The sequence below is a fragment of the Phaeovulum molybdatiresistens genome (genome assembly GCF_023544865.1).
Classification (GTDB): Bacteria; Pseudomonadota; Alphaproteobacteria; order Rhodobacterales; family Rhodobacteraceae; genus Pontitalea.
In genome coordinates, this window is record NZ_JAMJFX010000018.1 from 1 (window position 1) to 55808 (window position 55808).

A 55808-nucleotide genomic window follows, 5' to 3' on the forward strand; every position below is an offset into this window, starting at 1 on the left:
GCCAATCAAACAGGTGGGGCAGTGGCTTCGTTTTGCATTTTTCTCTTGACCACAACCACCCTGTTACGGAAGCGGCTGGATGTGATCCCGGCGAGGTTCCGGGTCATCGTGACCCGCCGTCCCAATATGCATTCAAGGACGCAGATGGCGTCATCCAGGCGCTTGCTCCGGCCCATATCATCGAAAGCGGCCTGCCGACCGAGGCACTCTTGGCCCAGATCTCGGTCTCCAAATATGCAGACGGCCTGCCGCTGTTCCGGCAGGAGGGGATCTATGCCCGCGACGGAGTGGAAATCGACCGGAGGCTGATGGCGCAGTGGATGGGCCGGGTCGGCTTCGAACTCGAGATCCTCGCCGCGCATGTGCTGGGTGAAATCCTGAAGGGCCCGCGCGTCTTCCCCGATGAGACCAGCCTTCCGGCCCTCGCACCCGGCACCGGCACCGTGAAAAAGGCCTGGCTATGGGCCTATGCCCGTGATGACAGCACCTTCGGCGGCAGCGGGCCGCCTATGGTGGCCTATCGCTTAGAGGACAGCCGATCCGGAGAATGCGTTCGCCGCCATCTCGGCGGCTATAGCGGCATTCTCCAGGTGGACGGCTATGCCGCCTACAACCAGTTCGTCCGCAAGGACGGGGCCAATGACGGTCCGCGCCTCGCCGGATGCTGGGCCCATAGCCGAAGGCGCTTCTACGAACTCCATGCCGCCGGGGACAGTCAGGTCGCCACCACCACGGTCGAGCGCATGGCCGAACTCTGGAAGCTCGAGGCTGAGGTGCGCGGCCAAAATGCAGCGGCCCGCGCCGCCGCGCGGCAGACCATCTCCAGGCCCATCGTCGCTGAACTGTTCACCCTCTGGCAGCAGACCCTGCCGCGCATCTCTGGCAAGTCAAAGCTGGCCGAGGCCATCCGCTACGCCATTGCCCGGCGCGAGATCTTCGACCGCTTCCTGACCAACGGCCTGATCGAGCTCGGCTCCAACATCGTCGAGCGCGCCATCAGGCCCCAGATCATCACTCGCAAGAACAGCCTCTTCGCCGGATCGGACGGCGGTGGCCACACATGGGCCACCATCGCCACCCTCCTGCAGACCTGCAGGCGGAACAATGTCGATCCAGCAGCATGGCTGACACAGACCCTCGAGCGCATCGCCAACCAATGGCCAAGCGCCGAAATCGACGCACTCATGCCGTGGAACTACAGGCCCTGAACAGCCTCAGCTTCCCGATTACGCTCCTTGGCGTTAGGCTCGATCTACCAGTCGATCCTGTCCTTGGACCGCCCCGACTGACGTTCCCACGGGGCGGGGTCGGGATAGACCTGCCCCAGAACGCGCCGCACCTCGCGGTGCCAGGCGCGGGTGGGGGGCGCGGCCCCGCCTTCGTTCAGGCAGAAGGTCTGCGGCGGATCCTGCGCGATCGCGGCCAACCGCGCGCGCCAGCGGATGTCGTGGTTTTTCACCAGCAGGGTCTGCATCTCTGCGGGCAGCGCGCGGCCGGTGCCGATGGCGTAATGGTGATAAAGGAAGCTGGGAATGTTCAGATCGCCCATCGCCCGGAACCGGTTCTGGCGCATCGCCGCGATCGGGCCGGCAAAGCGCTGCTCGATCTCTTCCAGAACGTCGCGGCGCAGGGCAAAGGGTGCATGCAGGTGCAACCGGGTCGGCGCAAAACCCAGCGTCTCGCGGATCAACGCGGCAGAGGTGCGCGCGGCGTTGCGGTAATCCGGGTCGCCGGGCACGGCCGGCCCGCTGACCATGCCATAGCCTTCCAGGAAGGCGCGGCTGATCCCATTTTCGACAAAGAACGTCGTCTTTGGCAAACGGCGACCGATGAAAACATCATCATTCAGATACACGAACCGCTCTGCCAGCCCCGGGATGCGGTGCAGGAAGGATTCGATGACATGCGAATTGAACGTGGGCAGGAACGGTGCGGGGATCACAGCGTCGTGGGGAACCCAGACCAGCCTTTGCTGCGCCGGGTCGAACCAATCGGGCGGGGCGCAATTGGTGAAGACAAAGATCCGGTTCACCCACGCCATGTTCCGCGCGACAGAGCGCAAGGAAAACCGCAATTCGTCATTGCTGTGAAAGCGCGACAGGGCGGCACCGTCCGCACTACCCGCCCCTGACCCTTCCGCATCGGGGCGGTGCGCGCGATACTGTTTCTGCCAGTCCGGGTCATCGTGGTTTACCCAGGTAAAGACCACATCGACCGGGGCCTGCCGGGCCTGCGCGGCAAGGGTCGGCGCGCCCAGGATATCCTCAATTCGGTGCAGGCCAGGCTTGTCCAGGATGGCGGTGAACAGCGCGCGGGCCTGTTGGTTTTTGCCGTTGCGCGACAGCCAGTCACCGGGGCCGCGCCGTTCATAGCTTTCGATCCACAGCCGTTCACGCGCGCCAGTGCCGGGGGCCGGGGGCAAGGTCGCCAGCACCCGCCCGATCTGCAGCGCCTTTCGGGCCGCGCGCGGGCGCAGGATGCGGCCTTGTGCGGTGATCTGCAGGCCGGGGACAAGCCGGCGCAAGACCCCAAGCGCCAGGGCAAAATCCTTTTCAGCCAGCCCGCAGCCTTGCCCATCTTCGCCCAGTTCCAGAACAAGAACGGGGAAATGGCTGGCAAGTCGCGCCAGGACGACATCGGCGCTTGCGGCCTCGGCCAGCGACAGGGGCGCCGGCTCTGGCGGCTGTGCGGCGGCACGCAGGCTTGTGCGCCGCGATCGGCGGCTGTGCCGAACGCGCGCCGCTGCCTCTTGCAGAAGCTGTGGCTGTTCGAGCGACACGCGCAGATAGGACCAAAGCCGGGCCAGCCGTCCGGTTCGCGCGAACCCCAAGGTCGATCTGAAACGGCTCAATCTCGCCTCCGGCGCGCCACGAACGATGCCTGGACCCACGAAAAGGGCACGGGTCCGGTCGAGGGGGACGATACAGCACCCCCACTGCAAGGAAAAGCAAGCACACCGCCCCCGGACAAAGGCACCTACAGGAACAGGTGGCGCAGGTCCGCCACCCGTTCAACGCGCCGCCAGTTGCGCAGCACGAAAAGCGCCGCCGGGATCGGCCAGATCGGCCCAAAGACCCGGCGGAACAGCGCCTTGCGCGCCCGCATCGGCGCGGGGCCTGACCAGCGCAGGCCCGAGCTGTCGGCCGGGTGCATGGCAACCGTGACCGGCACGAACCGGGCCTTCAGACCGCGATCCAGAAGATCGGTCACGAAAATATATTCATCGCCGATGAAATTGGGCATGCCGGCGCCGAAAGCTTCGTCAAATCGCAGGCCAGATGCGCGAATGGGGGCCAGGCGCAGCATCATTTCATAGGTTGCGGTCTTGGCGCTGTTCAGCCGGCCCAGCGCCTGCGCGCGCAAGGAATAGCGTTTTCGCAGCGCGCCATCGGGCCCGCAGGTCTGCCCGGTGACAAGGGTCAGGTCCAGGTCGGCATCCAGCGCCGCGCACAGTGCCGCGATGCCTTCGGGCAGAAAGTCGATGTCATCATCCGCAAAAAGCAAATAGCGCCCGTGCGCGTGGTCGATCGCGGCATTGCGCGAACGTGCCACACCCGTGCCGTCAAGGTGCAGCTCTTTCAGGTCCGACCGCCGGTGCAATGGCGGCGCATCGGTTGGGGCGCCCTGCACCAGAACCAGAACCTCGATGCCCTGCCGGGGCGCGGGCAGCCGGATGTTGGCGGCGCGATGATATAGCGTCGAATAGGCGATGGTCAGAACGGGCGCATCAATCAAGGCCATCACCGCCCCGCCCTAACGCGCCGAGGCCGCGGCCAGGTTCGCCTCATGCTGCGCGATGGCGGCATCGATATCGTCGAACAGGGTCAGCTTGCCGCCTTCCAGAACCGCGCCCATCGTGCACATCCGCCGGATCATCGGCATGGAATGCGTCACCACGATTGCCCCGGCCGACCGCATCCTGTCCAGGAACACCGCCTCGCTTTTCTTTTTGAAATTCGCATCGCCCACGCTGGTCACCTCATCCACCAGATAGGTGTCAAAGCGCACGCCCATCGACACGCCAAAGGCCAGACGCGATCGCATGCCCGATGAATAGGTGCGCACCGGCAGGTGGAAATGCATCCCCAGCTCGGCAAAATCGCGGACGTAATCCACCAGATATTCCGCATCCACGCCATAGACACGCGCGACGAACCGGATGTTCTGCGCGCCGGTCAGATCGCCGTGAAAGCTGCCCGAAAACCCCACCGGCCAGGAAATCGACCCGTCCGAGACAATCCGGCCATCGGTTGGTTTGCTGGTCCCGGCGATCATGCGCAACAGCGTCGATTTACCCGCCCCGTTGCGCCCCAGAAGCCCAACCGAAACGCCCGAGGGGAAGACCGCGTTCACCTGGTCTGCCACGCATTTGCGCTGTCCCTTGACGTGATAGATCTTGGACAGGTTCTCAAGCCGGATCATGGCCTAGTGTCGATCCCGGATACTGAAGTAGATGAGGATCCCGGTCGCCCAGATCATCGTCAGGAAAAACCCGATGATCCCCAGCAAGGTCCAGCGCTGCGGAAATTGCGACGATTCGGCCAGTGTCGGGCGCACATGGGCGGCCAGATAGCGCGATTGCCGGCGCGCTTCGGCCTGGGCCATGTCATATCCGGCCAGGGCCGCGCGATAGGTCTGTTCGGCGAACAGCAGATCCGCGCTTAGCCCTTCGAAGCGCGCGATCATCTCGCCGTAAAGCGCGCCGCCGGGGCCCGCGCCGTCTTCGCCGAACTTGGCGCGCTCTTCCTCGATCCGGGTCTGGATCACGTCAATCTTGCGCTGCGCCTGAACGATGCGGGTGTCATCCGGCCGCAGCCCCGAAGGCAGCATGTCCAGTTCAATCATCGCGGCGGCCAGCTGGCCCTGAAGCGAGGCCAGAACACCCATCTGGCCCTGCAGATCGGCAGTGGGATCAACAATCTGGTTTTCGGTGCGGAACCGGGTCAGTTCCTGGCGCACGGCACGCAGGCGGGCAAACGCCTTGTCCAGTTCCTCTTTCGCGAAGCGCGTCGCATCGTTGCGCGCCACCGCCGACAGCTCATTGATCATTTCCGAGCTTTCGTCGAACACCGTCTGCGCCACCAGCCGCGCATCCTGCGGATCGAAGGCCAGAACCCGCAGCGCTATCAGCCCGGTCGCCTTGTCATAGGCCACGCGGATGTTGCGGCGCATGTGATCATGCAGATCCTCGATCGTTCCGTCGGGGTCGAAGGCAAACACCGGATCGCGCGGCCAGTTGCCCGAATAGATCCGGCGCAGGTCAAGCTTGGCATCCAGTTTCTCGACCAGTTCCTGACTGCGCAGGAAATCATCCAGAATATCACTGTCCGAGATCATCGACCCCGACAGCAGCGGAATCCCGCCCAGCACATCAAGCGAGGATTTATATTCCTCCTTGCGGACCGAAAACGCCACGGTCGATGCATATTGGTCCGAGGCCCAGACCCACAGATACCCCGCCGAAACCACAAGCGGCAGCGCCACGAACACCACGAAGGTGCCGCGCACCACGCTGCGTGACCGGCCCAGGGCGCGCCAAAACAGGGCGGAAAGCCGCATCAGGGCCGTTTCCTGCCCATCGCCCACCGCCCGCGCAGCGCCTAGCCCGCGATCCGCATCTGCCGTCTTTTGTTGGTCTGTCAAAGGTCCCTCGCATCGGCTATGGCTTGTGCGACTTGGCTGTTGATTACATAACGACAGCCTGCAACGCCAGAGACAACTGCCCTGCCCCATGAACGCCCGATGACCGCCACCACCCAAAAGGACCGACCGAACCGGCAGTTCCGCACCTTCCGGACCATCGCGGCCCTGATGATGCGCGAAATGGCGACGACCTATGGCCGGTCGCCGGGTGGCTATCTCTGGGCGCTGGTCGAACCGATCGGCGCGGTGGCGATCCTGACCCTGCTGTTTTCGCTGGCCTTTCCCGCCCCCCCCATGGGCAAGAGCTTTGGGCTGTTCTATGCCACCGGCTATCTGCCCTTCATGCTGTTCAACGACATGTCGGGAAAAGTTGCCAAGGCGATCAAATTCTCGCGTCCGCTGCTGAACTATCCCGCGGTGACCTATGTCGATGCGCTTCTGGCGCGGTTCTTCCTGACATTGCTGACGCATTTCGTGGTGGCCACGCTGCTGCTGGGCGGGATCGGGCTGCTGTTCGAACCGAACATTCACCCCGATATCCCGCGCACGATCCTGGGCTTTTTGGCCGCGGGGCTGCTGGGGTTCGGGGTCGGGGTATTCAACTGCTACCTGATGACCGATTTCCCGGTCTGGGAACGCGCCTGGTGGGTTCTGACGCGGCCCTTGTTCATCATTTCGGGGATTTTCTTCACCTATGACAACCTGCCCCCGATCGGGCAGGATATCCTGTGGTACAATCCCTTGTTGCACGCGGTCGGGCTGGTGCGCGACGGGTTCTACATCACCTATAATGGCGATTATATCAGTGTGCTTTACATCATGCTGTTTGCCGCCGTCTTCGGGCTGATCGGGATGTTGCTGGTGCGGCTGAAATACCGGGACTTTCTGGAATAGCCGCAACGCGCGGGATGTCAGACAAATTGTAAGAACTCTGTGCCGCAGCGCGTCGCCCATGTTGAGAAATAGGTAAGACTCGCGGCCTAGCCTCGACCCTGCACGGGGGTGCATGGGAAATGGGGATTGGGGATGCCAAGGTTCTGGCATGGAACCACGCTGCTTGCGGGCGTGGAATGGTATGTTTCCGCATTGACGGATCTTGAGGTCGTCTCGCTGGGTGACGGGGCCTATTTGCTGGGCACGACCGGCCTTGGCGGCGGGGTATCAAGCTTTCGTCTGGATGCGGGGGCGGCGCCGGTCTTTCTGGGCGGGCAGACGCTGTCGGGTCTGTCGCATCTGACGCCGCCACAGGTCGATCTGCTGACAACCGACACGGGGGCGCTGGCGATCGCGACGGGGGTGAATGCCCCCGCGCCGAATGCCTGGTATCTGGACAGCGGTGGCACGCTGGGGGGCCAGGCCAGTGCGGATCTGTCCGGGTTTTCCTTCGCCGGTCTGCTTGCGACGGCACAGATCAGCCTTGGCACGACCACCTATATCTATGCCGCCCGCGCCAACACCCTGACGCCCGAGGTGCTGCGGCTGACGGGCACAAGCGCAGCGTCAAAAGTGGCCGAGGCGGGGGGGGCGTCCGCGCATGGATTCAACCTGCTGGAAACGGTGTTCAGCGGGGGCCAGCCGATCCTGCTTGCCGCCTCGACCGGGGGAAATGTCCTGCGCAGCCTGCCGATCCGCCCCGATGGAACGCTTGGCGACGCGCATGAGATTGCAATGGACTCCGGTATCGGCTTCAACGCACCCAGCGCGCTGGTCACGGCTGAGCTGGACGGCAAGACCTATGCGATCATGGGCGCCAGTGTCAGTTCGTCGCTAACGGTGTTCCAGGTTGGGGCCGCCGGGGAACTGGTGGCCGTTGATCACATCGTGGACAGCCTGACCAGCCGGTTTGCACAGATCAGCGTCCTGCGCAGCTTTGCCGTGGGCGAACAGGTGCATGTTCTGGCGGGCGGCGGCGATGGCGGGTTGTCGCTATTCACGCTGCTGCCCGGCGGGCAGTTGCACTACCGCACGACGGTCAGCGACACGCCCCAGATGACCCTGGCCGATCTGTCGGCCCTGGCGGTCTGGGTCGGGCCCGAAGGCATCGCCCAGATCCTTGCCGGCAGCGAAAGCGAGGCCGGGATCACCCAGTTGCTGCTGGACCCCGGCCCGGGCGGCGTGACACGGGTCGCAGCGCCCGGCCAGGCGCGGATCACGGGGGGCAGCGGCAATGATATCCTTATGGGCGGCGATGCGGCGGTCGAGATTGCGGGCGGGGCGGGCGATGACATTCTGGCATCCGGGCGCGGCACGGCAACGCTTTGGGGCGGCACGGGCGCCGATCGGTTCGATCTGTCACTGAACGGCCGCATCAACCGGATCATGGATTTTGAGCCCGGCACGGACATCATCGACCTGACCCGGATGCCGCTGCTGCGGTCAGCGGCGCAGCTTGAGATTGCCCCGACAACCACCGGTGCCACGCTGCGCTTTCTGGGCACCGAGGTGCGGATCGAAACGATGCAGGGAACCCCCCTGTCCGAGGCCGCCCTGGCCGCCGCGATCCAGTTTCCCATCGCGCGCTATACCCCGGGCCTGGACTGGGCAAGCCTGTTCTCCCCCCCGCCAGAAGAGCCCCCAATCGACACAAGCCCCGAAGTGACCGCTGATCAAAGCCTGTCGGGCGGCGACGGTAATGACATCCTGACGGGCAGCGGCGGCAACGACACGCTTCTGGGCGGCGCAGGGAATGATACCTTGGACGGCGGTCCCGGCAATGACGTGCTGACCGGGGGCACACTGACCCTGACCGCGCCAGAACTGCTACTCGCGAATTTCGGACGCCTTGCGGGGGGATGGGTCTCGCAAGAGGTCTACCCCCGCCTGCTGGCCCAATCCGCGCAAGGCGACATCGCCATCGGCTTCGGGATACGGGGCGCCTATGTCAGCGCGCTTGACCCCGACAGCGGCACCGCTGCGGCCAACCTGATGATCGCGAATTTCGGTCGCAATCAGGGCTGGGCCAGCTTTGACCAGTTTCCGCGCATGGTCGGGGATTTCAACGGCGACGGCATCGACGATGTCGTGGGCTTTGGCAAGAAAGGAGTGTTCGTTTCCTACGGCACCGCCTCGGGCAACTTTGACCCCGCCCGCTTTGCCGAGGCCAATCTGGGGGTGAACCAGGGCTGGAAAAGCTTCGCCGTCCAGACCCGCGCGATCGGTGATGTCAACGGCGACGGCATCGACGATCTTGTCGGTTTCGGCACCCGTGGCACCTTTGTCGCCCTGGGCCTGGCCGAGGGCGGGTTCACCAAGACCGCCTTCTACCTGAACAATTTCGGCGCGGTGCAGGGCTGGATCGACAACAACCGTTTTCCCCGTGTTCTGGCCGATGTGAACGGCGACGGGATGGATGACATCATTGGCTTTGGCGCCCGCGGGGTCTTTGTGGCGCTGGCCGAGCCCGGCAGTTTTGGCCCCGCGCGCATGGTGCTGCAGGACTTTGCCGCCCAGCAGGGCTGGACCGATTTCGACAAGCAGCAGCGCATCGTGGCCGATTTCAACGGCGACGGCTACGCCGACATCCTGGGGATCACGGGCGATATGATGCAGATCGCCCTGTCGCTGGGGGATGGCACCTTCGACAAGGTCCGCAAGTTCAGCGCGCCGTTGCAGGGCGACTGGCTGGGCCAGAACCTTGAACCGCGGCTGTTTCGCGACATCGATGGCGACGATATCATGGATGTGGTCACCTTCACGTCACAGGGCATCACCCTGTCGTTCGGCCTGCCCGATCAGGACACGTTCATCTTCCGCGATGGCTTTGGTCAGGATGTGATTACCGATTTCGACACGCTTTCCGCGCGGGAACGGATCGATTTCTCGGGCCATTCCGCCTTTTCCAGCTTTGCCGAGGTGGCCGCCGCGATGCAGCAGGTGGGCGAGGATGTGGTGATCAGCGCCAATTCCGACCAGCTGATCCTGCAGAACGTTCTGCTGACCACGCTTGACGCCGATGATTTCCTGTTCTGACCCGGTCGCTCAGCGCAGCCGGTTCAGAAGGTCAAGCGAGGGGTAGCCATCCGGCGTCATTCCGTTCGCGCGCTGGAAGGATTCGATCGCCGCAATGGTGTTGGGCCCGATCTTGCCATCGGTGCCTTGCGTGTCAAAGCCCCGCGCGCTCAGCCGTTCCTGCAATTCCTTGCGCTCGACTACGCTTAGCGCGCGATCACCGCGCGGCCAGGGGGCGCGGAATGTGCCCTTCCCGCGGATGCGATCCGACAGGTGGCCCACGCCGATCACATAGGAATCGGCGGCGTTATAGCGCGAGATTGCGGTGAAGTTGGAAAAGATCATCAAGGCCGGCCCCCGCGCGCCCGCTGGCAGCAGGATCGAGGCTGCGCCAAACCGATCCGGCACCGCGGCGCCATCGACGCCACGCACGCCCAGCGCCGCCCATTCGGCGGGCGATTTCTTCACCTTCTTGCCCGCCAGCGCATAGTTGAAGCCAGGCGGCAGCTGAACCTCAACGCCCCAGGGCTGACCCTTGACCCAGCCCGAACGCGCCAGGTAGGCCGCGGTCGATGCCAGCGCATCGGTCGGATCATCCGACCAGATATCGCGCCGCCCGTCGCCGGTGAAATCCACCGCGAAAGACAGGTATGAGGTCGGGATGAACTGCGTATGCCCCATCGCGCCGGCCCAGCTTCCGGTCATGCGGGCAGGGTCCACATCGCCCGCCTGGATGATCTTCAACGCCGCGATCAGCTGTTCGGAAAAGAACGCGCCGCGCCGCCCGTCATAGGCCAGCGTTGCCAGCGCCGGGATGATCTGCGTGGTGCCGCGGTTCTTGCCATAATTGCTTTCCATGCCCCAGACGGCGGCCACCACCTCGGCCTCGACGCCATAGCGCGCCTCGATCGCGCGCAGGGTCGGCCCGTATTGGGCCATCATCGCCAGGCCGTTTTCGATCCGCGTGTCGGAAACCGCGCTGTCCAGATATTCCCAGATCGCCTTGGTGAATTCCGCCTGGCTGCGATCACGTTCGATGACGCGGGGGTTATAGCGCAGGTCGCGCATGGCGCGGTTCCAGGTCGCCTCGGAAATCCCGGATGACAGGGCCTTTCGCTTGAACGCCGCCGCCCAGGTTTCCAGCCCGCGCTGCACCGCGGCCGATGCAACGGGGATCGGGTCGGCGACGGGCTGCATGGCGGCACCTTTGGCAAGGGGGCGGGGCGATTCCGTGGGTGCCGCGCAGGCGGTCAGCCCCGAAAGCGCAAGAATGGTGATGGATACTGCCTTGACTGCCTGTTTCACGATCTGCCTGCCTTTGCTTTTCCACAAGTGTAGCAAGCGGTTCGGGGAAGGCAAATCACCATTGGCCCATCATTGCACCTTCGGATGATCCTTGCCGAAAAACGGCGTCATCTGCGCCACGATCACCGAATTTTCATCCAGCGCGCGTTGCATCAGCGATCGTTCCTCGTCGTCGATCTCGTGGCCCTGCTTTTCGCGTTCCTCGATCGTGCCATAGCCAGTCACGTCCAGCGGCGACAGGTCGGCCTGCTTCAGGATCACCACGGTTTCGCGCACGGCCTCGGCCTCATCCACACCACTAGCATAGCACAGAAGGCCCGCGCCGGTCGCGCCCTTGGGCAGGCCGTCATCCTTGGACCGGCCCACCTCGACCAGCAGGGTGTAAACCTGCTGGGGGCGCTTTTCCTTGGGCTTTTCGGGCGTATCAGTCACGCAGCAACTCGTTGATCGAGGTCTTGGACCGGGTCTTGGCATCCACCCGCTTCACGATCACCGCGCAATACAGGTTCACGCCGTTCTTCGACGGCATCGTGCCCGACACGACAACCGAACCGGCGGGAACCTCGCCATACACGACCTCGCCGGTTTCGCGGTCGACGATCTTGGTGGACTGGCCGATGTAGACGCCCATTCCCAAGACCGAGCCTTCGCGGACGATCACGCCCTCAACCACCTCGGACCGGGCGCCGATGAAGCAGTTGTCCTCGATGATGGTCGGGCCGGCCTGCATCGGTTCCAGCACACCGCCGATGCCCACGCCGCCCGACAGGTGCACGTTCTTGCCGATCTGCGCGCAAGACCCGACCGTTGCCCAGGTATCGACCATCGTGCCTTCATCGACATAGGCGCCCAGGTTCACGAAAGACGGCATCAGCACCACGCCCTTGCCGATATAGGCGGACCGGCGCACAACGCAGTTGGGCACCGCGCGGAAACCCGCGGCCTTCCACTGCGCCTCGCCCCAATGGGCGAACTTGCTGTCAACCTTGTCCCACCAGCTGCCGCCCTGCGGGCCGCCGGTCTGGACCTCCATATCCTTCAGGCGGAAGCCCAGCAGCACCGCCTTTTTCGCCCACTGGTTCACATGCCAGTTGCCGTCGGCCTGACGTTCGGCCACGCGCAGCTGGCCTTGGTCCAGCGCATGCAGGGTGGATTCGACCGCGTCGCGGACCTCGCCTTTGGTGGCGGGGGTGATCGTATCGCGCGCCTCCCAGGCGGCTTCGATGGCGGTTTCAAGGGCGGCGTTCGACATGGTGTCCCCTTTGCTCTGGCGCGTTTCATGTGGTCTTGTCGGGGATCAGCCTATAGTTGGAAGAAGGCCTTCGCGCAATCCGGCGCGGGGCGCGCCCGGACCGAAAGGACGACGATGAAGGAAGATACCCGCAGCCATCCGTTCCGCGACAGCCATCAGGATGCCCGCGCCGCCGAGGCGGTGCCCGATACGCCACAGACGCGCGCACCGGCCTACAGGCTTTCCTTTCTGGACACCGATTTCCTGATGCGCGAGGAACTGCGCCCGGTGCGGCTTCAGCTGGAACTGCTGAAACCGCAGATGGTGCTGGACGAACGCGGGGTGAAATCGACCGTCGTGCTGATGGGGTCGGCCCGCATCCCCGAACCGGGGCAGACCGGCAAGGCCGAGGGTCTGGCGCAATGGTATGAAGAGGCCCGCAAGCTTGCGCGGCTTGTGACCGAACGCAGCCTGAAAACCTATGGGCGCGAGGATGTCGTGGTCACCGGCGGCGGCCCCGGCATCATGGAGGCCGGCAACCGCGGCGCGCATGAGGCGGGCGGCCATTCCATCGGGCTGAACATCGTGTTGCCGCATGAACAGGCGCCCAACAGCTATGTCACGCCAGACCTGTGCTTCAACTTTCACTATTTCGCGATCCGCAAGATGCATTTCCTGATGCGGGCCAAGGCCATCTGCATCTTCCCGGGCGGGTTCGGCACGCTGGACGAAATGTTCGAAAGCCTGACCCTGATTCAGACGCGCCGGATGAAGCGGGTGCCCTTCATCCTGTTCGGGCGCGCGTTCTGGGAAAAGATTGTGAACTGGCAGGCACTGGTCGAGGCCGGGACGATCGCAGCCGAAGATCTGGATCTGCTGAGTTTTGTCGAAACCGCCGAAGAGGCGATGGCGATCATCGACGGCTGGGATTACAGCTGCGACTGACCCCGGGCCGCGCGCAGGTGGCCGGGGACTTTATTTGAGTATTTTTGCCAAGAAGAAGCAGGGCGCGTGACGATCACAGCCCGGCTTCGGCAGCAATTTCGGCGCGCGACTTGCGGGCCCGTTCGGTGGCGGATTTCAGCTGGCCGCAGGCGGCCATGATATCCTCGCCGCGCGGAGTGCGGATCGGGCTGGCGTAACCGGCCTTGTAGATGATGTCGGCGAACGCCTCGATCCGGTCCCAGTCGCTGCGCTGATAGGGGGCACCGGGCCATTCGTTGAACGGGATCAGGTTGATCTTGGCAGGGATTCCGCGGATCAGCTTGACTAGGCGTTTCGCATCTTCGTCGCTGTCGTTCACGCCCTTGAGCATGACATATTCGAAGGTGATCCGTTCGCTGTTCGACAGGCGCGGATAGTCGCGCAGCGCGGCCAGCAGGGTTTCGATGTTCCACTTCTTGTTGACCGGCACCAGACGGTCGCGGACCTCATCCGTCGTAGCGTGGAAGCTGACGGCCAGCAGGCAGCCGATTTCCTGCGCTGTGCGCGCAATTTCCGGCACGATCCCCGAGGTGGACAGCGTGATCCGGCGGCGCGAGAGGCTGATGCCCTCGCCGTCCATCACCACCTGCATCGCGTCGCGGACGTTTTCAAAGTTATACAGCGGTTCGCCCATGCCCATCAGCACGACGTTCGACACAAGGCGCGTTTCGTCCTTCGGCGCACCGGGTTTGGGCCATTCGCCCAGATCGTCGCGCGCCAGCATCACCTGGCCCACGATTTCCCCCGCGGTCAGGTTTCGGACCAGTTTCTGCGTGCCGGTGTGGCAGAAGGAACAGGTCAGCGTGCAACCGACCTGAGAGCTGATGCACAGCGTGCCGCGGCTTTCTTCGGGGATGTAGACCACCTCGACCTCATGCCCGCCGGCGATCCGCACCAGATATTTCCGCGTCCCATCCATCGAGACCTGTTTGGACACCAGTTCCGGCACCTGGATCACGAATTTATCCGCCAGAAGCGCGCGGTAATCCTTGGCAAGGTTGGTCATCTGGGCAAAGTCGCGCACGCCCCAGTGATAGACCCACTGCCAGATCTGCCCCACGCGCATCTTGGCCTGCTTTTCCGGCGTCCCCGCCTCAATCAGGGCCAGGCGCAGCTGGTCGCGGGTCAGGCCGACGATGTTGCGCCGATCCCCCTCGGGCAGGTTGCGCGGGATGGTCAGCAGGTCTTGCGTGATCGGGGCGGTGGCGTCGGTCATCGGTCTCTCGGGGATGGGGCAAGCCGTGCATATAGGGGATTCGCGCGCCAAAACCTAGAGGCAATGAAAAAGGCCCCAGAAACCCGGGGCCCCCTTGCGCACGGGCGCAGATTATTTGCAGCGGGTTTCGGCTTCCTGGGTGGCGGCGGTGAAGCCCAGCAGGGAAAAGCGGTCCTTGGTCTGCGTGCCCCGGCCCGAACGGCCGGTGACCGCCGCCTCGGACCCCGCGCGCATCGCGGCGATGATCTTGGCGTCGTCTTCGGGTGATCCGGCCCAGGCGCCTTCGCCTTGCGTGAACAGGGTGAATTTGCTGCCGCTGACATCCAGTTCCACGGTCGATCCTTCCGCGAACGGGTAGCCGCCGATGAACGACACCTCGCCGGCCTTGCCGGGGCGATAGGTCACGAACAACAGGATATCCCCGCGCCGCACCGCCACAGGCTGGCCATCACGGGTGTTCACCGTTTCCTTCGGGGCCGAAACCCCCCAGCATTCCTTGGGGCTGTCGCCGACAAAAACGCTCCAGTCGGTGTTCGCGGCGACGCGGGACGCATCCTGTGCCGACGCGGCCGATCCAATGGCCAGCGATCCGGCGAAAAGCGCGGCGCCCAGGGCGCGCTGCACAAAGTATTTCATGGTTCACAGCCTCCAGCTGCCAATTGCCTCTGCCCGCCTTGCGGAACCTTCACGGTTTCCTTTTTTAGAATGGCGCGGCACATTTCAACTCGATATCCAAGTGATAACGCAAATGTGCCGCCGGGGGGAACCCCCCGGGCAGGATTTCGCGCATGGGGGGAAGCATGGCGGCAGTGGACATGATCGAGCTGTGGCGGGGCGGGATGCTGGAAAGCGTCCATCGGGGCCATGCCGTGATCTGGGGCCCCGCCGGGATCGAGGCCGCCTGGGGCGACCCAGGCGCGGTGATCTTTCCGCGGTCGTCGTGCAAGATGCTGCAAGCGCTGCCGCTGTTGGAAAGCGGGGCCGCGGCGGCGGCGGGGCTGTCAGACCGGCAACTGGCGCTGGCCTGCGCAAGCCACAATGGCGCGGCGATCCATACCGATGCGGTGGCGGACTGGCTGGGCGCGCTTGGCATGGACGAGGCCGACCTGCGCTGTGGTGCGCACATGCCCCAGGACAAGGCCGCCAACAAGGCGCTGACCTGTTCGGATACCGCGCCTTGCCAGTTGCACAACAATTGTTCGGGCAAGCATGCGGGCTTTCTGACGCTGGGCCGGCATCTGCGCGCGGGCCCCGAATATGTCGAGCTGGACCATCCCGTCCAGCGCGCGGTCAAGGCGGCCTTTGAAGAGGTCACCGGCGAAACCTCGGCCGGGTATGGCATTGACGGCTGTTCCGCCCCGAATTTCGCCTGCACCCTGTCGGGCCTTGCCCGCGCGATGCAGTTCTTCGCGGCAGCAAACCCCGATGGCCCTGTGCGTGAAGCCGCCGCCGCGCGGCTGGCGCGCGCCATGGCCGCCTTCCCCGAAATGGTCGCGGGCGAGGGCCGCGCCTGCACCGAGCTGATGCGCGCCATGGGGGGCCGCGTCGCGGTCAAGACCGGGGCCGAAGCCGTCTTTGTCGCCATATTGCCCGACCAAAGGCGCGGCATTGCGCTGAAGATCCTGGACGGCGGCACCCGGGCATCAGAAGCGGCAATCACGGCGCTTCTGGTCAGGCTGGGCGCGCTGGAGCCAACCCATCCGGTGGTCACAAGGTTGCTGAGCGGCAAACAAAAGAACTGGCGCGGGATCGAGACCGGCGAACTGCGCCTGGCACACGGGTTTGGCTGACGGTCAGGCGGGCCCCGCGATCAGATCATCTGCCAGATAAGCCGCAGCGCCAGCGCGGTCGAGGTGATGACCAGCAGCGGCTTGATGACCCGCGCGCCCACCCGCATCGCCAGCCGCGATCCGATCCGCGCGCCCACCACCTGCGCCAGCCCCATTGCCAGCCCCGTCACCCACCAGGGCGCCCCGATCGCGGCAAAGGCGATCAGCCCGCCCAGATTCGATGCAAAGTTCAACAGCTTGGTATGCGCCGTGGCCTTCAGCACGCCATAGCCGGCCAGCGTGACAAAGCCGATCATGTAGAACGCCCCCGCGCCCGGCCCGATCAGCCCGTCATAAAAGCCGATCAGCGGCACGACAAAGGCGGTGAAGGCCGCAGGCGTGATGCGTTGATGCCGGTCGGTATCGTCCAACCCCTTCTTGAAGGCAAAGAAGGCCGCGATACCGATCAGCACGACCGGCAGGCCCAGCCGCAGCCCCTCGGTCGGCAGCACGCTGACCAGAAGCGCGCCCACCAGCCCCGCGACAAAGGCCAGCGCCGCCGCCCCGATCTGGCTGCGCAGCCTGACATGCCCCGAGGCCGCATAGCTTAGCGCCGCCGTGGCCGCGCCAAAGACGCCCTGCACCTTGTTGGTGGACAGCGCCTGCAGCGGGCTTGCCCCCGCCAGCAACAGAACCGGCAGCGTGATCAGCCCGCCCCCGCCTGCGATACTGTCGACAAACCCCGCGGCGAAGGCGGCGGCGATCAGCAACAGCGCGATCTCGAATGAGACTTCAAACATGGGCGGCTCCGGGCAGGCCGTCATTCATCCGCCGCCCGTGGGGCAAAGTAAAGTGCAATCGCGGGGCTACCGCTTGGCCCCGGCCGGGGCTAGTTTGCATGCATGAGCGGGGGACCAGGATGATCGCAGAATATGATGCGCTGGATGCCGTTGCCATGGCCGCGCTTGTGGCGCGCGGCGATGTGACGGCGGCAGACCTGCTGGATACCGCTTTGGCCCGAACCAGCGCGCTGAACCCTGCGCTGAATGCGGTGGTCTGGCAACAGCCCGATCTGGCACGGCGCCATATCGCGCGAGGGCTGCCGGCCGGCCCGCTGCGGGGGGTGCCGTTCCTGCTCAAGGATCTGGGCGCGGAATCGACCGAATTCCCCTGCGCCTCGGGCTCGCGCATCCTGCCGCCCGCGACGGAAAGCGCCGACAGCGCGATCTGGGACCGTATCCGGGCCACCGGCGTTGTCACCTTTGGCCGCACCACCGCGCCCGAAAACGGGATCGGTGTCGCGACCGAGGCGGCGGTCTATGGCGGGCCCACGCGCAACCCCTGGGATCTGTCGCGCACGCCGGGCGGATCGTCGGGCGGGGCCGGGGCGGCGGTGGCGGCCGGGATCGTGCCGGTGGCGCATGGCTCGGACGGGGGCGGGTCGATCCGCATACCCGCCGCCTGCTGCGGGCTGTTCGGCTTCAAGGCCACACGGGCCCGCCTGCCCGATGGCCCGTTTTCCGGCGAGGGCTGGGGCGGAATGGCGATCGACGGCTTCCTCAGCCGATCGGTGCGCGACACCGCGGTGCTGCTGGATGCCTGCGCCGGCCCCGATCCGGGCGCGCCCTACTGGCCCCCGCCGCTTGCGCACGGCTATGGCGATGCGATCACCCGCCCGCCACCGCGCCTGCGCGTGGCGATCTGCGACACCACCCTGACCGGCACCCCGATCGACCCCGAGGTGGCCGAGGCCGTGCGCGATGCCGGTCGGCTGCTGGAAAGCCTTGGGCACCGGGTCGAGCCTGCCCGCCCCACCGCCGATACCGCGGCGATGATGCATGCCTGGACCCGGATCGTCGCCTGCGGCACCGCGCTTTCGGTCCGCACCGATCTGGGCGGGCGCCCGCTCTCCCCCGATCTGGTCGAAGGCGTCAGCCGCGGCGCCTGCGCCTATGCCAAAACGCTTTCGGGCGCGGATTACCTGCAGGCGCTGGGCCAGATCCACGCCTATGGCCGACAGATGGCCGACTTTTTCGCCCGCTTTGACATCCTGCTGACCGCGACTTTGGCTGAACTGCCCGCCCGGATCGGCCGTTTTTCCCATGAGACCGAGGATTTCGTGCATTTCCGCACCGGCCCCGGCATGGTCTTTGACTATTCGCCGTTCTGCGCGGCCTTCAACGCCTCGGGCCAGCCCGCGGCATCGCTGCCACTGGCCGGGTCGACCGGGGGCCTGCCGATCGGCATCCATCTGGCAGCGCCCTTTGGCGCCGACGAAACCCTGATCGCGCTCTGCGCCGAACTGGAAACCGCCCGCCCCTGGTTCCACCGCCGCCCACCCCTTGCCGCTACGACGGGCCCGTGATGACACCGGCACCACGATACGAAGCGCTTGCGGCCTTTGTCGCACCGGCCCGGCCAAGGGCGCAATGGTGGCGGCTGCTGCTCGGCCTTGCGCTGATCGGCGCGCTATATTTCGTCGCGATTCAGGCGCTGATCGCGGTGCTTTCAAAGGTGCTGGGCACCTGGCGCGCGGCGCAGATTCTGCTGGAACTCAGCACGGCGGGCACGCCACGCGGGGTGATCGTGCTGTTTGCGACCTTCCTGCCGCTTTGCGCGGCGGTGCTGGCGGCGACATGGCTGATCCACCGGCGCGCACCGGGGTCACTGATCGGCCCCCTGCCCCGCGCCATCGCCGATTTCAGGCGCATCGCGCTGCCCCTGACGGCGCTTTGGGTTGCGCTGCTGCCGCTGACCTCCCTGTCCCCCGAAATCGGTAACAGCACGCCCCTGGCATCCCTGCTGGCCTGGGCGCCCGTCGCACTGCCCCTTCTGCTCATCCAGGTCTCGGCCGAGGAACTGCTGTTCCGCGGCTATCTGCTGCAGCAACTGGCCGCCCGAAGCACGGCGCGGCTGGTCTGGATGGTCACGCCCGCCGCCCTGTTCGGCGCGCTCCATTACGCCCCCGGAACTTTCGGCGCGAATGCGATCTGGCCCGCGCTCTGGGCTGCGGCCTTCGGCTGCCTGGCCGCCGACCTGACCGCGCGGACCGGCACGATCGGTGCCGCGGTCGGGCTGCATTTTGCGACCAATGCCTCCGCGCTGTTCCTGGTCGGGCTTTACGGCAACATGGATGGCCTGGCGCTTTACACGATCGTGATCAACCCCCGCGATCCGGGCCAGCTTCTGCCCTGGCTTGCGGTGGATGCGCTGGCGCTGCTGATCTCATGGCTTCTTGCGCGGCTTGTGCTGCGCGTCTGATTGCATTTCCGCGCCACCCGGCTTATCTGGGGCGCACGCGACGGAAGGGGGGCTTGCCCGATGAACTGGATCTCGAACTACGTCCGACCGAAGATCAACTCGCTCTTCTCGCGCCGCGAGGTGCCCGAGAACCTTTGGTCCAAATGCCCCGAATGCGGCACGATGCTGTTCCATCGGGAACTGTCGGAAAACCTGAACGTCTGCACGAACTGCGATCACCACATGGCGATCACGCCGCGCGCACGCTTTACCGCGCTGTTCGACGGCGGCATCTTCACCGAGGTCAAGGTTCCCGAACCCATCGCCGACCCGCTACATTTCCGCGACCAGAAGAAATATCCCGACCGCCTGAAAGCCGCGCAGAAATCCACCGGCGAAAAAGAGGCGATGCTGGTCGCCGAGGGTGAGATCGGTCGCACCCCGATCATCGCCGCCGCCCAGGATTTCTCGTTCATGGGCGGGTCCATGGGCATGTATGTCGGCAATGCGATCATCGCCGCTGCCGAACGCGCGGTGAAGCTGAAGCGCCCGCTGGTTCTGTTTTCCGCCGCAGGCGGCGCACGCATGCAGGAAGGTATCCTGTCGCTGATGCAGATGCCGCGCACCACCGTCGCCGTCGAACTGCTGCGCGAGGCGAACCTGCCCTATATCGTCGTGCTGACCCATCCCACGACGGGCGGCGTCACCGCCAGCTATGCGATGCTGGGCGATGTCCAGATCGCCGAACCCAACGCCCTGATCTGCTTTGCCGGGCCGCGCGTGATCGAACAGACGATCCGTGAAAAACTGCCCGAAGGTTTCCAGCGGGCGGAATACCTGCTGGACCACGGCATGCTGGACCGCGTCACCCACCGCACGAAGCTGCGCGAAGAACTCATCACCATCCTGCGTATGCTGATGCGCAAGCCCCCCGCGGTTGCGGGCGACCTGCCCGCCCCCAAGGCCAAACCCGCAGCCGAAGGCGCAGCACCGAAAGCCTGACCCCTTCGGCTTTGTCCAAATATCCCGGGGGTCCGGGGGCAGCGCCCCCGGCCTCGCCACTGTTTCAGGGGTAATCATGGCGCAATCCTCCGATGACATCCTTGCGCGCCTGATGGCGCTGCATCCCAAGGTGATCGATCTTACGCTGGACCGGGTTCACCGGCTTCTGGCCGCGCTTGGCCATCCCGAAAGGGCCCTGCCCCCGGTCATCCACATCGCGGGGACCAACGGCAAGGGGTCAACCCAGGCGATGATCCGCGCCGGGCTGGAATCGATGGGCCAGCGCGTCCACGCCTATACCTCGCCGCATCTGGCACGGTTCCACGAACGCATCCGTCTGGCGGGCGATCTCATCGCAGAGCCGGCGCTGGCCGCCCTGCTGGATGAATGCGAAGCCGCGAATGCGGGCCAGCCGATCACGTTCTTCGAGATCACCACCTGCGCCGCCTTTCTGGCTTTCGCGCGCACCCCCGCCGACGCGACCCTGCTGGAGGTCGGCCTTGGCGGCAGGCTGGATGCGACCAATGTCATCGACACGCCGCGGCTGACGATCATCACCCCCGTCTCGATCGACCATCAGCAATATCTGGGCGAAACCCTGCCCGAAATCGCGGGCGAAAAGGCCGGGATCATCAAGCGCGGTGTGCCGGTGATCGTCGGCCCCCAAACGCCCGAGGGGCTGGCGGTGATCGAATCCCGCGCAGCGCGCCTTGGCGCGCCGGTACTGGCGCATGGCCAGCACTGGCATGTGCAGGAAGGCCGTGGACGGCTGATCTATCAGGATGAAACCGGGCTGCTGGACCTACCCCTGCCCAATCTGCCCGGGCCGCATCAGATCCAGAACGCTGGTGCTGCGCTGGCCGTCCTGCGCGCGCTTGGCGCCGATGAGGCCGCCTGCGAGGCCGCCGTCACCCGCGCCGAATGGCCCGCCCGGATGCAGCGCCTGCGCCACGGGCCGCTGATTGCCGCCGCGCCGCAAGCCGAACTCTGGCTGGACGGTGGCCACAACCCCGCCGGGGGTGAGGCAATCGCCGCCACGCTGGCACGCATGCCCGCGCGCCCCACGCATCTGATCTGCGGGATGCTGAACACCAAGGACATCGGTGGCTACCTGCGCCCGCTGACCGCGCGCGCCGCCAGCCTGACGGCCGTTTCCATCCCCGGCGAGGCCGCGACCCTGCCCGCCGAGGCGACCGAGGCCGCCGCCCGCGCCGCAGGCTTTGGCAGCACCGCAATCGCCGCATCGGTTCTGGATGGCGTTCAGGCCATTGCCGCCCGTGATCCGCACGCGCGCATCCTGATCTGCGGCTCGCTTTATCTGGCGGGGCAGGTGCTGCGCGAAAACGGCTGAACAGCCCCTGTGCGCCGATGCCACTTTGGCGCCGCCGCGTTCCCGCCTATGTTGCGCAGGCACGAACACCGGAGCAGCCCATGACACTTGAATTCGGCCTCGACACATTTGGCGACATCACCCATGACGCGCAGGGCCGCCCGCTAAGCGGCGCGCAGGTCATCCGCAATGTCGTGGCCGAGGGCGTTCTGGCCGACCAGGTTGGCCTTGACTACATCGGCATCGGCGAACACCACCGCGGCGATTTCGCGATTTCGGCGACCGAACCGGTGATCACCGCGATTCTGCAGAAAACCACGCGTATCCATGCGGGCAGTTCGGTCACGGTCCTGTCCTCGGACGACCCGATCCGGCTCTATCAGCGCTTTGCCACGATTGACGCGCTGGCCCCGGGCCGGGCCGAGGTCACGCTGGGCCGCGGCTCCTTCACCGAAAGCTTCCCGCTGTTCGGCTTTGCGCTGAACGATTACGAAACCCTGTTCGAAGAAAAATTCGACCTGTTCACCCGCCTGCTGCGCGATGAACGAATCAACTTCACCGGAAAACATCGCGCGCCCCTGAAAGGGGTCACCGTCTATCCGCGCGCCGAAACCCCGATCCGCACCTGGCTGGGCGTGGGCGGCAGCCCCGAATCGGTGATCCGGGCGGCCAGCCACGGCTTGCCGATGATGCTGGCAATCATCGGCGGCGATCCGGCGCGTTTCGCGGGCCATGTCGATCTGTTCCGCCGGGCCCATGCACAGCTGGGCACCACGCCGGGCCGCTTGGGCGTGCATTCGCCGGGCCATGTCGGCGAAACCGATGAGGCCGCGCGCGAAAGCTTTTTCGCGGGCTACAAGGCCATGCACGACCGGATCGGCGCCTCGCGCGGCTGGCCGCCCTTCCGGCGCGAGGATTTCGAACGCGAAATCGCCCACGGCTCGCTTTACGTCGGCGGTCCGGAAACTGTCGCGGCCAAGATCGCGCGCACGGTGAAAATCCTTGGGCTGCAACGCTTCACGCTGAAATACAGCGCCGGACCCGTCAGCCATGACAGCCTGATGCGCTGCATCGAGCTGTATGGCACCCGCGTTGCCCCCCTTGTGCGCGAGATGCTGGCCTAGCCCGGCATCTGGCCCCAGTCGGCGCCCTGCATTTCACGCAGGCGCGATGCCGTGCGCTCAAATTCAAAGGTGCCCTCGCCTTCGATATAAAGGCGTTCGGGTTCATCCGCGGCCGAACAGATCAGGCGTACCTTCGCCTCATAAAGCGCGTCGATCAGCGTCACGAATCGCTTCGCCTCATTGAAGTTCGCGGCCGACAGCAGGGGGATATCGTCGATGAACAGCACCCGCACCGCCGCGGCGATGGCCAGATAATCGCCCGGGCCCAGCATCGCGGCGCACAGATCCCAGAAGGACGCGCGCCCCACCCCGTTGTGGTAATGCGGCAGCACCAGTTCTCGGCCCTTGATGGTCAGGACCAGACGGCTGGCCTCATCATGGCCGGTCAGCTCATCCCACAGCCCGTCCATCGCGGCGCGCGCACCCACACCCGCCGGCGTGAAATAGACCTGCGCACCAGCCAGCCGGTGCTGGCGGTAATCGGTTTCGCTTTCCAGTTCATGCACATCCATCCGCCCCCGGATCAGGGCGATGAACGGCATAAACAACTGCCGGTTCAGCCCGTTCTTGTACAAATCCTCGGGCACGCGATTCGAGGTGGTGACGACCGTCACCCCCATGTCGAACAGATATTCAAACAGCCGTCCCACGATCATCGCATCGGCAATGTCGGTGATCTGCATTTCATCAAAGCACAACAGCCGCACGTCATCGGCCACCGCCTGCGCCACCGGGCGGATGGCATCCTGCACATGGGTCTTACGCGCCTCGTGCAGCCTTGCCTGAATTTCCTGCATGAAGGCGTGGAAATGCACGCGCCGTTTTGGCACGGCCACCGCCTCGCAGAACAGATCCATCAGCATCGATTTTCCGCGCCCGACCCCGCCCCACAGGTAAAGCCCGCGCGGTGCCGGCGGGGCCTTGGCGAACCGGCCCAGCAACCCGCCCTTGCGCGGTGTCTCCAGCGCGGCGCGCACCGTTTCCAGCATCGGCAGAACCGATCGTTGCGCGGCATCGGCCCGCAAGGTTCCCGCGCTGACGCGGGCGTCATAGATCTGGGTCAGGGTCTGTTTCATGGCGCTTCGCATAGCGCGCGCACACGCGATTGAAAAGCGGCTCTGCCCCGGCCCCGCCCCCCGCTTGGCTTGAGCCCGCATCGCGCTTGGCATAGGCTCGCGCCGCTACATCTTGCGACAGGAGCCTGCGATGACCAAAGCGCCCCCACAGCGCCTTCACCTTGCGTTTGGTGGCAAGCCGGTCGATCCGTCCCGCTCCGGGAACGCGGCCCGGCTGTGTCATGAGGAGGCCGCCAGCTCGGCCACGGGGAACCTTGGCACCTGACAGGATTGCGCCGATGCGCCGGTCCCTTCTGCTTTGGCTGCATCTGCTGCGGCAGCCGCGCGGCCAGCGCCCGTCCTTTGGCGCCGCGCTGGCGGGCATGGCACACCCGACGGGGCCCCTGGTCTGGCTGCATGTGCCCCGCGGCGCCGCGGTCACGGCAGCGGCGCTGATCGCGCGCCATCTGATCGCGGCGCGTCCGGCGCTGCAGATCCTGGTGACCACCGCCGAAGGCGCGCTGGACGGTAACGGCCTGCCCGACACCACCCAGATGCAGCCCGCGCCCGAAACGCTGGGCGACATCCGCGCGTTCCGCGATCACTGGTGCCCGGATCTGGGCGTCATCCTGGGGGCCGGTGCCGCGCCCGCCCTGATCGCCGGAATGGCCGAGACCGGTCTGCCGCTGATCCTGGCCAACGCCCGGCTTGGCCCGGCCGAGGCCGCGCGCTGGCGGTTCCGCCGCGGCATGGCGCGCGCGCTTCTGTCGCGCTTTATGCGGATCATGGCCGAAGATCAGCCAAGCGCCGCCACCCTAGCCCATCTTGGCGCGCCACGCGACCGGCTGGAGGTTGCCGGCCAGTTGACCGAACCGCCCGAGCCCCTGCGCTGTTCCGAGGCCGAGCGCGCCTCGATCGCGGCGCAGATGCGGGCGCGCCCGGTCTGGCTTGCCACCGCCGTGCCGCCGGGCGAACTGGATGCGGTGCTTGCCGCCCATGCCCATGCGCTGCGCCATGCCCATCGGATGCTGCTGATCCTGGCGCCCGAAGACGGCGGCACGGCCCTTGACCTGGCCCAGCGCCTGCAGGCCGAGGGCTGGGACGTCGCCTGCCGCATGCGCGAGGGGGAACCCGATGAGGATACCCAGATCTTCCTGACCGACGATCCGGGGGAATACGGGCTGTGGTATCGGCTGGCCCCCGTGGCCTATATGGGCGGCACGATCAGCGGCAGCGGTCTTGCGCCGCGCCCACCCGAAGAGGCCGCGGCGCTTGGGGCGGCGATCCTGCACGGCCCGCAGGTTGCACCCCATGCCGCGCAATACGCCCGTCTGACCGAGGCACGCGCCACCCGTGCCGTGACCGATGGCGCCAGCCTGGGCGAGGCGGTGGCCGATCTTATCGCGCCGGACAAGGCGGCGATCCTGGCACATAATGCCTGGGTGGTCACCTCGGGTGGGGCGGGCGTTGCCGAGCGCATGACCCGCGCGATCCTGGCCGCGCTGGATGGCACCAAGGGCACGAAACAAAGGGCAGGATGATGCGCGCACCGCTGTTCTGGTATACCCCGCAGAACCGCCCCGCCTGGCAGGCGCGCCTGCTTGCACCGCTGGGGGCGCTTTATGCCGCCGCCACGGCGCGCCGGCTGGCGCGGGGCGCGCGTGAACATGTGGGGGTTCCGGTGATTTGCGTGGGCAATATCAACGCCGGTGGCACCGGCAAGACCCCGACCGTGATCGCGCTGGCCCAGCACCTTGCCGCGCGCGGGGTCACCGCCCATGTCGTCAGCCGCGGCCACGGCGGTAGCCTTGCCGGCCCCGTTCAGGTGAACGAACGCCACCACAGCGCCGCCGAAACCGGCGATGAACCGCTGCTGATATCGGCCTTCACCCCCACCTGGGTCGCCAAGGACCGCGCCGCCGGCGCGCGCGCGGCGGTGGCGGCGGGGGCGCAGGCGATCATTCTGGATGACGGGCACCAGAACCCATCCCTGGCCAAGGATCTGTCGATCGTCGTGGTCGATGCCGCCAAGGGCTTTGGCAATGGCCGCTGCCTGCCAGCGGGGCCGCTGCGCGAACCCGTTGCGGTCGGGCTTCAGCGCGCGGATCTGGTGCTGTCGATCGGCGCCACCGGCGCGCAGGGGGCCTTTGCCCAAAGCTGGGGCGCGACGATCAACATCCCGCATCTGACCGGGGCGCTGGTGCCTTTGCAGACCGGGATGGATTGGCAGGGCCTGCGCGTTCTGGCCTTTGCCGGGATCGGCCACCCCGAGAAATTCTTTGCCACCCTGCGCGGGCTTGGCGCCGATTTGATCCGAGGCGAAGCGCTGGAAGATCATCAGCCCTTCACCCCCGCGCTTCTGACCCGGCTGGAAAGCGAATCCCGCCTGCTGGGCGCGCAGATGGTCACCACCGAAAAGGATGCCGCCCGCCTGCCCGCCAGCTTCCGGCCCAAGGTTCTGGCCCTGCCGGTGCGCCTGCAGATCGGCGACACCGCACCGCTGGATGCCGCGCTGGCCCGGATCGGGCTTTGACGCCAGCGGATTGGCAATGGGGGCCGTAGCCCCCGGTCAGGCCTTTGCCTTCAGCGCCGCGCGAACCTGGGCATCATGTTCGCCCAGTTTCGGCGACGGCCGGTCCAGCGCCAGATCCGCGCCCGAGAAGGTCACCGGCAGCCGCACCCCCGGCACGCCATCCGGCGCGATCTGCATCCCGCGCGCGACGATCTGCGGATCGGCAAAGACATCGGCCATTTCGTTGATCGGGCCGGCGGGCACGCCGCGCCCCTCACAGGCGGCCAACAGATCGGCGCGGGTGAAGCCGCGGGTCTTGTCGGCGATCAACGAACCAAGTTCCTCGCGGTTGGCAATGCGGTCGGCATTGGTCAGATAGCGCGGATCCTCGGCCAAATCGTCCAGGCCAAGAATGGCGCACAGCTTGCGATACTGGCTGTCATTGCCGGTCGCCAGGATCACGAAGCCATCCGAACAGGGAAAGACCGCATAGGGCACAAGGTTGGGATGGGCATTGCCCATCCGCTGCGGCGATACGCCCGTGGCCAGATAGTTCATCGCCTGATTGGCCATGATCGCGGTGGCCACATCGAACAGGGCCATGTCCACATGCTGCCCTTCGCCGGTGGCAGTGCGCTGGTGCAATGCCGCCAGAATCGCGGTGGATGCGTAGATGCCGGTGAACACATCGGTCACCGCCACGCCCACCTTCTGCGGCTGGCCATCGGGTTCGCCGGTCACGCTCATCAGGCCGGACATGCCCTGGATGATGTAGTCATAGCCCGCCCGGTGCGCATAGGGGCCGGTCTGGCCAAAGCCGGTGACCGAACAATAGATCAGCCGCGGGTTGACCGCGCGCAGCGAGGCGTAATCCAGCCCGTATTTCGCCAGACCGCCGACCTTGAAATTCTCGATCAGGATGTCGGCATCGGCCACCAGGTCACGCACGAAGGCCTGACCTTCGGGGGTGCGGAAATCGCAGATCACCGATTGCTTGCCACGGTTGGTGGCGTGGAAATAGGCCGCCGTTTGCTCGCCGTCGCGGGTGATGAAGGGCGGGCCCCAGCGACGGGTGTCGTCGCCCTCGGGCGCCTCGACCTTGATCACCTCGGCGCCCAGATCGGCCAGGATCTGGCCCGCCCAGGGGCCAGCCAGAATCCGCGCCAGTTCGACGACTTTCAACCCGTTAAGCGGTGTCATGATTACTTCGCCAGTTCCTGGTCGAGGATCGCCTTCAGATCCTCATAGCTCATGTTGGAATGTTTCGTGCCGTTGATCACCAGCGTCGGCGTGGCCGAAATGTCATCGGCGGTTGCGTTCTTCTGATAGGTGGCCACCATCTGCTGGGCCCGCGCCTGATCGTTCAGGCAGGCGTTCAGCTGATCTTCGCTCAGCCCGGCCTTCAGCCCGATCTTGCGCAGATTGGCGGCGACGCTCGCATCCTGCCCATTGCCGATCCAGTCGCGCTGGGTGTCATAGATCATGTCTGCGATGGCGAAATACTTGGGCGCACCGCCGCAGCTGGCGACCAGCCCGGCCCAAAGCCCGAACTTGTCGAAATACACCTCGCGGTGGATGAAGCGGACCTTGCCGGTATCGACATAATCGGCCTTCAGCCGATCCACGACATTTTCATGAAACGTGGCGCAATGCGGGCAGGTGAAGGACGCATATTCGATCAACGTGACCGGCGCATCCTGCTGGCCCATCACCATGTCGGGCAGGATCTGCGCATCGGTGGCTTCCTGCGCCACGGCGGCCAGGCTGAGCGCGCCATCGACCGGGGCCGCGCCCCGCGTCACCCACCAGCCGCCACCGGCCAGAACCACGGCAGCCAGCGCAGCGGCCAGAAGCTTGGAAGAAGTCGTCATCATCGGTCAGCCTTTCTTAGACGGGGCCCGGTTCGCGGCCCGGGATAGGACATTGGCGGCAAGGGTTTCAAGGGCGGCCCGCAGGCCGGGGTCTGAAAATCCCTGCGCGGTTTCACTGGCGCGGGCGCGGATCTGGGGGTCCGGCGCAGCGGGCGGCGGGGCCTTGGGCGCGGGGGCAAACTGGGCCTGCCCCTCGGCAAAGCCGATCGGGGCGGTCTGGGTCAGGATCACGCGCGAGATCGCATTATAGCCATAGCAGGCGTTGACCCGTTCGCGGATACGGGGCAGCTGCATCTGCAACATCGGGGCCGCCGCGCCGATTGTCAGCAACGTCAGCGTGGCGCCAAAGCCGCCCTTGGCATAGCCGATTTTCACCGGCCGGGTCTGGGCGGCGATGTCCTCGCCCACGACTTCGGCCCAGTGGGTCAGAAGGCGCGATACGGCAAAGCCGCGTGCCTCACCGGCGTTGCGGATGCGGTCCTTGACCAGACCCGCGGCAGGTTCAAAGCCGCGCATCCTGCGACTGGCCCCGCCACCGCCCATGCCCTTGACCGCGCCCTTGACCATGCCCGCCTGTCTTTCCCTTTACCCCGCCCTATTCTAGGCAGGTGGCGGGGCATTGCCAGCGGATAGCACCGAAGGGGGGCATAAAGATTGCGTGACGATACCGAAGGCCAGATCGGCGCGGCGCTGCTGGACTGGTATGACCGCGAAGCGCGCGTGATGCCCTGGCGCGTGGGCCCGGCCGAGCGTGCCGCAGGGCAGCGCCCAGACCCCTATCGCGTCTGGCTGTCCGAGGTGATGTTGCAGCAGACCACCGTTGCCGCGGTGCGCGCCTATCTCCGCCGTTTCACCGAGACCTGGCCCACGGTCCACGATCTGGCCGCAGCCGAGGACGGCGCCGTGATGGAGGCCTGGGCCGGGCTTGGCTATTACGCCCGCGCGCGCAACCTTTTGAAATGCGCGCGCGCGGTGGTGCAGGATCACGGCGGCCAGTTTCCCGGCAATGCCCAGGCGCTGCGCGCGCTGCCCGGCATCGGCCCCTATACCGCAGCAGCGATTGCCGCGATCGCCTTTGACGAACCGGCGGTGGTCGTCGATGGCAATGTCGAACGCGTGGTCAGCCGCCTGTTCGCGGTTCAAACGCCGCTGCCCGGGGCCAAGCCGGAACTGGTCGCGCTGGCCGGTCGGATCACGCCGCAGGTGCGCCCCGGCGATCATGCGCAGGCGATGATGGATCTGGGCGCCACGATTTGCACGCCGCGCAGCCCCGCCTGCGGGATCTGCCCGCTGCGGGGCCCGTGCCACGCGCAACGGGCAGGCATCGCCGCCGATCTGCCGCGCAAGGCACCCAAGGCCGCCAAGCCGGAACGGTTGGGCTTTGCCTATGTCGCGCGCGACACCTCGGGCGGGGTGCTGCTGGAACGCCGCCCGGATCGGGGTCTGCTGGGCGGCACGCTGGGCTTTCCCGGATCGGATTGGTCTGAAACGCCGACACCCGCCCCGCCCTTTCCCGCCGACTGGCGCGCGGCACCGGGTGTCGTGCGCCACACCTTCACCCATTTCCACCTGACCCTGCAGGTCTTTGTCACGGTAACCGCGGGAACAGACGGCTTTACCCCGCGCGCCGATTTTCGCCCCGCCGCCTTGCCCACCCTGATGCGCAAGGTCTGGGCCCTGGCCGAGGGCGCCGATTGGCCGCAGCCGGGGTGATTGCGCGCGCCCCGAACGCACCGCTATCATCTGCCATACTGTGCCCGTACCGAGGAACCCATGTCCCCTGCCGCCGACATCCGCCGCCCCGGTCGCGCCCTGCCCTTCTGGCTGTCGCTGGGGATGGTGCCGCTGGCCGCTTTGGGGGCGGTGGCGGGCGGCTGGTCGGTGCTGCTGCTGCCGATGTATGGCTGGGTGATGGTCAGCCTGCTGGACGCGCTTTTGGGCCTGAATGAGGACAACCCCGACCCCACCACCCCCGAGACGGACCTGTTCTGGTACCGGCTGATCACCCTGATCTGGTTTCCGGTCCAGTTCCTGACGATTTTCGGCCTGATCTGGTGGGCCACCCACACCGATCATCTGGGCCTGGCCGAAACGCTGGGCCTGTTTTTCGGCGCGGGCGTGATCTCGGGGTCGATCGGGATCGTCTATGCCCATGAACTGCTGCATCAAAAAAGCCCCGCTGAACGCTGGCTGGGCGATCTGCTGCTGGCGATGGTTCTGTATTCCCATTTCCGCACCGAACATCTGCTGGTGCACCACCGCTATGTCGGCACCCCCCGCGATGCGGTGACGGCGCGCTACAACGAAGGCTTCCACCGCTTTTTCTGGCGCGTTTTGCGCGACTGCCCGGCCTCGGCCTGGCGGGCGGAATCGATGATGCTGGCCCGGGCGGGCCGGCCCGTCTGGCACCGCAGCAATCCGTTCTGGCGCTACGCCGCGCTACAGGGGGCGGCGCTGGTGCTTGCCTTTGCCTTGGGCGGCTGGGCGGGGCTGGGCCTGTTCGCCTTTCAGGCCTTTGTCGCGATCTGGCAGCTGGAATTGACCAACTACATCGAACATTACGGCCTGACGCGGGAATGCCGGGGCGAGGGGCGCTATGAACATGTCCTGCCGCGGCACAGCTGGAATGCGCCGCAAACGGCGTCGAACTGGCTGCTGATCAACCTGCAGCGCCATTCCGACCATCATTTCAAACCTGAACGCCGCTTTCCCCTGTTGCAGACCTACCCCCCGCAAGACGCGCCGCAGCTGCCCCTGGGCTACCCCGCGATGGCCGCGATGGCGATGATCCCGCCGCTCTGGCGGCGGCGGATGAACCCGCGCGTGCGCGCCTGGCGGCGGCAGCACTATCCGCACATCACCGACTGGGAAGATTACAACAAGGGCAAGACGCCGCTGCCGCGCGGATCGGCGTGACGCGCAGCCGCGCGGACCGTATCAGCCCTGCTTCGGGCGGAAGGCGGCGATTCTGGCCGGATCGGTTTCAATCCGCGCCGCGCCGATCAGATCAAGGCAATAGGGCACAGCGGCGAACACCGCATCAAGACAGGTGGCAATCGCCGAAGGCTTGCCGGGCAGGGTGATGATCAGCGACTTGCCCGCAATGCCCGCGCTTTGACGCGACAGGATCGCGGTGGGCACTTCGCGCAATGAGGCGCGGCGCATTTCCTCGCCAAAGCCGGCCAGTTCCTTTTCGACCACCGCCGCGACGCCTTCGGGCGTCTCATCGCGCGGGGCGGGGCCGGTGCCGCCGGTCACCAGGATCAGATCGGCGCCTTCATCCACCAGCTTGCGCAGGGTTTCCGCCACGCTGGCGCGCCCGTCGGGGATGATGTGGCGCGTGATGCTGAGCGGCGAGGTCACCACGCCGCGCAGCCAGTCTTCGCAGCCGGGGCCGCCCTTGTCTTCATATTCGCCGCTGGAAGCGCGGTCGGACACGGTCACAATGGCGGCACGTGGCTGGGCGGCGGTCATTTCTTCGCCACCCGTGCGTTGCGCGTTGCGATCAGTTTCAGCCGCAGCGCATTCAGCCGGATGAAGCCCGCCGCATCCTTCTGATCATAGGCGCCGGCGTCTTCCTCAAACGTCACGTGCTTTTCGGAATAAAGCGAATGATCCGACCAGCGCGCCACGGTCCGGACCGAACCCTTGTAGAGTTTCAAGCGCACCGTGCCGGTGACGTGTTCCTGGCTCTTGTCGATCAGGGCCTGCAGCATTTCGCGTTCGGGGCTGAACCAGAAGCCATTGTAGATCAGTTCCGCGTAGCGCGGCATGATCGAATCCTTCAGATGGCCCGCGCCCGCATCCAGCGTGATCTGTTCGATGCCGCGGTGCGCCTCCAGCAGGATGGTGCCGCCGGGGGTTTCGTAGACGCCGCGCGACTTCATGCCCACGAAACGGTTTTCGACCAGGTCCAGCCGGCCCACGCCATGCTTGCCGCCCAGTTCGTTCAGACGGGTCAGGATCGTGGCCGGGCTCAGCCGCTGGCCGTTGATGCCGACCGCATCGCCACGCTCGAACTCGATTTCCACCATCTCCGGCTCATCGGGCGCATCCTCGGGGTGGACGGTGCGCTGATAGACGTAATCGGGCGCCTCATCGGCGGGGTTTTCCAGAACCTTGCCCTCGGACGAGGTGTGCAGAAGGTTCGCATCGACCGAGAACGGCGCCTCGCCGCGCTTGTCCTTGGCGATCGGGATCTGGTTCTGTTCGGCGAATTCCAGCAGCTTGGTGCGGCTGGTCAGATCCCATTCGCGCCACGGCGCGATCACCTTGATCGCGGGGTCCAGCGCATAGGCCGACAGTTCGAAGCGCACCTGATCGTTGCCCTTGCCGGTGGCGCCATGGGCCACCGCGTCGGCGCCATGTTCATGCGCCAGTTCCACCAGCCGCTTCGAGATCAGCGGCCGCGCGATCGAGGTTCCCAGCAGGTACAGCCCTTCATACAGCGCATTGGCCCGGAACATCGGGAAGACGAAGTCACGCACGAATTCCTCGCGCACATCCTCGATGTGGATGTTTTCCGGCTTGATGCCCAGCAGCTCGGCCTTGGCGCGCGCAGGCTCCAGTTCCTCGCCCTGGCCCAGGTCGGCGGTGAAGGTGATCACCTCGCAGCCATATTCGGTTTGCAGCCATTTCAGGATAATCGAGGTATCAAGACCACCGGAATAGGCCAGGACAACTTTCTTGGGCGCGGACATGGGGCAGCCTCTTTAGCGCAAGGAATATCGCAACGGGGTCTATTGGGTTTTTCCCCTTCGGGCAAGGGTGTGCCATGTGAAAGGCGGGGTGGCACCGTCTTGTCGGTCGGCGCGGCTTGACACAGGCGGTGCTTCGTGGCCGAACGGGGCGGACGGTCAGGCGAGGTTAGGATCATGGGCGGCTTTTCAGAGACAGCGCGGCAGGCGACCAAGGCGCTGCGCGAGTTGTTCGACCCGACGCCGCTGCAACGCAACGACCACCTGTCGAACCGCTACGGCGCGGACATCTGGCTGAAACGCGAAGATCTGACCCCCGTGCGCAGCTACAAGCTGCGCGGCGCCTTCACCGCGATGCGCAAGGTGCGCGCCGCCGATCCCGCGCAAGACCATTTCGTCTGTGCCAGCGCCGGCAACCACGCCCAGGGCGTCGCCTATGCCTGCCGCCATTTCGGGGTGCGCGGCACCATCTTCATGCCGGTGACAACGCCGCAGCAGAAGATCGACAAGACCAGAACCTTCGGCGGCGCGGCGGTGGAAATCGTGCTGACGGGCGACTATTTCGACCAGACGCTGGCCGCCAGCCAGGATTTCTGCGCACGGGCGGGCGCGCATTTCCTGTCCCCCTTCGATGATGCCGACGTGATCGAGGGGCAGGCCAGCGTGGGGGTGGAAATCTTTGCCCAGCTGGGCGGCGCGCCGGACATGGTGATCCTGCCCATCGGTGGTGGCGGGCTGGCGGCCGGTGTCACCGGCTACCTGCGCGAGGTGGCGCCCACGGTCGATTTCCGCTTTGTCGAACCGCTTGGCGGCGCCAGCCTGACCGCGGCCGTAGCGGCCGGCCATCCGGTGACGCTGAAACAGGTGAATTCCTTTGTCGATGGCGCGGCGGTTGCGCGGCTTGGCACGCTGACCTTCGAACGGCTGGACTGGGTGCGCCCGGACCAGGTTCTGCTTGCCCCCGAGGACCGGATCTGTACCACCATGCTGGAGATGCTGAACGTCGAAGGCATCGTCCTGGAACCCGCAGGCGCGCTGTCGGTCGATGTCCTGCCCGAACTGGCCGAGGATATCCGCGGCAAGACCGTGGTCTGCGTCACCTCGGGCGGGAATTTCGATTTCGAGCGCCTGCCCGAGGTCAAGGAACGCGCGCAGCGATATTCCGGGCTGAAGAAATACTTCATCCTGCGCATGCCGCAGCGCCCCGGTGCATTGCGCGAATTCCTGCACATGCTGGGCCCCGATGACGATATCGCGCGCTTTGAATACCTGAAGAAATCGGCGCGCAACTTCGGCTCGGTCCTGATCGGGATCGAGACGAAGCAGGCCGGGGCCTTCCAGGACTTGACAGGCAAGCTTGATGCCGCCGGCTTCAGCTATCGTGACATCACCGAGGATGAGGCGCTTGCGGATTTCCTGATCTGACGGTGCAGCACGCGGCGATCATGCCGCGTCACAGAATTCCGCAACGCGGGCCATGAACTGAACCTTGGACCGGCCATAGCAATCGATCACCGCGCCGACATCGACCAGATCCTGCTGGCCCGCCGCACATTTGCGTTCACCATCCTGACAGATCGCGCCAAAGGCGGCGAAGCCCAGGTTCCAGGCCGAACCCTTCAGGAAATGCAATTCCTCCTCCAGCTTTTCGGGGCGCTGGCCCAGACGCATCACCACGCCTTCAACCTCATCCAGGAACAGGTCCAACACCTCTGCAAACCCATCCGCACCGATTTCGGATCGCAGTTCCGCGACCCGGTTCCAGTCAATCATCACTACCTCCACCACGGGTATCCTTCACCACCTGTCAGCCTAGGGGACAAAGATTTCCGAAGCTTTAATCTGCATAGGATGATTTCGGTTCACCTGCCGTTAAGCCTGGCCTGGCTAGGATCATCGGGTGATTGATTCCGGGGTATTGATTTGCAGCATATGGCAGCCGATCGTGAAAGGACGCGGGCTTCCCCCGCCCCTGACAGGGCGCGCCGGGTGCTTGTCGTGGATGACAGCCGGATGCAGCGCCGGATCCTGTCGGCGCAGCTGTCGCGATCTGGATATGAGGTGGTCGAGGCCGCAACCGCGGAAGAAGCCATTGAAATCTGTTCGCAATCCGAACCCGACCTGGTGATTTCCGACTGGATGATGCCGGGGATGAGCGGGGTGGATTTCTGCCGCCGGTTCCGCGGGATGGACCGGTCGGGCTACGGCTATTTCATCCTGCTCACCTCCAAAACCGAAAAGAATGAGGTGGCCGAGGGGTTGGAAAGCGGGGCGGATGATTTCCTGTCCAAACCCGTCAGCGGCGATGAACTGCGCGCGCGCCTGGCCGCGGGCGAACGCATCCTGCGGATGGAACGCGAACTGAAGGAAAAGAACCGCCTGCTGCGCGCCCAGCAAGAGGCGATCAACCGCGACCTGATCGAGGCGCAAAAGCTGCAACAAAGCCTGATCAAGGAACGCCACCGCAGCTTTGGCAGCGCCGAGGTGTCGTTGCTATTGCGGCCTTCGGGCCATGTCGGGGGCGATCTGGTCGGTTTTTTCCCGATCAATGCGCGGCGCGTGGCGCTGTTCGGCATCGACGTTTCGGGCCACGGGATCACCTCGGCGCTGATGACGGCGCGGCTGGCAGGCTATCTGTCAGGCGCCTCGCCGGAACAGAACATAGCGCTGATCCAGACCGAATACGGCATCTATGACGCGCGGCCCCCGGCCGAACTGGCGGCATACCTGAACGCCCTCGTGCTGGAGGAAATGGAAACCGAAAGCTATTTCACGCTGGTCTATGCCGATGTCGACCTTGTGTCAGGCCGCGTCTTCCTGGTCCAGGCCGGGCATCCGCATCCGGCGGTGCGCCGGGCGGGCGGGGATGTGGAATATATTGGTGTCGGCGGCCTGCCCGTCGGCCTGATCGAAGGCGCGGCTTATGAGGCAAGCGAAACCGTGCTGAAGCCGGGGGACCGGCTGTTACTGATGTCCGATGGCATGACCGAGGCTGCGGACCCACAGGGCACCCTTCTGGGCGAGGACGGGCTGCGCGATCTGATGCTGCGCCATGCCGATCTGCCGGGGCCCGCGTTTCTGGAAGCGCTGATGTGGGATCTTGCGGCCTATGCCGATGACGACCTGACCGATGATGTCTCGGCGGTGGTGTTCGATTTCTTCGGCGCCAAGGCAAATGCGGATTGACCGCCGCCCGGTTCAGCCGCGCCGCGCCGCAAGCGCCGTCGCCAGAAAATGGCGATCGCCGTCATTGCCCAGCGCCTCCAGCGCCTCATCCAGGGGTAGCCAGACCGCGCGATGCGCGGGTTCGGTGGGCGGCCCGACCGGCCGCACCGGCCGCGCGGCATAGATCGTGCACAGCTTTTCCGCCCAGCGGTCGTATTCCGGCATGAAGGTGAACCGCCGGAACGCCCCCAGGCGCACGGGTTGCGCGATGATCCAGCCGGTTTCTTCGCGCACCTCACGGTGCAGGGCACGGATTGCGCTTTCCCCGGGGTCGATGCCGCCGCCGGGCAGCTGAAATTCCGGCTGCGGCCAGGATTGATGGGTCACCAGCACCCGCGGCCCCCGCCGCAGGACGGCATAGGCACCGGGGCGCAGGGCATAGCGCTGCCCGCGTTTCACCGCCTCACCAAAACGTCGGATCATGGCTTGCCCCTTGGGTGATCGGTTGCCGTGCCTATATTGCCGGGGTATGCCAGCCCTCGGGCTGTTCGAAAACCCCCAAGGAACCCTGATGACCACGCTTTCGCAAATCGCCTGGGACGATACCGTCCTGCCGTTTCAGCTTGACCTGTCCGATATCCGCGGCCGGGTTGCCCGGCTGGACGGTGTTCTGGAACGGATTCTGGCGCAACACGATTACCCCCCCGCGATTGAGGGGCTGGTGGCCGAGGCTGCCTTGCTGACCGCGCTGATCGGCCAGACGATCAAGCTGCGCTGGAAACTGTCGCTGCAGATCCGCGGCAATGGTCCGGTGCGAATCATTGCGACAGATTACTACGGCCCCTCGGAAGACGGGGCGCCCGCGCGCATCCGCGGCTGGGCCAGCTTTGATGCCGAGGCGCTGGACCCCGCGACCGATCCCTTCGCGCAGATCGGCGCGGGGTATTTCGCGATCCTGATCGATCAGGGCCAGGGAATGGTGCCTTATCAGGGCATTACCCCGATCGCGGGCGGGTCGCTCGCCGCCTGCGCCGAGACCTATTTTGCCCAGTCCGAACAGCTGCCCACGCGGTTTTCCCTGTCCTATGGTCGTTCGACCCTGCCCGGTCAGGGCGAACGCTGGCGCGCCGGGGGGGTGATGATTCAGCACATGCCCAAGGCCTCGCCGTTCGTGGCATCGGGCGAAGGGTCGGGCGAGGGCGGGTTGCTACATCACCATGACCTCGTCGAGGGCGATGAGGGGGAAAACTGGCGCCGCGTGAACATGCTGCTGGATACGGTTGAGGAGATGGAGCTGATCGGCCCCACGGTGCAGCCCACCGACCTGCTTGTGCGCCTGTTCCATGAAGAAGCCCCGCGCGTCTTCGACCCCCAGCGGGTGGAATTCGGCTGCACCTGTTCCGCGGACCGGGTGCGGGAATCGCTGTCCATCTATTCGGCCAAGGACATCGCGCATATGACCACCGATCAGGGCACGGTCACCGCCGATTGCCAGTTCTGCGGCGCACATTACGTGTTTGATCCGCAAAGCCTGGGCTTTGAGGCGCAGAAAAACCCCGATGGCACCCCCAAGGAGCCGTCGGATGGCTGATCCGCTTGCCCCGGTTCTTGCCGCTCTGGCGCGACTGGGGCGGCCGTCGTCGGATTACGATCTGAACCCCGGCACCCCCCTGCCCGAGGGGCGCAGGCTTCGCCCCGCCGGGGTCTTGCTGGCGTTCGAGGACAGGGCCGATGGCGTGGTGCTGCACCTGACGAAACGGTCCTCGCACCTGCGCAACCACCCCGGCCAGATCGCCTTTCCCGGTGGCAAGGTCGATCCCGATGATGCTGGCCCGGTCGGTGCGGCGCTGCGCGAATCGCACGAAGAAATTGGCCTGTCGCCCGATAATGTCGAGGTGTTGGGCACGATGGCGGCGCATGAGACGGTGACCGGTTTTCTGGTGACCCCGGTTCTGGCCCGGGTGCGCGCGCCCTTTGTCCCCATCTCCGAAGCGGGCGAGGTCGCCGAGGCCTTCACCGTGCCGCTGACGCATGTTGCCTGCCTTGCGAATTTCCGCATCGAGGGGCGGCGATGGCTGGGCACAAGACGGCACTATTACGTGGTGCCCTATGGACCCTATTACATCTGGGGCGCGACCGCGCGTATCCTGCGGGCGCTGGCGGACAGGATGGCACCATGAAGCTGTCGGGTGCCTGGATTGAAGCCGATCATGTCCAGCAGGTTCTGGCGATGCTGGATCGCGGCGGCCATCAGGGGCTTCTGGTCGGGGGCTGTGTGCGCAACGCGCTGTTGGGGCAGGCGGTGTCGGATATCGACATATCCACCGATGCGCGGCCCGAACGGGTGATGGAACTGGCCGCCGCTGCGGGGCTGAAAGCCGTGCCCACCGGGATTGATCATGGCACCATCACCGTGGTCGCGGATCATCTTCCCCATGAAATCACCACCTTCCGGCGTGATGTGGAAACCTTTGGCCGCCATGCCGTGGTGGCCTTTTCCGACCGGATCGAGGACGATGCCGCGCGGCGCGATTTCACCATGAACGCGCTTTATGCCCGTGCCGATGGGCAGGTTCTGGACCCGTTGGGGACGGGGCTTGCGGATCTGGCGGCGCGGCGGGTGCGGTTCGTGGGCCATCCCGGCGACCGCATCCGCGAGGATTACTTGCGCATCCTGCGGTTCTTTCGCTTCACCGCCTGGTATGGCGACCCTGATCAGGGACCGGAACCGGATGGGCTGGCGGCCTGCGCCCGCCATGCGCGCGGGCTTGAGGGGCTGTCGCGCGAACGTCTGGGGGCCGAGTTGAAAAAGACCCTTGCCGCGCCAGACCCGGCCCCGGCGCTGGCCGCGATGCAGGCGGCGGGGGTTCTGGGCCATGTCCTGCCGGGGGCGGATGCGCGCGCGCTTGCGGTACTGGTGCATCTGGAAGCCGGCACCCCGCCCGACCCGATCCGGCGGCTGGCGGTTCTGGGGGGCGAGGGGGTGGCCGACCGCCTGCGCCTGTCGAAGGCCGAGACGAAGCGGCTTGCCAACCTGGCCCTGGCCCGGCAAGAGCCGTCGCCCGGTGCCCTGGGCTATCGACTGGGCGCAACGGATGGCGCGAATGCGGTGCTGGTCCGCGCCGCGCTGTTGGGCCAGGCCCCGCCCGAAGACTGGCAGGCGGAGGTGGCGCGGGGGGCGGCGGCACGGTTTCCCGTCACTGCGGCCGATCTGATGCCGGCGCTGTCCGGACCCGCGCTTGGCGCGCGCCTGCAGGACCTTGAGGCGCGCTGGATCGCATCGGGATTTACGCTGTCGCGGGATGAGCTTCTGGCCTGACCCTTGGATATGACCGCACCGCCCTATATGTTGGCGATGAAAGCGAGTGATCCGATGATTGACCCCTTCCGCCCCGCCGAAGGGCCCCCGCCGCAGCGCCTTGGTGCATTTTTTCGCTGGTGTCTGAAGGGGTCATGGCCCGCCCTTTGGCTTGCCGGCGCGCTGTCGGCCCTGTCCGGCACGATGGAGGTGGTTTCCGCCTTCCTGCTGGGGTGGGTGATCGATTCCGCGCTGGCGGCGGAACCGGGCCGGGTCTTTGCCGACAACTGGCCGCTGATGGCGGCTTTCGCCGGGTTCTACCTGGTGCTGCGCCCGATCACCTTTGGCATGTCCTCGGCTGCATCGAACCTATTGATCAACCCCAATGTGATGCCGCTGGTCCTGTCGCGGCTGCACCGCTGGACGATGGGCCAGTCCGTCACCTTCTTTGACAATGATTTTGCGGGCCGCATCGCGCAAAAGCAGATGCAGACCGCCCGCGCCGTCACCGATGTGGCGACCGAGATCATCAATACCGGCGCCTTTGCGCTGGCCTCGATTGTCGGCTCGATCGCCTTCCTGTTGGGCGTCGATATCTGGGGCGCGGTGGGGATGACGGTCTGGCTGATCCTGTATCTGTCGCTGATTCGCTGGTTTCTGCCCAAGGTGCGCGGCAAATCGGCGGCGCGCGCCTCGGCCCGGGCGATGGTGACGGGGCAGGTCGTCGATACGGTCACAAATATCAAGACGGTCAAGCTGTTCGCCCATGCCGCGCATGAAGATCGCGCCGCGCTGGGGGCAATGGCCACCTTCCGCGCCCGCGCCCATGATTTTGGCGTTGTGTCCACCACCTACCGGATGTCGCAGATGGCGCTGTCGGGCATTTTGCCGGTGATGCTGGTGGGGGCAGCCATCGTCATGTGGCAGCAGGGCGCCGCCAGCGCGGGCGATATCGCGGCCTCGGGCGCGATTGCGATGCGCATCGCGCAAATGTCGGGCTGGGTATCCACCGCGCTGATGGGGATCTGGGGGTCCGTGGGCGAGGTCGAGGATGGGATGCGCACGCTGGCCGCGCCACATGCGCTGGCCGATGCGCCGGACGCCGCCGAACTGCCCAAGGCCCGCGGCGAGATCCGCTTTGAAGGCGTCTCTTTCGCCTATGGCCGACGCGCCGGAGGGGTCGAAGGCATCGACCTTGTCATCCGTCCCGGCGAACGGCTGGGGATCGTCGGGGCCTCGGGCGCGGGGAAATCCACGCTCGTGGCGCTTCTGCTGCGGCTTTACGATGCCGAGGCTGGCCGCGTCCTGGTTGACGGACAGGATGTCCGCAAGGTCACGCAGGAAAGCCTGCGCCGCCAGATCGGTATGGTCACGCAGGAAACCGCGATGTTCAACCGATCCGCCCGCGAAAACATCCTGTATGGCAGCCCCGACGCGACCGAGGATCAAATGATTGCCGCGGCACGGGCCGCCGAGGCACATGACTTCATCCTTGGCCTGCAGGACCACAAGGGCAACCGCGGCTATGACGCAACGCTGGGCGAACGGGGGGTCAAGCTGTCGGGCGGCCAGCGCCAGCGCATCGCCTTGGCCCGCGCTTTCCTGAAGGATGCGCCGATCCTTGTGCTGGACGAGGCGACAAGCGCGCTGGACAGCGAGGTCGAAGCCTCGATCCAGGCGGCGCTGCACCGGGTGATGGCGGGCAAGACGGTTCTGGCCATCGCGCACCGCCTGTCGACCATCGCCGAATTGGACCGGATCGTCGTGCTGGATCAGGGCCGGATCGTGGAACAGGGCAGCCATGCCGAGTTATTGGCGCAAGGTGGCCTTTATGCGCGCTACTGGGGCCGGCAGTCCGGCGGCTTCCTGGGCCTTAAGGACGGGGCTGAGGCGGCGGAATAGGGGCTTTGCACCGCGCGCGCGGGCCTGCTAATCCCACCGCGAAGGAAAGGATGCCCATGCCCCTGACGATTGACCGCTTGTCCCTGCATGCCGATGGCGTGGCCCGTGGCCCGGACGGCACCGTCCATGTCGCCATGGCCCTACCCGGCGAGGTTGTGGAAGGCGAGGTGATCGCCGGTCGCATTGCCGCCCCCCGCATCGTGACACCCAGCGCCGACCGGGTGCGCGCGCCCTGCCCGCATTACCGCGCCTGCGGCGGCTGCGTTCTGCAACACGCCTCGGATCGCTTCGTCGAAGCCTGGAAGGCCGAGGTGGTGCGCGTCGCGCTGGCCGGCCAGGGGCTGGAGGCACCGGTCACCGGCGTCGATACCTCGCCACCCCGATCGCGGCGGCGTGCCACGCTGGCGGGGCGGCGCACCAAGACGGGCACGCTGGTGGGCTTTCACGCCCGCGGTTCGGATACGCTGGTCGATCTGCGCGACTGCCTGATCCTGCGCCCGGAACTGATGGCCATGCTGCCCGCCCTGCATGAGGCGACCGCCCTTGGCGCCAGCCGCAAGGCCGAGGTGGCCTTTACCCTGACCCTGTCCGACGCCGGGGTGGAAATCGCGGCGCAGGGCGGCAAGGAAATCGACCCGCCCCTGTTCGAGGCGCTGGCCGATCTGGCCCGGCGCCACGATCTGGCGCGCCTGGACTGGAACCGCGACACCGTGGCCGCGCGCCGCCCCCCGATCCAGCATTTCGGCAAGGCGCGCGTCACCCCGCCCGCCGGGGCCTTCCTGCAAGCAACCGCCGAGGGCGAGGCCGCCTTGCTGGCGGCCGTCCGCGAAGCCGTCGGCGGGGCTGGTCGGATCGCCGATCTGTTCGCCGGATCGGGCACCTTTGCCCTGCCGCTGGCCGAACAGGCCGAGGTGCACGCCGTCGAGGGCGAGGCCGCGATGATCGCCGCGCTGGACCGGGGCTGGCGTGAAGCGCAGGGTCTGAAACGCGTCACCACCGAAACGCGCGACCTGTTCCGCCGCCCCATGTTGCCCGACGAACTGGCACGGTTCGACGCGGTCGTGATCGACCCACCCCGCGCCGGGGCCGAGGCGCAGGTGGCCCAGATCGCCACGGCGCAGGTGCCGGTGCTGGCGCATGTGTCCTGCAACCCGGTCACCTTTGCCCGCGATGCCAGAACCTTGGTCGGCGCGGGATATCGGATCGACTGGGTCCGCGTGATCGATCAGTTCCGCTGGTCGGCCCATGTCGAACTGGCCGCGCGCTTCAGCCTGCCGCGCTGACACAATCGTGATCGCCCCGTGTGAACACTGGCGAGAAACACGAATCCGCGCTAGTTTTCTGCCAAACAACAAAAGCCGATTGGCGGGCATACGGGCAGTGTCATGCAAACAAGAAGATCGATCCTACTGGGCAGTGCGGCCTTGGGCGGGCTTAGCCTGCTTGCCGGTTGCGGCGGCGACAGCAGCGGCTATAGCGGCGGCGGCCCGAAGTTCCGCCACTATGACGGGCCCCCGGTCACGCAGGTGCAGGTCTTCAAGGAAAAGCGGAAGATGTATCTTATTTCCGGCACCCACGTGCTGAAGAAATACGACATCAAGCTGGGCGGCAACCCGATCGGGCACAAGCAGTTCGAAGGCGACGGCAAGACCCCGGAAGGGGCCTATTGGATCGACCGGCGCAACGGCAACAGCGCCTATCACCTGTCGCTGGGGATTTCCTATCCGAACGAACGCGACCGCGCCTATGCCGAATCCCAGGGCAAGAAGCCGGGCGGCGACATCTTCATTCATGGCGAGGCGGGCAAGAACAACGGTCGCAGCAGGGACTGGACGGCAGGCTGCATCGCAGTCACCGACGCCGAGATCGAGGAAATCTATTCGATGGTCCGCGACCACACCCCGATCTTCATCTTCCCCTGAAGATCATCCCATGAAAAAGGGCCCCGCGGGGCCCCTTTGTGCCGATCGCGGCGGCCGTCAGCCGCCCGTGACCATCGTCCACCAGATCTTGCCGGACGGTTCCTGGAACCAGGCAAAACCCATATCACGCGCGGCGGGGTTCAGGATCACGTCCCGCGTGTCGGCCAAGGCCATCCAGGCGGACAGCGTCTCGATCTCGGTCTCGAAGGTTTCCGAGATGTTTTCCCCCAGGATTTGGCCCATATAACCCGCCCGGCGCGCGCGATCCAACGGGGACGAGCCATCCGAACCGAAGTGCCAGGGCCGGTTCTGCGCGGCCATGTCGCGCGCATGGGCCGCCGCCGATGCCGTCAGTTGCGGGTTCATCGCCACAGGCGCGGTGCTGCGCGCCGCCCGCAGCGTATTGACCGAATCAAGCACGCGGGCGGTGATTTCGGCCTCGTCACCGGGACGGATTCGATACATCTGCGGCAGGGGCTTGCCATCCGGGCCAAGCGGCGGGCCTGCCGGCTCACACGCGGCAAGCGCAAGAACGCCAAGCATTATCAAACCTTTGACGATATTCATCGGGCCCACCCTCTGCTGAACAGCGCAGAGCCTTACATCTTTGATCCAAGCGCCGCAAACCCACAGTTGCGTGAACAGGCGTGATGACATCCGTTTGATTTGCACCTGCGGCACACAAGCCATATTTAAAGCGCAAAATCCGGCAAACGTCCGGTGACGATGGAGTGGACAAGATGACTGACGTGCGCAAGACGCTCAACCGCAGGGCCTTTCTCGGCACCGCCGCGCTGTTCGGCGCCGGTCTGGCGATGCCGGGCGTTGCGCAGACGCTGGATGCCGGTGCGCAGACCTTCGAGGAAACGGCGAACACCAACATGCGGCGCAACATTTCCAGCTTCCGCGCGATGGATTGGCGGCCGTATTTCAACGACACCCGCAATGGTGCGATCCTGGTCGACATCACCTCGCGTGCGCTGCATTTCTGGTCCGACGATCAAACGGTCTACAAGCTTTACCCCAGCTCGATCCCGGTGTCCGAAGACCTGACCCGCCGTGGCCGGACCGAGGTGATCCGCAAGGTCGAAGGGCCCAGCTGGGCGCCGACCCCGGCGATGAAACAACGCAATCCCGAATGGCCCGATTATGTGCCGCCCGGGCCCGACAACCCGCTGGGCACCCATGCGTTGCATCTGTCGTGGCAATATTACCGCATCCACGGCACGCATGACACGCGCAAGATCGGGCGCAAATCGTCGAACGGCTGCATCGGCCTTTACAACGAACACATCGCCGAACTGTTCAACCTGTCCAAGGTCGGCACGCAGGTTTTGATCATCTGATCCGGCCAGACCGAAAAATATGACCCCGGCCGCGAACCGCGACCGGGGTTTTTCATGGGTAGCTTAACGCTTGCCGCCCTTGCCGCCGGACTGCGCACCCGAGCCATCGTTTCGCCCCGCGCCGCCGTCGCCATCACGGCGACCCGCGGCCTTGTCGTCGGCATCGCGGCGCATGTCGCCCTTCATCTCGTCTTCGCCGGGGGTGTTGGCGCTTTTTTCCTGCCGCGAGTCGTGTTTCTTGGCCATCACGACGTCATCGGCATCGGCCCAGGGGTTGTTATGCGCGGCATTGGCCACACCGCCCAGCGTCAGGGCGGCGGCAATTGCCATCAAGGAAATGGTTTTCTGCATGATAAATCCTTTCTGCTCTGGATCACCAGCTGGCCGCGCCACAGGATCATGGCCCGCTGGTCGCCTCTTGGGTGCGCCAGAAATGTGAACACCTGCTTAACATCGCCGGCAACGGACAAGATGCCGCAGGCCGCGCATGAAAAACCCCGCGGAATTGTATCCGCGGGGCTCATGGGTCAGGCCGGGCCGGGATTTACTTGATCCAGCCCATCAGGTTTTCCGAGATCACCTCCATCAGGGCGGTGATATGGGCGTCGTCATCGTTCAGGCAGGGGATGTAGGTGAAACTTTCGCCGCCCGCATGTTCAAAGGCCTCGCGGATTTCGCCGTTGATCTCCTCCAGCGTCTCGATGCAGTCGGCCGAGAAGGCCGGCGAGATCACCGCGATGTTTTTCTTGCCCTGTTTGGCCAGCTCGGCCACGTGTTCGACCGTGTAGGGGCGCAGCCATTCCTCGCGGCCAAAGACCGACTGGAAGGTGGTGTGGATGTCGTCCTTGGCCCAGCCCAGCCGTTCGCGCAGCAGGCGGGTCGTTTTCGCGCATTGGCAGTGGTAGGGGTCGCCTTCCATCAGGTAGCGCTTGGGCATGCCGTGATAAGAGGCGACCAGAACGTCGGGCTTTTGGTCGGGCGTCGGATAGAACCGCTCGACCGACTTTGCCAGCGCGTCGATATAGCTGGGCCGGTCGACATATTCCGGCGCGATCCGCACAGCGGGTTGGCGCTTGATATCCATCAGCGCACGGAAGAACTGATCATTCGCCGTGGCCGAGGTGGGGCCGGCGTATTGCGGATAAAGCGGGAAGAACAGGATCTTTTCACAGCCCTGTTCCACCAGCCGGTCCACCACCGATTTGGTCGAGGGGTTGCCGTAGCGCATGCAGAAATCAACGATCACCTCATCGCCCCAGGCGGCCTGCGCGGCGGCGGCGATCTTGGCGGTCTGCGCCTTGGTGATCGTCATCAGCGGGCTTTCGTTCGCCTCATGATTCCAGATCGACTTGTAGTTCGCGCCCGAGGTGAAGGGGCGTTTCGTCAGGATCACCAGCTGCAGCAGCGGCTGCCACAGGTAGCGCGGATAATCGATCACGCGCTTGTCCGACAGGAATTCGTTCAGATAGCGGCGCATCGACCAATAGTCGTAATTGTCCGGCGTGCCCAGATTGGCCAGCAGCACCCCGATCTTCTTGCGCGGCACCGGCGGGTGATCGGCGGGGGCATGGGCAAGGCGGCCGTGGCCGGGGTGGATCAATTCCTTGGTCATCACTGTCGTCCTGTGCTGTCTTCGGCTTTTGGCATGGGCCTTTGATTTGAGCCCGACTTAAAGCGTTTTGCGGGGGCGTCAATGCGGCCTTATGGTTCGGTTTGCCGCGTCACTGCCCGGCCTTGTCGCCGGCGGATTGCTCGGCCGCGCCCAGCGCATCGGCCAGGCGCGCCGCCGCCGATCCGGGGCGCAGCGGCTTTTGCTGGCTTGCATGGGGCTTCCACCCGGTCAGCCAGACCATGTCAAAGCTGGCGCGGACACGGCCACCGGGTTCGGCATAGGCCGCGGCATAGCGGCTGGCGGCCTGGGCAAAGACCGCGCGGGGGGTAAAGGTCCGACGCCGGCCGGTCAGGGCATTGGCCTCACCCATGGCGCGCAGATCGGCCAGAAGGCGGAACGGATCGGCATAGCTGACACGGCGCAACACGCTGTCCGCCACCGGCAAAGCCAGGCCCGCACGTTGCAGCAGCGCGCCCAGATCGCGGATTTCGCCCATCGGCAGGACACGGGGCGACAGACCGCCCGTCACGGCCACCTCGGCCTCGGCCAGCGCGGCGCGCAGTTCTGCCAGTGTCTGGCCACCAAACATCACCGCGATGAACAGCCCGTCGGGCCGCAAGGCGCGGGCCGCCTGCACGATCTGGCCGACCGGGTCATTGGCCCAATGCAGCGCCAGCGCATGCACCACAAGATCATGCGCGCCCGGTTCCAGATCCAGCAGCTCATCATCCGCCACGATCCGGGCCGCAGGCAGGATTTCGCGCCACGGATCGGGAAAAGCCGTCACGACAGCCGGTGCCGTAAACGTTCTGTTAACCTCGTTCAGCCTTTCCTCAAGCTCGGCGGCGGCATCGTCGTGAAGGAACAGCGCGGGTCCGCTGCGTCGCGCGCGGGCGCGGTTGCGGTCAAGGGCGGGGCGATCGGTCAGAAGGGGCGGTGTGGTCATGATGGGGGCGAAGATTAAGGCGCTTCGCGCCGGGATGCCAGCGGCGATGACGCGCGCGTTGCATCTGGTATTTCCGCCGCGCTGCATTGCCTGCAGCGAGGCGGTGGGGGATGATTTCGGCCTCTGCGGCCCCTGCTGGCGCGAGACGCCCTTTCTGACGGGCCTGTGCTGCGATCAATGTGGCGCCCCCCTGCCGGGCGAAGGCACGGGGGACGACCGCTGCGACGACTGCCTGACCCTTCCGCGTCCCTGGGGCCGGGGCCGTGCGGCGCTGGCCTATGATGGGACCGCACGGCGGCTGGTTCTGGCGTTGAAGCATGGCGACCGGCTTGACCTTGTGCCGCCGATGGCGGGCTGGCTGCATCGGGCGGCGGGGCCGATCCTGGAACCCGGCATGCTGATCGCGCCAATCCCGCTGCACCGGTTGCGCCTGCTGAAACGGCGCTACAATCAATCTGCCCTGCTTTCGGCCAAGCTGGCGACGCGGGCGGGGGTGGACCATTGTCCCGACCTTTTGCAGCGCATCCGCGCCACCCCAAGCCAGGATCATCGCAGCCGCGCCGAACGCTTTGCCAATCTGGATGGTTCGATCCGCGTGGCGCCCCGGCGCACCGACCTGGTGCAAGGGCGGCATGTGCTGCTGGTGGATGACGTGATGACATCCTGCGCGACATTCACCGCCGCGACCAGGGCCTGTCTGGCCGCAGGGGCCGCAAACGTATCGGTTCTTTCACTGGCGCGCGTTGCGAAGGATGCCTAAATCCCTATAGTCTTTGCCGACTGAAGGGATGTTGCATGAAACGCGTCGAGATCTATACCACCCGCACCTGCCCCTATTGCATCGCCGCCAAGGCGCTGCTGACGAAAAAGGGCGTTACGTTTGAGGAAACCGACGTCGGCGCCGATCCCGCGCTGCGCGCAGCGATGATGCAGCGCGCCAATGGCCGCCGGACCGTCCCGCAGATTTTCATCGGCGGGCAGCATGTGGGGGGATGTGACGATCTGCATGCGCTGGACCACGCCGGCAAGCTTGACCAGCTTCTGGCGGGCTGACGGATGCGCGCGGCCCTGATCCAGCTGTCGGTTTCCGATGATCCGGTGGCGAACCTGCCGGTGACGGTCGGCCTTGTGCGTCAGGCCGCGGCGCAGGGGGCGGGGTTCGTGCTGACACCGGAATGCACCAATCTGCTGTCATCGGACCGGGCGCATCAAAGGGCCGTTCTGCATGACGAAGCCACCGATCCGACACTTGCCGCCCTGCGGGCCGAGGCGGCGGGGCTGGGGATCTGGCTGCTGATCGGATCGCTTGGCCTGAAATCGGGCGACGCGGACGGGCGCTTTGCGAACCGGTCGTTCCTGATCGCGCCCGATGGGGCGATTGCGGCGCGCTATGACAAGATCCACATGTTTGACGTGGATGTGTCTGCAACGGAAAGATACCGCGAATCCGAGGGCTACCGGCCCGGCGCGCGGGCGGTCGTGGCGCAGACCCCCTTCGCCACGATCGGGCTTAGCATCTGCTATGACCTGCGTTTCCCGCATTTGTATCGCCGCCTTGCCAAGGCGGGCGCGCAGATCCTGACGGTGCCTGCGGCGTTCAATGACACCACCGGGGCTGCGCATTGGGAAAGCCTGCTGCGCGCCCGTGCGATTGAAAACGGCTGCTTCGTGCTGGCCCCGGCGCAATGCGGCACCCATGCCGCCCATGCCGGACGCGCGCGGCGCACCCATGGCCACAGCCTGGCCGTTGCCCCCTGGGGCGAGGTTCTGGCCGATGGCGGCGATGCGCCGGGCATCACCCTGGTTGATCTGGACATGGCGCGCGTCGATCAGGCGCGCGGTCGCGTGCCCTCGATCACGCATGACCGGGACTTTGACGGCCCATGACCGAAGCTGTCGATCCGCTTGCGGCAACGCTGTTTTCCGAGGTCTTCATGGCCGATCAGCTGGCGCGCAACCGCATCAGCCGGGTTTTGCCCAAGGGGATGGAGATTTCGCATTTCTCGGTGCTTAATCATCTGGCCCACATCAACGAGGAACGCACCCCCGCCCAGCTTGCCGCGACCTTCCATGTGACGCGCGGCGCCATGACGAACACATTGTCCAAGCTGGTCTGGGCCGGCCATGTCCACATCCGGCCCGATTGGGACGATGCCCGGCGCAAGTTCGTCGCCATCAGCCCCGCGGGGCGCGCCGCGCGCGATGCGGCGCTGGCCGCCTTCATGCCGGTCATCTCGGACATCGTGCGCGACATCGGCGCCGACAAGGTACGCGCTGCCCTGCCCGTGCTGCGCGAATTGCGCATCCGGCTGGAGGACGGCTAGCCCGGTCAGGTCACCACCCGCAGCGTCAGATTGATCCGCCCGCCATTGGGCAACAGGGTCGAGCTACCCGGCGCGATGCGATCAACCCCGTGATAAAGCAGCCGCGCGGCCCCGCCCATCACCAGCACATCGCCCGACCGCAGCCACAGGCTTTGCGTCCGCCCGCCCCGGGTTTCATTGCCGATGCGGAACAGCGCATCATCGCCCAGTGAAATGGACACGACCGGCTGGGTGAAATCCGCCTCATCCCGGTCCTGGTGCATTCCCATCCGGGCATGGTCGTCATAAAAATTCACAAGACAGCATTCCGGCATCCGGGCCGAACCGGACACCGTGCGCCAGACCGACAGGATGCTGTGCGGGATGGCGGGCCAGGGCAGCCCTTCGGGATGGGTTTCGCTATAGCGATAGCCGCGCCGATCTGACACCCAGCCGAAACGCCCCGCCGAGGTCATCCGCACGCTCATGGGGCGGCCATAGGGCGTCATCGGCGAAAACAGCGGCGCCGTGGCCGCCACTGCGCGCAGATCCGCCACCATCTCGCGTTGCTCTTGCAGATCAAGCCAACCGGGAAAATGCAGAAATCCGCGGATTTCAACCGGATCGGGGCGGCTTTCGGCGGGTTCTGGAAAATCCGTCATTTTCTTGCGATGTTCCTTTGGCGCGGGTGCTTGCAGGGTCCATGGCCCCTCCTTATATACGCCGGGACGCCGGGTTCCGACAGGGTCGGGATCCGGCAGATACGTGAAACCCAGGGATTGGGGCCGGGGGCCTTATCGGACCCGAACCCCGCTACATCGCCGCAACAAGAGGTGCAAATCATGGCCAAAGTCATCGGGATCGACCTCGGGACCACCAACAGCTGCGTCGCCATCATGGACGGGTCGCAGCCCCGCGTGATCGAGAATTCCGAAGGGGCGCGCACGACGCCCTCCATCGTCGCCTTTACCGACAGCGAACGCCTTGTGGGCCAGCCCGCCAAGCGTCAGGCCGTCACCAACCCCGCCAACACGATCTTTGCCGTCAAGCGGCTGATCGGCCGCCGCGTCACCGATGCCGAGGTTGAAAAGGACCGCAAGCTGGTTCCCTACAACATCGTTGATGGTGGCAACGGCGACGCATGGGTCGAAGTTCGGGGTGAGAAATATTCCCCCGCGCAGGTCTCGGCCGTGATCCTTCAGAAGATGAAGGAAACCGCGGAATCCTATCTGGGCGAAGAGGTGACCCAGGCGGTCATCACCGTTCCCGCCTATTTCAACGACGCCCAGCGTCAGGCCACCAAGGACGCCGGCAAGATCGCCGGGCTGGAAGTGCTGCGGATCATCAACGAACCGACGGCGGCCGCGCTTGCCTATGGCCTCGACAAGAAGGAAACCAAGACCATCGCGGTCTATGACCTTGGCGGCGGCACCTTCGACATCACCATCCTGGAAATCGACGACGGCCTGTTCGAGGTGAAATCGACCAACGGCGACACGTTCCTGGGCGGCGAAGACTTTGACATGCGCATCGTGAACTACCTCGCCGAGGAGTTCAAAAAGGAACATGGCGTCGACCTGACCAAGGACAAGATGGCCCTGCAGCGCCTGAAAGAGGCGGCTGAAAAGGCCAAGATCGAACTGTCGTCCAGCCAGCAGACGGAAATCAACCAGCCGTTCATCTCGATGGACATGAAGTCCGGCACGCCGCTGCACATGGTCATGAAACTGACCCGCGCCAAGCTGGAAAGCCTGGTGGGCGACCTGATCAAGGCCTCGCTGAAGCCCTGCGCCGCGGCGCTGAAGGACGCGGGCCTGTCCAAGGGCGACATTGATGAGGTCGTTCTGGTCGGCGGCATGACCCGCATGCCCAAGGTCGTGGAAGAAGTGACCAACTTCTTCGGCAAGGAACCCCACAAGGGCGTTAACCCCGATGAGGTCGTGGCGCTTGGCGCGGCCATTCAGGCCGGCGTGCTGCAAGGCGACGTGAAAGATGTCGTGCTTCTGGACGTGACGCCGCTGAGCCTTGGCATCGAAACGCTGGGCGGCGTGTTCACCCGCCTGATCGACCGCAACACCACGATCCCGACCAAGAAGTCGCAGATCTTCTCGACCGCCGAAGACAACCAGAACGCCGTGACGATCCGCGTGTTCCAGGGCGAGCGCGAAATGGCGGCCGACAACAAGCTGCTGGGCATGTTCAACCTGGAAGACATTCCGCCCGCACCGCGCGGCATGCCGCAGATTGAAGTGACCTTCGACATCGACGCCAACGGCATCGTGTCGGTCAGCGCCAAGGACAAGGGCACCGGCAAATCGCAGAACATCACGATCCAGGCTTCGGGCGGTCTGTCCGACGACGAGATCGACAAGATGGTCCGCGACGCCGAGGCCAATGCCGAAGCCGACAAGAAGCGCAAGGAACTGGTCGAAGCCAAGAACCAGGCCGAAAGCCTGCTGCATTCGACCCGCAAGTCGCTGGAAGAACATGGCGACAAGGTCGACGGCTCGACCGTCGAGGCGATCGAGCTGGCCGCCAATGCGCTGGAAGAAACGCTCAAGTCCGACGATGCCGGCAAGATCAAGGGCGGCATCCAGAACCTGACCGATGCCGCGATGAAGCTGGGCGAGGCGATCTACAAGGCGCAGCAGGCCGAGGCCGGCCCCGCCGATGAAGATGGTCCGCGCGACGTGGACGATGACATCGTCGACGCCGACTTCGAGGATATGGGCGAAGACAAGCGCAAATAAGCGCCGGAACTGCAGAGCGGGCCCGATCGGGCCCGTTCCACGTTCCCCCAGGGGGTGCATGAATGGCAAAACGCGATTTCTACGAGGTTCTGGGCGTGGCCCGCGGGGCCTCGGCAGATGAGATCAAGAAGGCCTATCGCACGAAGGCGAAGGAACTTCACCCCGACCGCAACAAGGACAATCCCGACGCCGAGGCCCAGTTCAAGGAAGTGAACGAAGCCTATGACGTGCTGAAGGATGCCGACAAGAAGGCGGCCTATGACCGGTTCGGTCACGGCGCGTTCGAAGGTGGCATGGGTGGCGGTCCGCGCGGCGGTGGCTATGGCCAAGGCGATTTCGCCAGCGCCTTTTCCGATGTGTTCGAGGATCTGTTCGGCGATTTCATGGGGGGCCGCGGCCAGGGCGGCGGGCGTTCGCGCGCCACCCGCGGATCGGACCTGCGCTACAACATGCGCGTGACGCTGGAAGAGGCTTTTGCCGGCGCGCAAAAGCAGATCACCGTGCCAGGATCCGCCGGCTGCACCGCCTGCAACGGCACCGGTGCCGAAGGCGGGGTCGAACCCGTGACCTGCCCAACCTGTTCCGGCATGGGCAAGGTCCGCGCGCAGAACGGGTTTTTCACGGTCGAACGGACCTGCCCGACCTGTGGCGGCCAGGGCCAGGTGGTCAAAAATCCCTGCCGCGCCTGCCACGGTTCCGGCCGGATCGAGAAGGAACGGACGCTTGCCGTCAACATCCCTGCGGGGGTGGAAACCGGCACCCGTATTCGCCTCGCCGGTGAGGGCGAGGCAGGTCTGCGCGGGGGGCCCTCGGGCGATCTGTACATCTTCATCGAGGTGCGCGACCACGCGATTTTCCAGCGCGACGGGGTGACGTTGTTCTGCCGCGTGCCCGTGTCGATCGCCTCCGCAGCGCTTGGCGGCGAGGTCGAGGTGCCGACGATTGACGGCGGCCGCAGCCGGGTGAAAATCCCGGCAGGCAGCCAGTCGGGGCGCCAGATGCGGCTGCGCGGAAAGGGCATGCCGGCGCTGCGCGGCGGTGGCATCGGCGACATGGTGATCGAACTGGCGGTCGAAACGCCGGTCAATCTGACGGCGCGCCAAAAGGAACTGCTGCGCGAATTCGAGAAGATCGAGGCCGAGAACAACCCCGAGGGGGCGTCGTTCTTCAAGAAGGTCAAGACCTTCTGGGATGGGATGAAAGGCTGAGGGGGGCCTGCGGGCGCCCTTCTCACGCGGCCAAGGCGAATTAACCGTTTTTTCACGGCGAATCGGCGAAGCTGGCGACATGAGCCAGCATCCGAACACCTTTTACGAAGCCCCCCTTCCGCTTTTCGGCGATGCCGATGAGGCCATCGCTATACCCCTGCGCGGGGATCGCCTGCCCTCCTACATCCAGGATCATCGCAAGCGCCTGCGCAGTCGGTTCATGCAGGGCGGCGCTGCGGCCATGCCCGATTATGAACTTCTGGAACTGATCCTGTTCCGCGCCATTCCACGGCAAGATGTGAAACCGTTGGCGCACCGACTGTTGCATACATTCGGCGATTTCAACCGCGTTCTGTCCGCCCCACTGGCGCGCCTGGAAAAGGTTCCGGGCGTTGGCGAGGCGGTGATACAGGAACTGAAGATCGTCGAGGCGGCGGCGCATCGCATGGCGCGGGCGCGTGTCATGAACCGGGCGGTCTTGTCATCTTGGGATGCACTGCTGGATTACTGCCATACCGCAATGGCGCATCGTGAAACGGAACAGTTTCGTGTGCTTTATCTGGACCGCAAGAACGTTCTGATCGCGGATGAGGAACAGGCCCGCGGCACAGTCGACCATGTGCCGGTCTATCCGCGTGAGGTGGTCAAGCGAGCTTTGGAACTGAACGCCTCGGCGCTGATCCTTGTGCACAATCATCCGTCGGGCGATCCGACCCCGTCAGAGGCGGACATCACCATGACCGCCCAGATTCAGGACGCGGCGACCGTCCTTGGTATCGTTCTTCACGACCATCTGATCATCGGCAAAAGCCGTGAACTGAGCTTTCGCGCCAGCGCCTACCTTTGACCACGGGCCTCAGGGCCGATTGGCGCGGGGCCCGCCCCGCCAAAGGCAAGGCCTGCGCGGGCGTCCCGGGGCGGGATCGGCACATCCTGATCAGTGGGAATGCCGCGAACGGGCAGATCGGGCAGTTGCATCCCCGCCGCCAGCGGTTTCAGCGCGGCACCCGGCCGGGGCGCGGAAATCGTCGCCATCACCGGGGTCACGTTGCGGATGCCGAGACTTGTCGCAGCATTTTCGGATGCGTCAGCGGCCTGCAGCACATATGCGATCCGATCACCGATGACTTCGGCATGTTGCATCAGATGGCCAACACCGCCAGCCAAAGCCAGGGTCGTGACAATCGTAACAATCCGGTGCTTCATCCACATGATGCCCCCCAAGGCGCAGCAGTCATGACCCGAGTCGTAGGTAACAAATGCGGCGATGGCGTGGCTCTGACATGGCGGAGTTAACCATTTGATAACCTTGGAGTACCGCAGATCTTGCGCGGGCTTCGCGCGGGCCAGCAAGATATGGAAAGGGCGGCCAAGGCCGCCCCGTCTTTGCCCGATTTCGCCCCAATCAGGCGAGTCGCCCGTGGCAATGCTTGAACTTTTCGCCCGAGCCGCAGGGGCAGGGATCATTGCGCGCCGGATCGCCCCAGGTGGCGGGGTCGTTTTCATCAAAACCGGGGCGGGCATTGGGATTGGCCGCACCCGCGGCCGGGGCCATCTGGCGCAGCATCTCGGCCTGTTCCTCGGCGGTCAGCGGGCGAATCTGGCCCAGCCGCTTGGTCACATCGGCGCGCAGGCTGTCCAGCATGGTTTCAAACAGCTGGAACGCCTCGGTCTTGTATTCTGACAGCGGGTCACGCTGCGCATAGCCACGGAACCCCACGACCGAACGCAGATGTTCCAGCGTCACCAGATGTTCACGCCACTTGGTGTCGATCGTCTGCAACAAAAGCTGCTTTTCGATCGATCGCATATTCTCGGCCCCGAAAGCCTCGGCCTTTTGCGCCATATACTCGTCGACTGCGGCTTCCAGACGTTCGCGGATACCGTCCTGGTCCACGCCTTCTTCACCTGCCCAATCGGCGATCGGCAGATCAAGGTTCAGCGCCTCGGTCGCGGCCTTGCGCAGGCCTTCGACATCCCATTGATCGGCATAGGATTTCGGCGGCATGTATTCATCAACCAGATCGTCGATGACCTGATGGCGCATGTCGCGGGCGATTTCTTCAATATCCTGGGCTTCCATGATCTCGCGGCGCTGACCGAAGATGGCCTTGCGCTGGTCGTTCATCACGTCGTCGAATTTCAGCAGTTGCTTGCGGATGTCGAAGTTGCGGCCCTCAACCTTGGCCTGCGCGCGTTCCAGCGACTTGTTCACCCAAGGGTGAACGATCGCCTCGCCTTCCTTCATGCCAAGTTTCGACAGCACCGCATCCAATTTGTCCGAGCCGAAGATCCGCATCAGATCGTCTTCCAGCGACAGGAAGAACAGCGACCGGCCCGGATCGCCCTGCCGGCCGGAACGGCCACGCAGCTGGTTGTCGATGCGCCGCGATTCATGGCGTTCTGTCGCCAGAACGAACAGGCCGCCC

General features: G+C 65.5%; 54 protein-coding genes and 1 pseudogene (1 of these 55 running past the window's edge). 30 read left to right on the plus strand and 25 right to left on the minus strand.

The annotated features are described in order from the left end of the window. Nucleotides 1-69 precede the first annotated feature (69 nt). Nucleotides 70-1208 (plus strand): annotated as a pseudogene (tnpC, locus tag MXB90_RS12380) (IS66 family transposase); the annotation flags it as partial. Nucleotides 1209-1252: 44 nt separating this feature from the next. Here tnpC and MXB90_RS12385 read toward each other — a convergent pair. From MXB90_RS12385 to MXB90_RS12400, 4 genes are all read right to left on the minus strand, one after another. Further along, entirely contained in the window at nt 1253-2851 is a 1599-nt protein-coding gene (locus MXB90_RS12385) for a stealth conserved region 3 domain-containing protein (protein WP_250045380.1), read from the minus strand. A 125-nt stretch (nt 2852-2976) separates the two neighbouring features. Then, a complete protein-coding gene (locus MXB90_RS12390) occupies nt 2977-3741 on the minus strand; it encodes a glycosyltransferase family 2 protein (RefSeq protein ID WP_250045381.1) in 765 nt (254 codons plus the stop codon). A 12-nt stretch (nt 3742-3753) separates the two neighbouring features. Next, nucleotides 3754-4422 carry an ABC transporter ATP-binding protein gene (locus tag MXB90_RS12395; protein ID WP_250045383.1) on the minus strand — a complete coding sequence of 223 codons (669 nt, stop codon included), beginning with the start codon at nt 4420-4422 and terminating at the stop codon, nt 3754-3756. A gap of 3 nt (nt 4423-4425) precedes the next feature. Continuing rightward, complete coding sequence (locus MXB90_RS12400; protein ID WP_250045385.1) at nt 4426-5559, minus strand: sugar transporter; 1134 nt, start codon at nt 5557-5559, stop codon at nt 4426-4428. Nucleotides 5560-5742: 183 nt separating this feature from the next. On the opposite strand from MXB90_RS12400, the gene MXB90_RS12405 reads away from it, so the two are divergent. Further along, a complete protein-coding gene (locus MXB90_RS12405; RefSeq protein WP_250045388.1) occupies nt 5743-6537 on the plus strand; it encodes an ABC transporter permease in 795 nt (264 codons plus the stop codon). A gap of 132 nt (nt 6538-6669) precedes the next feature. After that, nucleotides 6670-9612, plus strand: a complete 2943-nt coding sequence (locus MXB90_RS17740; protein ID WP_284040822.1) for an FG-GAP-like repeat-containing protein — start codon at nt 6670-6672, stop codon at nt 9610-9612. A 9-nt stretch (nt 9613-9621) separates the two neighbouring features. Here MXB90_RS17740 and MXB90_RS12425 read toward each other — a convergent pair whose 3' ends face one another. The 3 genes from MXB90_RS12425 to dapD form a co-directional block, all read right to left on the minus strand. Then, complete coding sequence (locus tag MXB90_RS12425) at nt 9622-10896, minus strand: lytic murein transglycosylase (RefSeq protein ID WP_462982301.1); 1275 nt, start codon at nt 10894-10896, stop codon at nt 9622-9624. A gap of 69 nt (nt 10897-10965) precedes the next feature. Then, on the minus strand, nt 10966-11328 hold the full coding sequence (locus MXB90_RS12430; RefSeq protein WP_250045390.1) for a hypothetical protein: 363 nt from the start codon (nt 11326-11328) through the stop codon (nt 10966-10968). Continuing rightward, the gene (dapD, locus tag MXB90_RS12435; protein ID WP_250045392.1) at nt 11321-12148 is read right to left on the minus strand and encodes a 2,3,4,5-tetrahydropyridine-2,6-dicarboxylate N-succinyltransferase; all 828 of its coding nucleotides are present in this window, start codon (nt 12146-12148) and stop codon (nt 11321-11323) included. The genes MXB90_RS12430 and dapD overlap by 8 nt, the downstream gene beginning before the upstream one ends. Before the next feature lie 114 nt (nt 12149-12262). On the opposite strand from dapD, the gene MXB90_RS12440 reads away from it, so the two are divergent. Beyond that, a complete protein-coding gene (locus tag MXB90_RS12440) occupies nt 12263-13072 on the plus strand; it encodes an LOG family protein (protein WP_250045394.1) in 810 nt (269 codons plus the stop codon). 73 nt (nt 13073-13145) lie between these two features. Here MXB90_RS12440 and rlmN read toward each other — a convergent pair whose 3' ends face one another. Continuing rightward, entirely contained in the window at nt 13146-14327 is a 1182-nt protein-coding gene (rlmN, locus tag MXB90_RS12445; RefSeq protein ID WP_250045396.1) for a dual-specificity RNA methyltransferase RlmN, read from the minus strand. Nucleotides 14328-14438: 111 nt separating this feature from the next. Further along, nucleotides 14439-14963, minus strand: a complete 525-nt coding sequence (locus MXB90_RS12450) for an invasion associated locus B family protein (protein ID WP_250045398.1) — start codon at nt 14961-14963, stop codon at nt 14439-14441. 164 nt (nt 14964-15127) lie between these two features. On the opposite strand from MXB90_RS12450, the gene MXB90_RS12455 reads away from it, so the two are divergent. After that, the gene (locus MXB90_RS12455) at nt 15128-16117 is read left to right on the plus strand and encodes an asparaginase (protein WP_250045400.1); all 990 of its coding nucleotides are present in this window, start codon (nt 15128-15130) and stop codon (nt 16115-16117) included. Nucleotides 16118-16137: 20 nt separating this feature from the next. Here MXB90_RS12455 and MXB90_RS12460 read toward each other — a convergent pair whose 3' ends face one another. Next, entirely contained in the window at nt 16138-16896 is a 759-nt protein-coding gene (locus MXB90_RS12460; RefSeq protein WP_250045402.1) for a TSUP family transporter, read from the minus strand. 119 nt (nt 16897-17015) lie between these two features. On the opposite strand from MXB90_RS12460, the gene MXB90_RS12465 reads away from it, so the two are divergent. From MXB90_RS12465 to MXB90_RS12485, 5 genes are all read left to right on the plus strand, one after another. Further along, on the plus strand, nt 17016-18461 hold the full coding sequence (locus MXB90_RS12465; protein ID WP_250045405.1) for an amidase: 1446 nt from the start codon (nt 17016-17018) through the stop codon (nt 18459-18461). Continuing rightward, entirely contained in the window at nt 18461-19357 is an 897-nt protein-coding gene (locus MXB90_RS12470; protein WP_250045407.1) for a CPBP family intramembrane glutamic endopeptidase, read from the plus strand. Before MXB90_RS12465 ends, MXB90_RS12470 begins: the two co-directional genes overlap by 1 nt. Nucleotides 19358-19417: 60 nt before the next feature. Further along, nucleotides 19418-20338, plus strand: a complete 921-nt coding sequence (gene accD / locus MXB90_RS12475) for an acetyl-CoA carboxylase, carboxyltransferase subunit beta (RefSeq protein ID WP_250045409.1) — start codon at nt 19418-19420, stop codon at nt 20336-20338. Nucleotides 20339-20414: 76 nt separating this feature from the next. Beyond that, nucleotides 20415-21689: a bifunctional folylpolyglutamate synthase/dihydrofolate synthase gene (locus tag MXB90_RS12480; RefSeq protein WP_250045410.1), complete on the plus strand. Its 1275-nt coding sequence runs from the start codon at nt 20415-20417 to the stop codon at nt 21687-21689. Nucleotides 21690-21769: 80 nt separating this feature from the next. Then, entirely contained in the window at nt 21770-22792 is a 1023-nt protein-coding gene (locus tag MXB90_RS12485) for an LLM class flavin-dependent oxidoreductase (protein ID WP_250045412.1), read from the plus strand. Here the strand turns inward: MXB90_RS12485 and zapE are convergent. Continuing rightward, a complete protein-coding gene (gene zapE, locus MXB90_RS12490) occupies nt 22789-23868 on the minus strand; it encodes a cell division protein ZapE (protein WP_250045414.1) in 1080 nt (359 codons plus the stop codon). The genes MXB90_RS12485 and zapE overlap by 4 nt on opposite strands. A gap of 278 nt (nt 23869-24146) precedes the next feature. Here zapE and MXB90_RS12495 point away from each other — a divergent pair, with 278 nt between their 5' ends. Both MXB90_RS12495 and lpxK read left to right on the plus strand, forming a co-directional pair. After that, nucleotides 24147-25388, plus strand: coding sequence for a 3-deoxy-D-manno-octulosonic acid transferase (locus MXB90_RS12495; RefSeq protein ID WP_250045415.1), 1242 nt, complete (start codon nt 24147-24149; stop codon nt 25386-25388). Continuing rightward, the gene (gene lpxK / locus MXB90_RS12500; protein ID WP_250045416.1) at nt 25388-26380 is read left to right on the plus strand and encodes a tetraacyldisaccharide 4'-kinase; all 993 of its coding nucleotides are present in this window, start codon (nt 25388-25390) and stop codon (nt 26378-26380) included. The genes MXB90_RS12495 and lpxK overlap by 1 nt, the downstream gene beginning before the upstream one ends. A 36-nt stretch (nt 26381-26416) precedes the next feature. Here the strand turns inward: lpxK and MXB90_RS12505 are convergent, their stop codons facing one another. Genes MXB90_RS12505 through MXB90_RS12515 form a run of 3 tightly spaced genes read right to left on the minus strand, consistent with a single transcriptional unit; the run spans nt 26417 to nt 28797 of the window. Next, entirely contained in the window at nt 26417-27562 is a 1146-nt protein-coding gene (locus MXB90_RS12505; protein ID WP_250045509.1) for a CaiB/BaiF CoA transferase family protein, read from the minus strand. Next, a complete protein-coding gene (locus MXB90_RS12510) occupies nt 27562-28230 on the minus strand; it encodes a DsbA family protein (RefSeq protein ID WP_250045418.1) in 669 nt (222 codons plus the stop codon). Before MXB90_RS12510 ends, MXB90_RS12505 begins: the two co-directional genes overlap by 1 nt. Before the next feature lie 6 nt (nt 28231-28236). Then, entirely contained in the window at nt 28237-28797 is a 561-nt protein-coding gene (locus MXB90_RS12515) for a DUF721 domain-containing protein (protein ID WP_250045421.1), read from the minus strand. Nucleotides 28798-28884: 87 nt separating this feature from the next. Here MXB90_RS12515 and mutY point away from each other — a divergent pair, with 87 nt between their 5' ends. Both mutY and MXB90_RS12525 read left to right on the plus strand, forming a co-directional pair. Further along, nucleotides 28885-29943, plus strand: a complete 1059-nt coding sequence (mutY, locus tag MXB90_RS12520) for an A/G-specific adenine glycosylase (protein ID WP_284040824.1) — start codon at nt 28885-28887, stop codon at nt 29941-29943. Between the two features lie 60 nt (nt 29944-30003). Beyond that, complete coding sequence (locus MXB90_RS12525) at nt 30004-31146, plus strand: alkane 1-monooxygenase (protein ID WP_250045423.1); 1143 nt, start codon at nt 30004-30006, stop codon at nt 31144-31146. A 21-nt stretch (nt 31147-31167) separates the two neighbouring features. On the opposite strand, the gene mog is transcribed toward MXB90_RS12525, so the two are convergent. Further along, nucleotides 31168-31704 carry a molybdopterin adenylyltransferase gene (gene mog, locus MXB90_RS12530; protein ID WP_250045426.1) on the minus strand — a complete coding sequence of 179 codons (537 nt, stop codon included), beginning with the start codon at nt 31702-31704 and terminating at the stop codon, nt 31168-31170. After that, nucleotides 31701-32930, minus strand: coding sequence for an argininosuccinate synthase (locus tag MXB90_RS12535; protein ID WP_250045428.1), 1230 nt, complete (start codon nt 32928-32930; stop codon nt 31701-31703). The genes mog and MXB90_RS12535 overlap by 4 nt, the downstream gene beginning before the upstream one ends. A 174-nt stretch (nt 32931-33104) precedes the next feature. Here MXB90_RS12535 and ilvA point away from each other — a divergent pair, with 174 nt between their 5' ends. Continuing rightward, a complete protein-coding gene (ilvA, locus tag MXB90_RS12540) occupies nt 33105-34352 on the plus strand; it encodes a threonine ammonia-lyase IlvA (protein WP_250045430.1) in 1248 nt (415 codons plus the stop codon). 18 nt (nt 34353-34370) lie between these two features. Here the strand turns inward: ilvA and MXB90_RS12545 are convergent, their stop codons facing one another. Continuing rightward, on the minus strand, nt 34371-34700 hold the full coding sequence (locus MXB90_RS12545) for an Hpt domain-containing protein (RefSeq protein ID WP_250045432.1): 330 nt from the start codon (nt 34698-34700) through the stop codon (nt 34371-34373). A gap of 216 nt (nt 34701-34916) precedes the next feature. Here MXB90_RS12545 and MXB90_RS12550 point away from each other — a divergent pair, with 216 nt between their 5' ends. Further along, nucleotides 34917-36113: a PP2C family protein-serine/threonine phosphatase gene (locus MXB90_RS12550; RefSeq protein WP_349665909.1), complete on the plus strand. Its 1197-nt coding sequence runs from the start codon at nt 34917-34919 to the stop codon at nt 36111-36113. Nucleotides 36114-36125: 12 nt separating this feature from the next. On the opposite strand, the gene MXB90_RS12555 is transcribed toward MXB90_RS12550, so the two are convergent. Then, nucleotides 36126-36575 (minus strand): NUDIX hydrolase, encoded by a 450-nt coding sequence (locus MXB90_RS12555; protein WP_250045437.1) that lies wholly within the window; start codon nt 36573-36575, stop codon nt 36126-36128. Nucleotides 36576-36663: 88 nt separating this feature from the next. Here MXB90_RS12555 and hslO point away from each other — a divergent pair, with 88 nt between their 5' ends. From hslO to MXB90_RS12585, 6 genes are all read left to right on the plus strand, one after another. Next, nucleotides 36664-37683 (plus strand): Hsp33 family molecular chaperone HslO, encoded by a 1020-nt coding sequence (gene hslO, locus MXB90_RS12560; RefSeq protein ID WP_250045440.1) that lies wholly within the window; start codon nt 36664-36666, stop codon nt 37681-37683. Continuing rightward, the gene (locus tag MXB90_RS12565) at nt 37676-38272 is read left to right on the plus strand and encodes a CoA pyrophosphatase (RefSeq protein WP_250045441.1); all 597 of its coding nucleotides are present in this window, start codon (nt 37676-37678) and stop codon (nt 38270-38272) included. Before hslO ends, MXB90_RS12565 begins: the two co-directional genes overlap by 8 nt. Next, nucleotides 38269-39411, plus strand: coding sequence for a CCA tRNA nucleotidyltransferase (locus MXB90_RS12570; RefSeq protein WP_250045443.1), 1143 nt, complete (start codon nt 38269-38271; stop codon nt 39409-39411). Before MXB90_RS12565 ends, MXB90_RS12570 begins: the two co-directional genes overlap by 4 nt. 54 nt (nt 39412-39465) lie before the next feature. Continuing rightward, complete coding sequence (locus tag MXB90_RS12575) at nt 39466-41292, plus strand: ABC transporter ATP-binding protein (protein ID WP_462982302.1); 1827 nt, start codon at nt 39466-39468, stop codon at nt 41290-41292. A gap of 56 nt (nt 41293-41348) precedes the next feature. After that, nucleotides 41349-42575: a class I SAM-dependent RNA methyltransferase gene (locus MXB90_RS12580; protein WP_250045445.1), complete on the plus strand. Its 1227-nt coding sequence runs from the start codon at nt 41349-41351 to the stop codon at nt 42573-42575. 102 nt (nt 42576-42677) lie between these two features. Further along, nucleotides 42678-43214, plus strand: coding sequence for a L,D-transpeptidase family protein (locus tag MXB90_RS12585; protein WP_250045447.1), 537 nt, complete (start codon nt 42678-42680; stop codon nt 43212-43214). A 57-nt stretch (nt 43215-43271) separates the two neighbouring features. Here the strand turns inward: MXB90_RS12585 and dalA are convergent, their stop codons facing one another. After that, nucleotides 43272-43781 (minus strand): divisome-associated lipoprotein DalA, encoded by a 510-nt coding sequence (gene dalA / locus MXB90_RS12590; protein WP_462982303.1) that lies wholly within the window; start codon nt 43779-43781, stop codon nt 43272-43274. 173 nt (nt 43782-43954) lie between these two features. On the opposite strand from dalA, the gene MXB90_RS12595 reads away from it, so the two are divergent. Beyond that, nucleotides 43955-44560, plus strand: a complete 606-nt coding sequence (locus MXB90_RS12595) for a L,D-transpeptidase (protein WP_250045451.1) — start codon at nt 43955-43957, stop codon at nt 44558-44560. 63 nt (nt 44561-44623) lie between these two features. Here MXB90_RS12595 and MXB90_RS12600 read toward each other — a convergent pair whose 3' ends face one another. The 3 genes from MXB90_RS12600 to MXB90_RS12610 all read right to left on the minus strand — a co-directional run bounded on the left by MXB90_RS12600 (nt 44624) and on the right by MXB90_RS12610 (nt 47118). Next, a complete protein-coding gene (locus tag MXB90_RS12600) occupies nt 44624-44911 on the minus strand; it encodes a hypothetical protein (RefSeq protein ID WP_250045453.1) in 288 nt (95 codons plus the stop codon). Nucleotides 44912-45104: 193 nt separating this feature from the next. Further along, nucleotides 45105-46172, minus strand: coding sequence for a ferrochelatase (hemH, locus tag MXB90_RS12605; RefSeq protein ID WP_250045455.1), 1068 nt, complete (start codon nt 46170-46172; stop codon nt 45105-45107). Nucleotides 46173-46281: 109 nt separating this feature from the next. Next, nucleotides 46282-47118, minus strand: a complete 837-nt coding sequence (locus MXB90_RS12610) for a methyltransferase domain-containing protein (RefSeq protein WP_250045456.1) — start codon at nt 47116-47118, stop codon at nt 46282-46284. On the opposite strand from MXB90_RS12610, the gene MXB90_RS12615 reads away from it, so the two are divergent. From MXB90_RS12615 to MXB90_RS12630, 4 genes are read left to right on the plus strand one after another with little or no spacing between them, the layout of a single operon-like run. Continuing rightward, a complete protein-coding gene (locus tag MXB90_RS12615; protein WP_462982304.1) occupies nt 47117-47878 on the plus strand; it encodes a ComF family protein in 762 nt (253 codons plus the stop codon). The genes MXB90_RS12610 and MXB90_RS12615 overlap by 2 nt on opposite strands. A gap of 35 nt (nt 47879-47913) precedes the next feature. Further along, the gene (gene grxC, locus MXB90_RS12620; RefSeq protein ID WP_250045458.1) at nt 47914-48171 is read left to right on the plus strand and encodes a glutaredoxin 3; all 258 of its coding nucleotides are present in this window, start codon (nt 47914-47916) and stop codon (nt 48169-48171) included. A gap of 3 nt (nt 48172-48174) precedes the next feature. Continuing rightward, entirely contained in the window at nt 48175-49005 is an 831-nt protein-coding gene (locus MXB90_RS12625; protein ID WP_250045460.1) for a carbon-nitrogen hydrolase family protein, read from the plus strand. Further along, nucleotides 49002-49442 (plus strand): MarR family winged helix-turn-helix transcriptional regulator, encoded by a 441-nt coding sequence (locus MXB90_RS12630; protein WP_250045462.1) that lies wholly within the window; start codon nt 49002-49004, stop codon nt 49440-49442. The genes MXB90_RS12625 and MXB90_RS12630 overlap by 4 nt, the downstream gene beginning before the upstream one ends. Nucleotides 49443-49447: 5 nt before the next feature. Here MXB90_RS12630 and MXB90_RS12635 read toward each other — a convergent pair whose 3' ends face one another. Beyond that, nucleotides 49448-50083 (minus strand): alpha-ketoglutarate-dependent dioxygenase AlkB family protein, encoded by a 636-nt coding sequence (locus MXB90_RS12635; RefSeq protein WP_250045463.1) that lies wholly within the window; start codon nt 50081-50083, stop codon nt 49448-49450. 9 nt (nt 50084-50092) lie between these two features. Between MXB90_RS12635 and dnaK the strand changes: the two genes are divergently transcribed. The 3 genes from dnaK to radC all read left to right on the plus strand — a co-directional run bounded on the left by dnaK (nt 50093) and on the right by radC (nt 54226). Then, nucleotides 50093-52171 carry a molecular chaperone DnaK gene (gene dnaK, locus MXB90_RS12640; protein WP_284040826.1) on the plus strand — a complete coding sequence of 693 codons (2079 nt, stop codon included), beginning with the start codon at nt 50093-50095 and terminating at the stop codon, nt 52169-52171. Between the two features lie 62 nt (nt 52172-52233). Beyond that, nucleotides 52234-53379, plus strand: a complete 1146-nt coding sequence (dnaJ, locus tag MXB90_RS12645) for a molecular chaperone DnaJ (protein WP_250045465.1) — start codon at nt 52234-52236, stop codon at nt 53377-53379. A 79-nt stretch (nt 53380-53458) separates the two neighbouring features. Beyond that, nucleotides 53459-54226 (plus strand): RadC family protein, encoded by a 768-nt coding sequence (gene radC, locus MXB90_RS12650; RefSeq protein ID WP_250045466.1) that lies wholly within the window; start codon nt 53459-53461, stop codon nt 54224-54226. Here radC and MXB90_RS12655 read toward each other — a convergent pair. Both MXB90_RS12655 and secA read right to left on the minus strand, forming a co-directional pair. Next, on the minus strand, nt 54217-54732 hold the full coding sequence (locus MXB90_RS12655) for a hypothetical protein (protein WP_250045467.1): 516 nt from the start codon (nt 54730-54732) through the stop codon (nt 54217-54219). The genes radC and MXB90_RS12655 overlap by 10 nt on opposite strands. Before the next feature lie 52 nt (nt 54733-54784). Then, nucleotides 54785-55808, minus strand: partial view of a preprotein translocase subunit SecA gene (gene secA, locus MXB90_RS12660; RefSeq protein ID WP_250045468.1) — the final stretch only. 1637 nt of this gene lie beyond the right edge of the window; the window shows 1024 of its 2661 coding nt (coding positions 1638-2661); its start codon lies beyond the right edge, outside the window; it ends in the stop codon at nt 54785-54787.

What these genes read in the sequence shown, in the direction of transcription:
- MXB90_RS12480 (WP_250045410.1), top strand. Translation starts at nt 20,415, where the DNA reads ATGGCGCAATCCTCCGATGACATCCTTGCGCGCCTGATGGCGCTGCAT.
- MXB90_RS12510 (WP_250045418.1), bottom strand. Translation starts at nt 28,230, where the DNA reads ATGACGACTTCTTCCAAGCTTCTGGCCGCTGCGCTGGCTGCCGTGGTT.
- mog (WP_250045426.1), bottom strand. Translation starts at nt 31,704, where the DNA reads ATGACCGCCGCCCAGCCACGTGCCGCCATTGTGACCGTGTCCGACCGC.
- MXB90_RS12565 (WP_250045441.1), top strand. Translation starts at nt 37,676, where the DNA reads ATGGCTGATCCGCTTGCCCCGGTTCTTGCCGCTCTGGCGCGACTGGGG.
- MXB90_RS12450 (WP_250045398.1), bottom strand. Translation starts at nt 14,963, where the DNA reads ATGAAATACTTTGTGCAGCGCGCCCTGGGCGCCGCGCTTTTCGCCGGA.
- grxC (WP_250045458.1), top strand. Translation starts at nt 47,914, where the DNA reads ATGAAACGCGTCGAGATCTATACCACCCGCACCTGCCCCTATTGCATC.
- lpxK (WP_250045416.1), top strand. Translation starts at nt 25,388, where the DNA reads ATGCGCGCACCGCTGTTCTGGTATACCCCGCAGAACCGCCCCGCCTGG.
- MXB90_RS12555 (WP_250045437.1), bottom strand. Translation starts at nt 36,575, where the DNA reads ATGATCCGACGTTTTGGTGAGGCGGTGAAACGCGGGCAGCGCTATGCC.
- MXB90_RS12390 (WP_250045381.1), bottom strand. Translation starts at nt 3,741, where the DNA reads ATGGCCTTGATTGATGCGCCCGTTCTGACCATCGCCTATTCGACGCTA.
- accD (WP_250045409.1), top strand. Translation starts at nt 19,418, where the DNA reads ATGAACTGGATCTCGAACTACGTCCGACCGAAGATCAACTCGCTCTTC.
- MXB90_RS12580 (WP_250045445.1), top strand. Translation starts at nt 41,349, where the DNA reads ATGCCCCTGACGATTGACCGCTTGTCCCTGCATGCCGATGGCGTGGCC.
- dnaJ (WP_250045465.1), top strand. Translation starts at nt 52,234, where the DNA reads ATGGCAAAACGCGATTTCTACGAGGTTCTGGGCGTGGCCCGCGGGGCC.
- MXB90_RS12405 (WP_250045388.1), top strand. Translation starts at nt 5,743, where the DNA reads ATGACCGCCACCACCCAAAAGGACCGACCGAACCGGCAGTTCCGCACC.
- MXB90_RS12460 (WP_250045402.1), bottom strand. Translation starts at nt 16,896, where the DNA reads ATGTTTGAAGTCTCATTCGAGATCGCGCTGTTGCTGATCGCCGCCGCC.
- MXB90_RS12515 (WP_250045421.1), bottom strand. Translation starts at nt 28,797, where the DNA reads ATGGTCAAGGGCGCGGTCAAGGGCATGGGCGGTGGCGGGGCCAGTCGC.
- dapD (WP_250045392.1), bottom strand. Translation starts at nt 12,148, where the DNA reads ATGTCGAACGCCGCCCTTGAAACCGCCATCGAAGCCGCCTGGGAGGCG.
- MXB90_RS12630 (WP_250045462.1), top strand. Translation starts at nt 49,002, where the DNA reads ATGACCGAAGCTGTCGATCCGCTTGCGGCAACGCTGTTTTCCGAGGTC.
- MXB90_RS12615 (WP_462982304.1), top strand. Translation starts at nt 47,117, where the DNA reads ATGATGGGGGCGAAGATTAAGGCGCTTCGCGCCGGGATGCCAGCGGCG.
- MXB90_RS12400 (WP_250045385.1), bottom strand. Translation starts at nt 5,559, where the DNA reads ATGCGGCTTTCCGCCCTGTTTTGGCGCGCCCTGGGCCGGTCACGCAGC.
- MXB90_RS12440 (WP_250045394.1), top strand. Translation starts at nt 12,263, where the DNA reads ATGAAGGAAGATACCCGCAGCCATCCGTTCCGCGACAGCCATCAGGAT.
- zapE (WP_250045414.1), bottom strand. Translation starts at nt 23,868, where the DNA reads ATGAAACAGACCCTGACCCAGATCTATGACGCCCGCGTCAGCGCGGGA.
- hslO (WP_250045440.1), top strand. Translation starts at nt 36,664, where the DNA reads ATGACCACGCTTTCGCAAATCGCCTGGGACGATACCGTCCTGCCGTTT.
- MXB90_RS12485 (WP_250045412.1), top strand. Translation starts at nt 21,770, where the DNA reads ATGACACTTGAATTCGGCCTCGACACATTTGGCGACATCACCCATGAC.
- MXB90_RS12495 (WP_250045415.1), top strand. Translation starts at nt 24,147, where the DNA reads ATGCGCCGGTCCCTTCTGCTTTGGCTGCATCTGCTGCGGCAGCCGCGC.
- MXB90_RS12395 (WP_250045383.1), bottom strand. Translation starts at nt 4,422, where the DNA reads ATGATCCGGCTTGAGAACCTGTCCAAGATCTATCACGTCAAGGGACAG.
- MXB90_RS12455 (WP_250045400.1), top strand. Translation starts at nt 15,128, where the DNA reads ATGGCGGCAGTGGACATGATCGAGCTGTGGCGGGGCGGGATGCTGGAA.
- MXB90_RS12635 (WP_250045463.1), bottom strand. Translation starts at nt 50,083, where the DNA reads ATGACGGATTTTCCAGAACCCGCCGAAAGCCGCCCCGATCCGGTTGAA.
- MXB90_RS12535 (WP_250045428.1), bottom strand. Translation starts at nt 32,930, where the DNA reads ATGTCCGCGCCCAAGAAAGTTGTCCTGGCCTATTCCGGTGGTCTTGAT.
- MXB90_RS12545 (WP_250045432.1), bottom strand. Translation starts at nt 34,700, where the DNA reads ATGATTGACTGGAACCGGGTCGCGGAACTGCGATCCGAAATCGGTGCG.
- MXB90_RS12570 (WP_250045443.1), top strand. Translation starts at nt 38,269, where the DNA reads ATGAAGCTGTCGGGTGCCTGGATTGAAGCCGATCATGTCCAGCAGGTT.
- MXB90_RS12610 (WP_250045456.1), bottom strand. Translation starts at nt 47,118, where the DNA reads ATGACCACACCGCCCCTTCTGACCGATCGCCCCGCCCTTGACCGCAAC.
- hemH (WP_250045455.1), bottom strand. Translation starts at nt 46,172, where the DNA reads ATGACCAAGGAATTGATCCACCCCGGCCACGGCCGCCTTGCCCATGCC.
- ilvA (WP_250045430.1), top strand. Translation starts at nt 33,105, where the DNA reads ATGGGCGGCTTTTCAGAGACAGCGCGGCAGGCGACCAAGGCGCTGCGC.
- dnaK (WP_284040826.1), top strand. Translation starts at nt 50,093, where the DNA reads ATGTTCCTTTGGCGCGGGTGCTTGCAGGGTCCATGGCCCCTCCTTATA.
- MXB90_RS12470 (WP_250045407.1), top strand. Translation starts at nt 18,461, where the DNA reads ATGACACCGGCACCACGATACGAAGCGCTTGCGGCCTTTGTCGCACCG.
- MXB90_RS12525 (WP_250045423.1), top strand. Translation starts at nt 30,004, where the DNA reads ATGTCCCCTGCCGCCGACATCCGCCGCCCCGGTCGCGCCCTGCCCTTC.
- MXB90_RS12625 (WP_250045460.1), top strand. Translation starts at nt 48,175, where the DNA reads ATGCGCGCGGCCCTGATCCAGCTGTCGGTTTCCGATGATCCGGTGGCG.
- MXB90_RS12600 (WP_250045453.1), bottom strand. Translation starts at nt 44,911, where the DNA reads ATGCAGAAAACCATTTCCTTGATGGCAATTGCCGCCGCCCTGACGCTG.
- dalA (WP_462982303.1), bottom strand. Translation starts at nt 43,781, where the DNA reads ATGAATATCGTCAAAGGTTTGATAATGCTTGGCGTTCTTGCGCTTGCC.
- radC (WP_250045466.1), top strand. Translation starts at nt 53,459, where the DNA reads ATGAGCCAGCATCCGAACACCTTTTACGAAGCCCCCCTTCCGCTTTTC.
- MXB90_RS17740 (WP_284040822.1), top strand. Translation starts at nt 6,670, where the DNA reads ATGCCAAGGTTCTGGCATGGAACCACGCTGCTTGCGGGCGTGGAATGG.
- MXB90_RS12465 (WP_250045405.1), top strand. Translation starts at nt 17,016, where the DNA reads ATGATCGCAGAATATGATGCGCTGGATGCCGTTGCCATGGCCGCGCTT.
- MXB90_RS12575 (WP_462982302.1), top strand. Translation starts at nt 39,466, where the DNA reads ATGATTGACCCCTTCCGCCCCGCCGAAGGGCCCCCGCCGCAGCGCCTT.
- rlmN (WP_250045396.1), bottom strand. Translation starts at nt 14,327, where the DNA reads ATGACCGACGCCACCGCCCCGATCACGCAAGACCTGCTGACCATCCCG.
- MXB90_RS12585 (WP_250045447.1), top strand. Translation starts at nt 42,678, where the DNA reads ATGCAAACAAGAAGATCGATCCTACTGGGCAGTGCGGCCTTGGGCGGG.
- MXB90_RS12595 (WP_250045451.1), top strand. Translation starts at nt 43,955, where the DNA reads ATGACTGACGTGCGCAAGACGCTCAACCGCAGGGCCTTTCTCGGCACC.